This window comes from Citreicoccus inhibens (genome assembly GCF_019039035.1).
GTDB lineage: Bacteria > Myxococcota > Myxococcia > Myxococcales > Myxococcaceae > Citreicoccus > Citreicoccus inhibens.
This window is the reverse complement of record NZ_JAHNZT010000001.1, coordinates 395,893-452,794: the sequence shown is the minus strand read 5'-3', so window position 1 is coordinate 452,794 and position 56,902 is coordinate 395,893. Positions and strand designations below refer to the sequence as shown.

46 protein-coding genes and 1 tRNA gene (2 of these 47 running past the window's edge) are annotated in these 56,902 nt (G+C 69.1%); 19 read left to right on the top strand and 28 right to left on the bottom strand.

All coding sequences use genetic code 11. The annotated features are described in order from the left end of the window. A protein-coding gene (locus KRR26_RS01770) for a serine/threonine-protein kinase (RefSeq protein ID WP_217078969.1) crosses the window boundary here: on the top strand, positions 1–2,116 show its 3' portion. The gene continues 47 nt to the left of window position 1, outside the view; only the last 2,116 of its 2,163 coding nucleotides appear in the window; its start codon lies off the left edge, out of view; the stop codon is at positions 2,114–2,116. Positions 2,117–2,129: 13 nt separating this feature from the next. Here KRR26_RS01770 and KRR26_RS01765 read toward each other — a convergent pair whose 3' ends face one another. Continuing rightward, on the bottom strand, positions 2,130–2,489 hold the full coding sequence (locus tag KRR26_RS01765) for a hypothetical protein (RefSeq protein ID WP_120205028.1): 360 nt from the start codon (positions 2,487–2,489) through the stop codon (positions 2,130–2,132). A 263-nt stretch (positions 2,490–2,752) separates the two neighbouring features. On the opposite strand from KRR26_RS01765, the gene rplU reads away from it, so the two are divergent. The 6 genes from rplU (at position 2,753) to KRR26_RS01735 (ending at position 7,966) form a co-directional block, all read left to right on the top strand. After that, on the top strand, positions 2,753–3,061 hold the full coding sequence (gene rplU, locus KRR26_RS01760) for a 50S ribosomal protein L21 (RefSeq protein WP_120205030.1): 309 nt from the start codon (positions 2,753–2,755) through the stop codon (positions 3,059–3,061). A 42-nt stretch (positions 3,062–3,103) separates the two neighbouring features. Further along, positions 3,104–3,373, top strand: a complete 270-nt coding sequence (gene rpmA, locus KRR26_RS01755) for a 50S ribosomal protein L27 (RefSeq protein ID WP_120205032.1) — start codon at positions 3,104–3,106, stop codon at positions 3,371–3,373. A gap of 132 nt (positions 3,374–3,505) precedes the next feature. Beyond that, a complete protein-coding gene (gene obgE / locus KRR26_RS01750; protein ID WP_217078968.1) occupies positions 3,506–4,984 on the top strand; it encodes a GTPase ObgE in 1,479 nt (492 codons plus the stop codon). A 4-nt stretch (positions 4,985–4,988) separates the two neighbouring features. Next, complete coding sequence (locus KRR26_RS01745) at positions 4,989–5,669, top strand: TrmH family RNA methyltransferase (protein WP_120205035.1); 681 nt, start codon at positions 4,989–4,991, stop codon at positions 5,667–5,669. An 84-nt stretch (positions 5,670–5,753) separates the two neighbouring features. Continuing rightward, entirely contained in the window at positions 5,754–6,530 is a 777-nt protein-coding gene (locus KRR26_RS01740) for a LolA family protein (protein ID WP_120205037.1), read from the top strand. Positions 6,531–6,550: 20 nt separating this feature from the next. Then, positions 6,551–7,966: a hypothetical protein gene (locus tag KRR26_RS01735; RefSeq protein ID WP_120205038.1), complete on the top strand. Its 1,416-nt coding sequence runs from the start codon at positions 6,551–6,553 to the stop codon at positions 7,964–7,966. Positions 7,967–7,975: 9 nt separating this feature from the next. Here KRR26_RS01735 and rimO read toward each other — a convergent pair whose 3' ends face one another. Genes rimO through KRR26_RS01715 form a run of 4 tightly spaced genes read right to left on the bottom strand, consistent with a single transcriptional unit; the run spans position 7,976 to position 12,690 of the window. Continuing rightward, positions 7,976–9,376, bottom strand: coding sequence for a 30S ribosomal protein S12 methylthiotransferase RimO (gene rimO, locus KRR26_RS01730; RefSeq protein WP_236068223.1), 1,401 nt, complete (start codon positions 9,374–9,376; stop codon positions 7,976–7,978). Positions 9,377–9,409: 33 nt separating this feature from the next. Beyond that, positions 9,410–10,513 (bottom strand): DOMON domain-containing protein, encoded by a 1,104-nt coding sequence (locus KRR26_RS01725; RefSeq protein WP_120205042.1) that lies wholly within the window; start codon positions 10,511–10,513, stop codon positions 9,410–9,412. 11 nt (positions 10,514–10,524) lie between these two features. Beyond that, positions 10,525–11,022 carry a YajQ family cyclic di-GMP-binding protein gene (locus KRR26_RS01720; protein WP_120205044.1) on the bottom strand — a complete coding sequence of 166 codons (498 nt, stop codon included), beginning with the start codon at positions 11,020–11,022 and terminating at the stop codon, positions 10,525–10,527. Between the two features lie 27 nt (positions 11,023–11,049). Then, complete coding sequence (locus tag KRR26_RS01715; RefSeq protein WP_217078967.1) at positions 11,050–12,690, bottom strand: ribonuclease J; 1,641 nt, start codon at positions 12,688–12,690, stop codon at positions 11,050–11,052. Positions 12,691–12,938: 248 nt separating this feature from the next. Between KRR26_RS01715 and KRR26_RS01710 the strand changes: the two genes are divergently transcribed. From KRR26_RS01710 to KRR26_RS01700, 3 genes are all read left to right on the top strand, one after another. Continuing rightward, positions 12,939–13,337, top strand: coding sequence for a BlaI/MecI/CopY family transcriptional regulator (locus KRR26_RS01710; RefSeq protein ID WP_199723740.1), 399 nt, complete (start codon positions 12,939–12,941; stop codon positions 13,335–13,337). Beyond that, positions 13,334–14,935, top strand: a complete 1,602-nt coding sequence (locus KRR26_RS01705) for a M56 and MltD domain-containing protein (protein ID WP_217078966.1) — start codon at positions 13,334–13,336, stop codon at positions 14,933–14,935. Before KRR26_RS01710 ends, KRR26_RS01705 begins: the two co-directional genes overlap by 4 nt. A 76-nt stretch (positions 14,936–15,011) precedes the next feature. Then, positions 15,012–15,815 carry a hypothetical protein gene (locus KRR26_RS01700; protein ID WP_217078965.1) on the top strand — a complete coding sequence of 268 codons (804 nt, stop codon included), beginning with the start codon at positions 15,012–15,014 and terminating at the stop codon, positions 15,813–15,815. A 16-nt stretch (positions 15,816–15,831) separates the two neighbouring features. Here KRR26_RS01700 and KRR26_RS01695 read toward each other — a convergent pair whose 3' ends face one another. The 6 genes from KRR26_RS01695 to KRR26_RS01670 all read right to left on the bottom strand — a co-directional run bounded on the left by KRR26_RS01695 (position 15,832) and on the right by KRR26_RS01670 (position 23,335). After that, positions 15,832–18,654 (bottom strand): AAA family ATPase, encoded by a 2,823-nt coding sequence (locus KRR26_RS01695; protein WP_120205050.1) that lies wholly within the window; start codon positions 18,652–18,654, stop codon positions 15,832–15,834. Between the two features lie 113 nt (positions 18,655–18,767). After that, a complete protein-coding gene (locus tag KRR26_RS01690) occupies positions 18,768–19,367 on the bottom strand; it encodes a cytochrome C (RefSeq protein WP_217078964.1) in 600 nt (199 codons plus the stop codon). Between the two features lie 135 nt (positions 19,368–19,502). Then, complete coding sequence (locus KRR26_RS01685) at positions 19,503–20,048, bottom strand: HNH endonuclease (protein ID WP_217078963.1); 546 nt, start codon at positions 20,046–20,048, stop codon at positions 19,503–19,505. A gap of 46 nt (positions 20,049–20,094) precedes the next feature. Further along, positions 20,095–20,169, bottom strand: a tRNA-Pro gene (locus KRR26_RS01680). A gap of 374 nt (positions 20,170–20,543) precedes the next feature. Further along, a complete protein-coding gene (locus KRR26_RS01675; RefSeq protein ID WP_217078962.1) occupies positions 20,544–22,397 on the bottom strand; it encodes an Ig-like domain repeat protein in 1,854 nt (617 codons plus the stop codon). An 8-nt stretch (positions 22,398–22,405) separates the two neighbouring features. Further along, a complete protein-coding gene (locus KRR26_RS01670; RefSeq protein ID WP_120205056.1) occupies positions 22,406–23,335 on the bottom strand; it encodes a right-handed parallel beta-helix repeat-containing protein in 930 nt (309 codons plus the stop codon). A 311-nt stretch (positions 23,336–23,646) separates the two neighbouring features. On the opposite strand from KRR26_RS01670, the gene KRR26_RS01665 reads away from it, so the two are divergent. Beyond that, positions 23,647–24,534 carry an RNA polymerase factor sigma-32 gene (locus tag KRR26_RS01665; protein ID WP_120205058.1) on the top strand — a complete coding sequence of 296 codons (888 nt, stop codon included), beginning with the start codon at positions 23,647–23,649 and terminating at the stop codon, positions 24,532–24,534. Here KRR26_RS01665 and KRR26_RS01660 read toward each other — a convergent pair. The 4 genes from KRR26_RS01660 to KRR26_RS01645 form a co-directional block, all read right to left on the bottom strand. After that, the gene (locus tag KRR26_RS01660; RefSeq protein ID WP_120205059.1) at positions 24,513–25,106 is read right to left on the bottom strand and encodes a ThiF family adenylyltransferase; all 594 of its coding nucleotides are present in this window, start codon (positions 25,104–25,106) and stop codon (positions 24,513–24,515) included. The two genes, KRR26_RS01665 and KRR26_RS01660, sit on opposite strands and share 22 nt — an antisense overlap. Before the next feature lie 8 nt (positions 25,107–25,114). Beyond that, positions 25,115–25,363, bottom strand: coding sequence for a hypothetical protein (locus KRR26_RS01655; RefSeq protein WP_120205062.1), 249 nt, complete (start codon positions 25,361–25,363; stop codon positions 25,115–25,117). A 128-nt stretch (positions 25,364–25,491) separates the two neighbouring features. Beyond that, complete coding sequence (locus KRR26_RS01650) at positions 25,492–26,850, bottom strand: alanine and proline-rich secreted protein Apa (RefSeq protein WP_233576812.1); 1,359 nt, start codon at positions 26,848–26,850, stop codon at positions 25,492–25,494. A 24-nt stretch (positions 26,851–26,874) separates the two neighbouring features. Beyond that, on the bottom strand, positions 26,875–27,903 hold the full coding sequence (locus KRR26_RS01645; protein WP_120205063.1) for a hypothetical protein: 1,029 nt from the start codon (positions 27,901–27,903) through the stop codon (positions 26,875–26,877). Between the two features lie 283 nt (positions 27,904–28,186). On the opposite strand from KRR26_RS01645, the gene nfi reads away from it, so the two are divergent. Next, a complete protein-coding gene (nfi, locus tag KRR26_RS01640; RefSeq protein WP_120205065.1) occupies positions 28,187–28,960 on the top strand; it encodes a deoxyribonuclease V in 774 nt (257 codons plus the stop codon). Here nfi and KRR26_RS01635 read toward each other — a convergent pair. Next, positions 28,923–29,114, bottom strand: a complete 192-nt coding sequence (locus KRR26_RS01635) for a DUF2905 domain-containing protein (RefSeq protein ID WP_328707040.1) — start codon at positions 29,112–29,114, stop codon at positions 28,923–28,925. The two genes, nfi and KRR26_RS01635, sit on opposite strands and share 38 nt — an antisense overlap. Positions 29,115–29,272: 158 nt before the next feature. Here KRR26_RS01635 and KRR26_RS01630 point away from each other — a divergent pair, with 158 nt between their 5' ends. From KRR26_RS01630 to KRR26_RS01620, 3 genes are all read left to right on the top strand, one after another. Then, positions 29,273–30,601: an FAD-binding oxidoreductase gene (locus KRR26_RS01630; protein ID WP_217078961.1), complete on the top strand. Its 1,329-nt coding sequence runs from the start codon at positions 29,273–29,275 to the stop codon at positions 30,599–30,601. Positions 30,602–30,619: 18 nt separating this feature from the next. Further along, the gene (locus tag KRR26_RS01625; RefSeq protein ID WP_217078960.1) at positions 30,620–32,965 is read left to right on the top strand and encodes a GMC family oxidoreductase N-terminal domain-containing protein; all 2,346 of its coding nucleotides are present in this window, start codon (positions 30,620–30,622) and stop codon (positions 32,963–32,965) included. A 105-nt stretch (positions 32,966–33,070) separates the two neighbouring features. Continuing rightward, the gene (locus KRR26_RS01620; protein ID WP_120205072.1) at positions 33,071–33,583 is read left to right on the top strand and encodes a DUF2267 domain-containing protein; all 513 of its coding nucleotides are present in this window, start codon (positions 33,071–33,073) and stop codon (positions 33,581–33,583) included. 9 nt (positions 33,584–33,592) lie between these two features. Here KRR26_RS01620 and KRR26_RS01615 read toward each other — a convergent pair whose 3' ends face one another. The 4 genes from KRR26_RS01615 to KRR26_RS01600 all read right to left on the bottom strand — a co-directional run bounded on the left by KRR26_RS01615 (position 33,593) and on the right by KRR26_RS01600 (position 46,065). Further along, entirely contained in the window at positions 33,593–34,981 is a 1,389-nt protein-coding gene (locus KRR26_RS01615) for an MFS transporter (protein WP_217078959.1), read from the bottom strand. After that, positions 34,978–42,315, bottom strand: a complete 7,338-nt coding sequence (locus KRR26_RS01610; protein ID WP_217078958.1) for a non-ribosomal peptide synthetase — start codon at positions 42,313–42,315, stop codon at positions 34,978–34,980. The genes KRR26_RS01615 and KRR26_RS01610 overlap by 4 nt, the downstream gene beginning before the upstream one ends. 72 nt (positions 42,316–42,387) lie before the next feature. Next, the gene (locus KRR26_RS01605) at positions 42,388–44,211 is read right to left on the bottom strand and encodes a DHHA1 domain-containing protein (protein ID WP_217078957.1); all 1,824 of its coding nucleotides are present in this window, start codon (positions 44,209–44,211) and stop codon (positions 42,388–42,390) included. A gap of 33 nt (positions 44,212–44,244) precedes the next feature. Continuing rightward, positions 44,245–46,065, bottom strand: a complete 1,821-nt coding sequence (locus KRR26_RS01600) for a DHHA1 domain-containing protein (RefSeq protein WP_217078956.1) — start codon at positions 46,063–46,065, stop codon at positions 44,245–44,247. Between the two features lie 245 nt (positions 46,066–46,310). On the opposite strand from KRR26_RS01600, the gene KRR26_RS01595 reads away from it, so the two are divergent. Continuing rightward, the gene (locus tag KRR26_RS01595; RefSeq protein WP_217078955.1) at positions 46,311–46,568 is read left to right on the top strand and encodes an acyl-CoA-binding protein; all 258 of its coding nucleotides are present in this window, start codon (positions 46,311–46,313) and stop codon (positions 46,566–46,568) included. A gap of 13 nt (positions 46,569–46,581) precedes the next feature. Here the strand turns inward: KRR26_RS01595 and KRR26_RS01590 are convergent, their stop codons facing one another. The 4 genes from KRR26_RS01590 to KRR26_RS01575 all read right to left on the bottom strand — a co-directional run bounded on the left by KRR26_RS01590 (position 46,582) and on the right by KRR26_RS01575 (position 50,661). After that, positions 46,582–46,950, bottom strand: a complete 369-nt coding sequence (locus KRR26_RS01590) for a Mov34/MPN/PAD-1 family protein (RefSeq protein WP_217078954.1) — start codon at positions 46,948–46,950, stop codon at positions 46,582–46,584. Positions 46,951–46,969: 19 nt separating this feature from the next. Further along, positions 46,970–47,956 carry a hypothetical protein gene (locus tag KRR26_RS01585; protein WP_217078953.1) on the bottom strand — a complete coding sequence of 329 codons (987 nt, stop codon included), beginning with the start codon at positions 47,954–47,956 and terminating at the stop codon, positions 46,970–46,972. 28 nt (positions 47,957–47,984) lie between these two features. Beyond that, on the bottom strand, positions 47,985–49,748 hold the full coding sequence (locus KRR26_RS01580) for a vWA domain-containing protein (protein WP_120205084.1): 1,764 nt from the start codon (positions 49,746–49,748) through the stop codon (positions 47,985–47,987). A 205-nt stretch (positions 49,749–49,953) separates the two neighbouring features. Beyond that, entirely contained in the window at positions 49,954–50,661 is a 708-nt protein-coding gene (locus KRR26_RS01575; protein WP_120205086.1) for a metallophosphoesterase, read from the bottom strand. A gap of 428 nt (positions 50,662–51,089) precedes the next feature. Here KRR26_RS01575 and KRR26_RS01570 point away from each other — a divergent pair, with 428 nt between their 5' ends. Both KRR26_RS01570 and KRR26_RS01565 read left to right on the top strand, forming a co-directional pair. Next, on the top strand, positions 51,090–51,761 hold the full coding sequence (locus tag KRR26_RS01570) for an RNA polymerase sigma factor (RefSeq protein WP_120205088.1): 672 nt from the start codon (positions 51,090–51,092) through the stop codon (positions 51,759–51,761). A 43-nt stretch (positions 51,762–51,804) separates the two neighbouring features. Then, on the top strand, positions 51,805–52,995 hold the full coding sequence (locus KRR26_RS01565) for a zf-HC2 domain-containing protein (protein ID WP_120205090.1): 1,191 nt from the start codon (positions 51,805–51,807) through the stop codon (positions 52,993–52,995). Between the two features lie 34 nt (positions 52,996–53,029). On the opposite strand, the gene KRR26_RS01560 is transcribed toward KRR26_RS01565, so the two are convergent. The 4 genes from KRR26_RS01560 to KRR26_RS01545 form a co-directional block, all read right to left on the bottom strand. Then, positions 53,030–54,220 (bottom strand): AraC family transcriptional regulator, encoded by a 1,191-nt coding sequence (locus KRR26_RS01560; RefSeq protein ID WP_120205091.1) that lies wholly within the window; start codon positions 54,218–54,220, stop codon positions 53,030–53,032. Positions 54,221–54,231: 11 nt separating this feature from the next. Next, positions 54,232–54,786, bottom strand: coding sequence for a zf-HC2 domain-containing protein (locus KRR26_RS01555; protein ID WP_217078952.1), 555 nt, complete (start codon positions 54,784–54,786; stop codon positions 54,232–54,234). Further along, positions 54,779–55,420 carry an RNA polymerase sigma factor gene (locus KRR26_RS01550; protein WP_233576814.1) on the bottom strand — a complete coding sequence of 214 codons (642 nt, stop codon included), beginning with the start codon at positions 55,418–55,420 and terminating at the stop codon, positions 54,779–54,781. Before KRR26_RS01550 ends, KRR26_RS01555 begins: the two co-directional genes overlap by 8 nt. Positions 55,421–55,543: 123 nt before the next feature. Then, positions 55,544–56,014: a PaaI family thioesterase gene (locus tag KRR26_RS01545; protein ID WP_217078951.1), complete on the bottom strand. Its 471-nt coding sequence runs from the start codon at positions 56,012–56,014 to the stop codon at positions 55,544–55,546. Positions 56,015–56,136: 122 nt separating this feature from the next. Here KRR26_RS01545 and KRR26_RS01540 point away from each other — a divergent pair, with 122 nt between their 5' ends. Further along, positions 56,137–56,902, top strand: the 5' end (the start) of a protein-coding gene (locus KRR26_RS01540) for an ATP-dependent helicase (protein ID WP_120205588.1). It continues 1,556 nt past the right edge of the window; the window shows 766 of its 2,322 coding nt (coding positions 1–766); its start codon is at positions 56,137–56,139; its stop codon lies beyond the right edge, outside the window.

Here is a 56,902-nt window from a genome sequence, read left to right as displayed (position 1 = left end):
CTGGCAACACGGGTTGGACACGTCATGTGACACCCTGGTGCGGCCAGAGGGCGAGCGAGGCGCAGGGACGCCCCGGGAGCCCGTGCTCCCCGAGGCGGATCCGTTGTTGGGCACCCAGCTTGGGAGCTTCCGGCTGACACGTCGCGTTGGACGCGGCGGGATGGGGTCCGTGTACCTGGGGGAGCACGTCTCCATTGGTAGCCGGGTGGCGGTGAAGGTGCTGCACGAGCACCTGGCCCGTTACCCGGAGCTGGTGTCGCGCTTCCACGCGGAGGCGCGGGCCGTGAATCTGATTGGCCATGAGAACATCGTCAGCATCTTCGACCTGAACGCGCAGCCACCGCGCCCGTACCTCATCATGGAGTACCTGGAGGGGGCGCCCCTGTCCGCGTGGGTGGGCACGCCCTTGCCCTGCGCGGCCGTGGTGCCGGTGCTGGCGCAGGTCTGTGATGCGCTGAACGCGGCCCACGCGCGGGGAATCGTCCACCGCGACCTCAAGCCGGACAACGTCTTCATGGCCCGGCGCGGGCGGGGGACGCCGTTCGTGAAGGTGCTGGACTTCGGCATCGCCAAGCTGGCGGACGCGGGCGGTCCGGAGACGCACGCGGGCATCATCGTGGGCACTCCGGAGTACATGGCGCCAGAGCAGGCCTCCAGCCGGCGGTTGGATGGGCGCGCGGACCTGTATTCGCTGGGGGTCATCGCGTACCAGCTCGTCACGGGGCAGTTGCCCTTTCCGGACGAGGGCCTCGCCGCCCAGCTGGTGGCGCATCAGGTGCGGTCTCCTCCGTCTCCGCGCGAGCTGTGTCCGAGCGTCCCTGTCGCGCTGGAGCGGGTCATCCTGCGCACGCTGGCCAAGGCCCCCGAGGATCGCTATCCCACGGCCTCGGCCTTGCGCGCGGCCTTGCAACAGGCGCTCTCCGACGCGGGGCCGCCCGCCGCGAGGCCGTCTCAGCCGGCTCCATCCGCGCCGCCCCGTTCCGCGGGAGCCAATGCCTCCGGAGCGTCCTCCGATGGCCCTGCGCGAGCGCGCCCGCCGTTGCCCGTGTTGCGCGGCGTGTCCGGCCCGGCGTCGCCGCTGGCGGGCTTGATGGCGGCGCGAGATGCCTCCCTGGTGCCTTGGAACAAGCCGGAGGACACCCAGGCACTGGCCTCCACGCCCGCGCGGGCCCGGGCGACGGAGATGTCGCTGCGGGTGCTGCTGCGGCCCGGGGAGACGCCCGTGGTGCTGACGGGCTCGGACCTGTCGCGGGGGGGGCTCTTCCTCCACACGGGTGGAGCGCTGCCGCCGATGTTCTCACGGGTGGAGGTGCTGCTTCCGTTGGGGGGCGAGCCGGTGCCCGTGCTGTGCGAGGTGGTGCGCCACGTGTCCTCGGAGCAGGCGCGAGCGTGGAGCATGCCGCCGGGGTTCGGGGTCCAGTTCACCGCGCCCTCACCGGGGCTCCGCGCTGGGGTGGAGCGGCTCCTGAAGGGAGACGAGGCCTGGCCCGCGCCCGCGCTCCAGATGCCTGGGGATGACGGCGACGCGGACCGGGTGCTGGCGATCCACGAGCGGCGGCTGTCGGGCGACCACTACACCGTGCTGGGGCTCGCGCCGGATGCGGACATGGACGCCACGCGGGCCCGGGCGCGAGGGGCCTGGGCTTCCCTGGAGGCCCTGCGCCACCGGCCGTTGTCCCGCACGCAGCTCACCCGGTTGGTGGCCATCCAGACGCGGGTCCGAGAGGCTGGGGAGACGCTGGGGCTGCCCGTGCGTCGGGCGCTGTACGACGCGCGGCTGGGGAACCCTCGGGGCGTGGCGCGCTGCCTGGAGGCGGGCCTGACCGCCACGCAGCTGGAGGCCCTGCGGCGCGAGCATCTGGCTCAGTATCCCCACGCGGCGGGGGCGGCCCGGGTCCACTTCCTGATCGGGAGCGCGCTGGAGCGCGACGGGCAGCTGGCTCGGGCGCAGGAGGCCTACGAGCGGGGGCTGGCGCGTGATCCGCTCGAGCTGGAGCTGCACCAGCGCTATCGCGTCGTCCGCCGGGCCCTGGCCGCGAAGAAGGACGCGCAGGCCGAAAAAGAAGAAGCCCGACCCCCTGGACCGGGAGCCGGGCTTCGCAAGCCCACTGGGTGAGCTTGAGGCGAAACTAGCTGCCGCTGTCGACGATGCCCTGGCAGGCGGCGCTCAGGTCCTTGACCTTGGTCAGGCAGGCCACCAGCTTCAGGGTGTAGGCGTCCTGCTCGGAGGCCTTGCACACGCCCAGGTCGCTGGTGCAGTCGATGAAGGCCTGGAGCTTGTCCTTGTCGGAGTCCGAGCACTTATCGAGGTTCGTCTTGCAGGTGTCCTTCTCCGCCTGGGTGGGCTCCTTGTAGTCGGAGTGGAGCATGCTGCACTCCTTGGTGTTGTCGGAGAAGTCCTTGCTCGCGTCCTCGGACTTGTCGCAGAGGTTTCCGCCACAGCCCACGAGCATCGCCGCCGCAGCCAGACCCATCAGGATGTTCTTCATGATGTAATGTTCCCCCTCGTTTCGAGGTGCAGGTGTTAAACGGGGGAACATCCTACTGATCGGGCGGACGGTTTCCAGCTTCCTTTCCTTTCCAGGATCACGGAATGCGGGTGTCGGGGCGGGATGATCCGCCATCTGTCTTGACTCCCCACCTTGTTTCTCGTAAGTCCCGCCGTCCTTTAGCGCGCCGGGCGGTCCGCCGTCCGAAATGCGCGTTGGAATCCACGGGTTGAGGCAAACCCGAAGCTGACAGGGGTTCGACGATGTACGCAGTCATTCGCACGGGCGGAAAGCAGTACCGCGTCGCCGAGGGCGATGTGCTCCGGATCGAGAAGATCGCGGGCGACATCGGCGCCGAGGTCACCTTCAACGAGATCCTCATGCTGGGCGGCTCCGAGTCCCCCAAGGTGGGGAAGCCGACGGTGTCGGGCGCCAAGGTCGTGGGCAAGGTCCTTGCCCAGGACAAGCACCGCCGCGTCCTCCACTTCCGCAAGGAGAAGGAGGGCTGGACGCGCCGCCGCGGCCACCGTCAGCCGTACACCGAGGTGAAGGTCACCTCCATCTCCGGCTAGTCCGGTCCACTTTCGCTGTAAGCATTTTCAGGAGCAGGTGTCATGGCCCATAAAAAGGGACAGGGTTCTTCGCGCAACGGGCGTGATTCCAACCCGCAGTACCGTGGCGTGAAGGTGTATGGCGGCGAGGCTGTTTCCGCCGGCAGCATCCTGGTTCGCCAGGTCGGCACGGTCATCCACGCTGGCACGAACGTGAAGCTCGGTCGCGACTTCACGCTCTACTCGGTGGTGGACGGCGTCGTGAAGTACGAGCGCCTCGGCCGCGACAAGAAGAAGGTCTCGGTCTACCCGGCCGAGCAGCCGAGCGCCTAGGTGGTTGCTCCGGGGCCTCGGCTCCGGACTCACCAGACCGTCATGAGCGGGTCGCTCCCAGTCCAACCGTCCTGAATGGCGGTTGGATTCGAGGGCGGCCCGCTTTGCGTTTCTCAGGAGGATTCTCCCGCCATGAAGTTCGTCGATGAGGTTCGCATCTTTGTGAAGGCGGGGGACGGCGGCAATGGCTCCGTCTCCTTCCGGCGGGAGAAGTACATCGAGCGCGGAGGGCCCAATGGGGGCGACGGCGGCAATGGTGGCTCCGTCATCTTCGTGGGGGATCCACAGCTCACCACGCTGCTCGACTACCGGTACCAGCAGCACCACCGGGCGAAGAACGGCGAGCACGGGATGGGCAACGACTGCAACGGCCGGGCCTCCGAGGACATGATCCTCAAGGTCCCCGTGGGCACGCTGATCCGCGACGAGCACACCGGGGAGTTGCTCAAGGACCTGAGCGAGCCCGGTGAGCGGTTCATCGCGGCGCAGGGCGGTCGAGGTGGCTTGGGCAACATGAACTTCGCCACCTCCACCCGGCAGACGCCGCGCTTCGCCCAGGAAGGCACGAAGGGCGAGGAGCACACCCTGCGGCTGGAGCTGAAGCTGCTGGCGGACGTGGGACTCCTGGGGTTCCCCAACGCGGGCAAGAGCACGTTCATCTCGCGTGTGAGCCGCGCTCGGCCGAAGATCGCGGACTATCCCTTCACCACGCTCGTGCCGAACCTGGGCATGGTCCAGTACAAGGATCACCTGTCCTTCGTGATGGCGGACATCCCCGGAATCATCGAGGGCGCCAGCGAGGGCGTGGGCCTGGGGCACCAGTTCCTGCGACACGTGGAGCGATGCAAGGTGCTGGTGCACCTCATCGACATGGGCGCGGAGGGTGAGGGCCGCGAGCCGCTGCACGACTTCGAGATCCTCAACGCGGAGCTGGCGAAGTACAGCTCGGAACTGGCCTCGAAGCCGCAGGTCGTGGCCGCCAACAAGTTGGATCTCCCGGACGCGCAAGCGCGACTGGCAGGCTTCACCGAGGCCCTCCGCGAGCGCGGCATCCGCGTGTATCCCGTGTCGTGCGCCACCGGTGAGGGGATGCAAGCCCTGATGGACTCGGTGGCCGAGGTGCTCTTCACGGGACGGACGGACAAGCTCCACGTCGAGCCGCCGCCTCAGGCCAAGTCCGCGCGCAAGCCCGGCTCGAGCGCGAAGCCCGCGGCGAAGAAGGCGGGCGACGTGTCCGAGGCGAAGAAGGCTGCCTCGAAGGCCCCTGCCGCGAAGAAGTCTGCCGCGAAGCAGGCGCCGGTGAAGAAGCCCGCGGCGAAGAAGTCCGTGAGCAAGGCTCCGGCGAAGAAGACCCCTGCAAAGAAGACCTCGGCCAAGGCTCCGGTGAAGAAGTCCGCGGTGAAGAAGTCACCCGCGAAGAAGCCCGCCGCGAAGAAGGCCGTGCGCAAGGCGCCGGTGAAGAGGGCCGTGGCGAAGAAGTCGCCCGCGAAGAAGGCCGCCGCGAAGAAGGCCGCCGCGAAGAAGGCCGCCGCGAAGAAGGCCGCCGCGAAGAAGTCTCCTGTGAAGAAGGCCGCCGCGAAGAAGCCCGCTCGGTCTGGCGGGAGGCGCTGAGACGATGTCGGGTGGTGGTTCTCGATACGAGCGCTTCGAGCGTGAGCCCCTCGCCGCCGAGCAGTTCTTGCTCGACGTGCGCAAGGAGAAGATCGATCGCGTGGTCAGTCAGCGCACGCGCAACTTCACCGTGGTGCTCGACCGGCTCGAGGACAGCTTCAACATGGCCGCGGTGCTCCGCACCTGCGAGTCCATGGGCGTCCAAGAGGTCCACGTCGTCATCAACCCCGAAGCGCCGTTCCTGCCCAACTCGCGCGTGGCCCAGGGCTGCGACAAGTGGCTGGACGTGCACCAATACAGGTCCTTCGGGGAGTGCCGCGAGCACCTCAAGTCGCGCGGCTTCAGCATCTACGCCTCGGCTCTTCGCGAGGGCGCGACCAGCCTCTACAGCCTGCGCTTCGACACGAAGTTCGCCATGGTGTTCGGCAACGAGCGCCAGGGCGTGAGCGATGATGTGCTCGCCGCCGTGGACGGGACGTTCTGGGTGCCCATGCGCGGGTTCAGCCAGAGCCTCAACATCTCCGCTGCGGCCTCGGCATGCGTCAGCCGGGCGATCGCCTGGCGGGACGAGCACCTGGGGGCTTCGGGAGACCTTCCCGCCGAGGACGCAGCCGCGCTGAGAGATCGCTTCTACCAACTGGCCATCAAGCAGCGGAAGCGGCTGTTCAAGGCCACGCAACGGTGAATGCCGCAGCCCCGACCCTCGTCGGGATGCGCTAGATGGTCGCTGGCGGGGACAGCTGCCCCCGCCTCTCGGAGGCCGCACGCCATGCTGCTGGAAGCCCTGCTCGTTTCGCTCCTCGCCGCGCCCCCGACGGCTGCTGCGACTCCTCCGGCGCCGCAGTCCCCTGCCGCCGTCGCTGACGCGAAGCCCGGTGCGGCGGTCACCCCTGCGGCGGATGCAGGCACGCCGAGTGCTCCCGCGGCTCGCCCCGCCCCGAAGATGACCCCCGAGGTGAAGTCGCTCGTGGACCGCATGCAGGCGTTCTACGAGAAGACGGGCGACTTCAAGGCGAACTTCAAGCAGGACTACAAGTACAAGGCCTTCCGCCGCACCCAGACCTCTACGGGCACGGTGGTCTACAAGAAGCCGGGCCTGATGCGCTGGGAGTACCTGGCGCCCTCGGAGCGCACGTTCGTGCTCGCGGGCAACAAGATCTACTCATACGAGCCGGCGGCGCAGACGCTCACCGTGGCTGCGGTGGACACCAGCCAGCTTTCCGCGTCGGTGACGTTCCTCTTCGGGCAGGGCAAGCTGGCCGACGAGTTCGCCATCTCCAAGGGCGAGTGCAAGGACTGCAAGGGCACGCTGCTCGTGTTGGAGCCGCTCAAGGTCGAGCCGCGCTTCCGGCAGGTCCGCTTGGAGGTCGATCCGGCTTCGGCGCAGGTGCTCAAGAGCACCGTGGTGGATCCGGATGGCAGCGAGAACACCATCGCGTTCCTGGACCTGAAGACGAACGTGGGCGTGTCCGCGGACAGCTTCAAGCTGAACCCGCCCGAGGGCACGCGCGTGGACGACTTCACCAAGGCCGCGAAGAAGCCGTAGGGAGGGTGTAGGTTCGGAGAATGCGACGTTCGCTGTTCGCGATGCTCCTGCTGAGCGGCGCGGCGTGCCAGCACGCTCCCGCCGCGCCCCCGCGTCCCACCAGCCTGTCCGGTCAGACGCTGCCGCTGCTCTCCTCACCCGCGCTGCGTCTCACCGTGGCGGGGCGATTGAGCGGACGCTCTGTGCCCGTGGTGCTGGATGTGTCTCGGCCCCTCTCAATGGTGTCGGCGGGGTGCTTCGACGGTGGCTTGCCCGAGGCTCGGGGCACGGCGCGCGTGCCTGAGCCCTCGGGAGGCTTTCGTGCGTGGCCGGAGATTCCCGCGCCTCCGCTCACCGTGGGCACCGTCTCTCCGCCGCTGCGCACCGTGACGCTGTCCGGCGAGAAGGCGTGCGCGGTGACGCTGGGGCAGGACGCGCTGGCGTCGTACGCCCTCACGGTGGATCCGCTGCGCCGCGAAGTGACCTTCTCCGCGACGCGTCCCCTGGCGACCCATGAAGCGGAGCTGGCCGGGGGCAGCACCGCGCAAGAGGTTCGCGTGCTGGAGCTCAGCCGCGAGCCCGTGGGCGACTGGCCCCTGCTCGCGGCGCGGGTGACGCAGGGCGAGGCGAGCCTCACCGGGCCCTTCGTGCTGGGGACTCGCGAGCCCTTCTCGCGCCTCGCGGTGGAGCCCGCGATGGGCGTGGGTCTCCAGCCCCTGGAGACCGCGGCGGGACTGCCGCCGAGGACCTTCGCGGTGGATGCGATGGAGGTGGCGGAGGGGATGGGCGCGCGCCCCCTGGTGCTGGAGGCCGCGGGGCGCTGGTCTTCACAGAGCAGCCTGGGACGGTTGGGCCCGGACGTGTGGGGCCGCTTCTCCACGACGGTGGACGCTCAGGGCGGGGCGCTGGTGCTGCGCCGCCCGCGCGTGCGCGTGCCCGAGGGAGGTGGACGACAGCAGTGCGCGGACGCGAGCGGTGCGTTCAGCGAGGAGGCCTGCTACGGCTTCTTCGTGCGGCGCGAGCCTGACCAGGGCGTGGCCATCTCAGGCGCGGTGTACCGCGACGTGCCCGAGGGCGCGCGCCTGTACGCGGAGCCGCTGGGCGAGGACGGCAAGCGCCTGGAGACGGGCTGCCAGGTGGGCCTGAGCTTCCCCACCACGAGCCGCGGCGCGAACACGCAGCACCGCCTGCCGTGGCCCTCGCTGGCGCAGACCCTGCCCGCGTGCCATGCGGCGCTGGGCGCGGCGCGAGGGTATGCGCTGTCGCTGGTGGAAGAGGGCCGTCAGTCCGAGTGCCCCACCACCTGCGCCTTCGTCACCGAGACGGCCTCCCGCCGTACGGTGTGCGAGTGCCAGCCCACGCCGCTGGGCGAGGGCGTGGCGGCGCCCACAAAAGGCTCGGGCCCGCAGCCGCCTCCCGTCGAGGAGCGCGAGCTGGAGCCCGAGGATCCACACTAGACGCCGCGACTACTCCGGCCGCGGCTCCGGGGGACGAACCATCGCCTTCGCCGGCACGGGCGCGGGGTGCGCCTCACGGGCGATGTGCTCCCGCTGCTTGGGGTCCGGGCGCTCCACCACGCGCGCCACCAGGTCGTAGTCGTGCGCCTCCGTCACCTCCACGGTGACGAACTCGCCCGGGTACGCCAGGCCGTCGTTGATGTAGACCTGCCCGTCGATTTCGGGGGCCTGTCCCTCGTGGCGGCCCACCAGCAGGTGCTCGGACTCCGCGCTGGGGCCCTCGACGAGCACCGTCAGCCGCTGCCCGATGAGCTGCTTGTTCTGCTCGCGGTTGATGCGCTTCTGGATGGCCATCACCTCGCGCCAGCGGCGCTCGATGGTCTTCTGCGGCACCTTGTTCGGCAGGTCGTACGCGGCCGTGTTCTCCTCGTCCGAGTACTGGAAGACGCCGAGCCGCTGGAAGCGCTGCTCCTTCACGAACTCCTTCAAGAGCTCGAAGTCCTCTTCCGTCTCGCCCGGCAGGCCCACGATGAGCGAGGTGCGCATCACCAGGCCCGGCACGCGCGCGCGCAGCTTCGTCAGCAGCTCCTTGAGGAACTGCGAGTTGCGCCCGCGCTTCATGGACAAGAGCAGCTTGTCGCTCGCGTGCTGCACCGGCATGTCCAGGTACTTGGCGATGCGCGGCTCGGAGGCGATGACGTCGATGAGCTCGTCGGGGAACACGCGCGGGTAGGCGTAGTGGAGGCGGATCCACTTCACGTCCACCTTCACCAGCTCCTTGAGCAGCTCGTGCAGCTTGGGCTTCCCCGGCAGGTCATGGCCGTAGGCCGTGAGGTCCTGCGCGACGAGGTTCAGCTCCTGCACGCCGCTGTCGGCGAGCTGGCGCGCCTCGGCGATGATGTCCGCCACCGGCCGCGAGCGCTGACCGCCGCGCAGCGTGGGGATGATGCAGAAGGCGCAGGCGTTGTCGCAGCCCTCGGAAATCTTGAGGTACGCCGTGTACTTCGGCATCGAGTTGATGCGCGGCGTGTTCGCGTCGTGGATGTAGTCCGGATCCGGAATCACCTGCCGGGGCGAGGCCTCGGCGGCGAGCAGGTCGCCAATCTGGGCGTACGCGCTGGTGCCCAGGAAGTGGTCCACCTCGGGCATCTCCTTGGACAGCTCCGCGCCATAGCGCTGGGACAGGCAGCCCGTCACGACGAGCGTCTGGCACGCCCCGGACTTCTTCAGCTCGGCCATCTCCAGGATGGAGTCCACGGACTCCTGCTTGGCGGGACCGATGAACGCGCACGTGTTGACGACGATGACCTGGGCCGCGGCCGGGTCCTGCACCAGCGAGTAGCCCCGGTTCTTCAGCGTGCCCAGCATCACCTCGGAGTCAACCCGGTTCTTCGGGCAGCCGAGGGTCATCATGTAGAGGCTCTTGGTGTCTTCCACTGCGTCCTACCGCTTTCCGAGTTCGGTCCGCTCGAAGTGGTCTCCACTCCAGGCGAAGTTCATGGTGGCGCCGTTCGAGTAACCGATGGTCAGCGCGCCTTCATCTTCGAGAACCACCGAGCTGGCGCGTCCCAGGGCGCAGGTGGCGACCGGCCACTCGAGCGCCCGCAGCGCCGTCTTCCCCGTCACGACATACAGCGCGACCCGCAGCTCGTCGTCCGAGTCGCATTGACCGGCGACGGCATACGGATTCTTCCCGGACACCACGAGGATGATGGGGCGCCCGTCCGGAAGGCTGAGCGTCTCGGGCACATTCAGGTCCGCCTTGGCGGGGTCCACCGCGCCCGGGGCGACCAGGGGCTTCAGCGTGCTGGGTGTGAGCGGCTCATCCGCCTGCACCCAGGCCGGGTAGCTGAGCAGGTCCCATCCCAGCCAGCCGCCCGCGGCGGACTCCAGCGCGGTGACGGCCTCGGGGGGCTTGAGCTTCAGGTTCTTGCGCAGCTCGTCCGGCAGGCGGAGCGCGTCCCCCACCATGGTCGTGCCGCCCTTGCAGTTGGACACCGGCACGGCCTTGCTGCCCACCTGGTCCTGGTCCTCGAAGGTGAGGCACAGCTCCATCACCAGCGGGTCGCGCGCGGGGAAGCGCGGCAGGGCGCGCACGGGGATGGCCGCCATGACCATCAGCGTGTCGCCGCGGCGCTGCACGCCCGCGTTCACCAGGTCCTGCGCGAAGCGCGGCGTCCCGCTGTCCGAGCCCGAGGCGCGCTTGCCATCAAAGGCGAAGCGGTAGGTGTAGCCGGTGGCCGTGGTGCCCGCGCCGGGGAAGAAGAGGGTGAGGTTGAGGACGTCGCCCGCGAGGAGCTGATCATCCGTGGCCTCCACGCCCACGAAGAGCATGTCCTTGCGCCAGCCCACCTTGGCAGTGAAGTTCGCCGAGGCGCCCGGGGCAGGCTCGGGCTTGATGACGAGCGGGGGGACGAAGTCCTTGAGGCCGGCCTCCAGGCGAGGCGCCTTCTTCAGCGTGGGGACGGGGCGGCTGGTCCGGTCATCCTGCGCCGAGGCGGGCAGGGCGAGCAGCAGCAGGCACAAGGGCAGCAGGACGGTGCGCATGTTCGAAGGTGTCAGTCCCGGAAGTTGGTGAACTGCATGTCCAGCTTCAGGCGGTCCTGCTCGCGGCGGAACAGGGCGATGACCTCCTGGAGGTCATCCCGGTTCTTGCCGGTGACGCGGAGCTGATCCGACTGGATGGAGGCCTGCACCTTCAGCTTCGAGTCCTTGAGCAGTTTGATCAGCTCCTTGGACTTCTCCACCGGGATGCCCTGCTGCAGCTTGATGGGCTGCTTCACGTTGTGCAGGCCGGTCTTCTCCACCGTGCCGTACTCCAGCGCGTGCAGGCTGATGCCGCGCTTGGCCAGCCGGGCGAGCAGGACTTCCTTGGCGGCCTGGACGCGGTCCTCGCTGTTGGCCTTCACGGTGAGGGAGGTCTGGTCCGGAGCCAGGACGATGTCCGCCTGGGCACCCTGGAAGTCGTAGCGGGTGCTGAGCTCCTTCTTGGCCTGGTTGACCGCGTTATCGAGCTCGGCGAGGTCGATTTTCGAGACGACGTCGAAGGATGGCATGGGGGGCTTCGCGCGCCCTTACCACACCTACACCCGGACGACCATGGGCAGCACGAGGGGGCGGCGGGCGGTGTACGGTTTGAAGGCGCGCCGCACCGCCCGTGTCAGTTCCTCGCGCACCAGCGCATCGTCGCCCCGGAGCTGGGGGGACAGCTCGGAGAAGAAGGCGCGGGCCTCCTCGGCCACGCGGGGCAGGGCGCCCTGTTCCTCGGCGGACAGTCCCTGGCCGGACAGCTGCGGCCCCCCGGCAATCTTGAGCGTGTCGCGCTGGATGACGATGACCGCCACCACCAGGCCCGTCTCGGCCAGGCGCGTGCGCTCCACCAGGGTGTCCGGCGTCACCATGCCCCCGCCGAAGCGGTCCCGGAGGATGCGGCCCGACGGCACGCTGCCCGTGAAGCGGCCGTGGCCGTCCTCGAAGCCCACCACGTCGCCGTCGTGGGCGAGCAAGAGCCGCCCAGGCTCGAGCCCCGCCTCGCGCGCCGTGGCCAGGTGCCGGTGGAGCATGCGCACCTCGCCGTGCACCGGGATGAAGTGGCGCGGACGCACGATGTCCAGCACGCGCTTCTGCTGCGGCCGGCTGGCGTGCCCCGAGACGTGGACCCCGGGCTCCACCTGCGCGTAGACGACGCGCGCCCCGCGCCAGTGGAGCTGGTCGATGAGCGCGCCCACCGAGCGCTCGTTGCCGGGGATGGGGCGCGAGCTGAGGATGACCAGATCGCCGGACTCCAGGCGCAGGGCACCGTCGTTGCTGGCGAGTTGCGAGAGGCCCGCGCGAGGCTCGCCCTGCGCGCCCGTGGTGAGCACCAGCACGCGGTTGGCGGGCAGCTGCGCCACCGAGTCGAGGTGGATGAAGAGCGTGTCCGGGAAGTCCAGGTAGCCCAGCTCGCGGCCCAGCTCCACGTTGCGAATCATGCTGCGGCCCATGAGCGCGACCTTGCGTCCCTGCTTCTCGCAGAGGGTCAGCGCGTGCCGCACGCGGTGGATGTTGGAGGAGAACATCGCCACGACGATGCGGCCGGTGGCCTCGCGGAACAGGCGCTCGAAGGTCTGCTCCACCACGCGCTCGCTGCCCGTCTCCTCCATCACCTCGGAGTTGGTGGAGTCCGACAGCAGGCACAGCACGCCCTCGTCGCCGGCCTCACCCCAGCGCTCCAGGTCGGTGCGCAGTCCGTCGATGGGGTCGGGATCCAACTTGAAGTCCCCCGTGTGGATGACGGTGCCCTCGGGCGTGCGCACGATGTAGCCCACCGCGTCCGGCACGGTGTGCGTCACGCGGCTGGCCTCCACGGTGAACTGGGTGCCCACGGGGAAGGGCGTGCGCGGGTCGATCTCCCGCAGGTCCGCGGCGATGCCCAGCTCGTTGAGTCGCTGGCGCGCCATGGCCAGGGTGAAGCGCGTGCCGTAGACGGGCACGGGCACCTCTCCCAAGAGGAAGGGGAGCGCGCCGATGTGGTCCTCGTGGCCGTGCGTGAGCAGGATGCCCTTGAGCTGCGAGGCGTTCTGTTTCAGGTGGGTGAAGTCCGGAATGATGATGTCGACGCCCGGCATCCCCTCGGAGGGGAACATCAATCCGGCGTCGATGAGCAGCATCTCCCCGCGACAGGCGAGCACCATGGCGTTGAGGCCAATCTCGCCGAGGCCACCCAGGGGTATGACGTGGAGCATGTGGGGGCAGTCTAAGGACTCGGCCCGTGGGGTGCGTGGGAAAGTTCACCCCCTGGCACGTCCACCGAGCGGCCCTCCACCCCCACGCCCATCTGCCTGAGGTGGGTGCGGCGAAGGCCTACAGCCCCTCCCGGGCCGTGACGCGCGCGCTGGGCCTGGCGCGAGTGGGCGACTTGACGTGGTTCAACTAAGGGTTTAGTTGTTTCGAAACTAAGCCCTTAGTTGTTCGCGGTCAGGAGGCGTCACCCGTGTCCAAGTCATTGCCCGCCGAGGAGTCGCGGCAGCTCACGCCCGTGGAGCTGGAGCTGATGCACATCGTCTGGAGGTTGGGCGAGGTGAGCGTCGCGGACGTCCTGGCGGCGCTGCCTCCAGAGCGCAAGCTGGCGTACACGTCGGTCTCCACGGTCCTGCGCATCCTGGAGCAGAAGGAGGTGGTGCGCAGCCGCAAGGAGGGGCGTGGCCACCTGTACTCGGCGCGGCTGCCTCGGGAGGCCTACGAGGCGCACAGCGTGCGCCACCTGGTGGACACGCTGTTTGACGGCACGGCCTCCGCGCTCGTGGCGCGGTTGGTGGAAGCCCTGCCGATGTCCGCCGAGGAGGTGGAGCAACTGCGCAAGCTGCTCGGGCGCAAGGGGACGAAGTCGTGAGCGCGCTGCTCCAGGAGCTGTTCGCGACCTACGTCATCGTGGCGCTGCTCGTCACGTTGGGGCTGGGGCTGCTGCGCGCGGGACTGTGGTGGAGCGAGCGGGGCCGGTTGCCGCTCTCCTCGCGGCAGGCGTTGCGCGCGGGGCGGCTGACCTTGGCGGTGGCCGTGGGGTTGCCGCTGGCGTGTCTGGCCTTGCGCGGGTTTGTGCCCGTGGGGCCGTTGTTCTCCTTCGAGCGGTCCGTGGTGCGGCACACCGGCAGGTTGCCGGAGCCCTCGCGCGAGGCCGTGGGAGGAAGCCGCACGACTCACGCGCGAGGCTCCGCGCCGGTGCTCCCCTGGGGCGTGGTGGCGGGGCTCGCGGTAGGGATTGGCGCGGTGGGGTGTCTGGTCTGGCGCCTCGGGCAGCAGCGGCGGCTGTTGCGGCGATTGGAGGCCCTGCCGCTCGCGCGCAAGGTGGGCCGCGTGGCCATCGCGGTGGACGACGCGGATGGCTCCGCCTACTCCGTCTGGTTTCCCTTTCGCGGGGCCTGGGTGGTGGTGCCCGGGGGCCTGCTGGCCGAGCCGGAGTCTCTCCGGATGACGGTGCTGCACGAGCTGCAACACCATCGGCAGCGCGACACGGTGTTTGCCTATGCCCGCGTCGTGCTCGACAGCGTCTTCTTTTGGAACCCCGCGATGGCCGCCGCGAGTCGTTGGTTGGCCTCGCTACAGGAAATGGCCTGTGACGAGGCGCTCGTGGCGACAGGCAAGGCGCAACCCGGCCCCTATGCCGAGTGCCTGTTGCAGGCCTCGCTTCGCATCCCTCACGGGCGCCCGCTCGCCGCGGGTGTCACCGGAATGTCTCACCCCACCGTCAGGAGGATTCACATGTTGTTCCAGTCGCGTCCCGTTCGTCCCTTCCGCGCCACCGCGCTCGTCGCGAGCGTGGCCCTGGTGCTCACGCCGCTGGCGCTGTGGGCGCAGAGTGCCTCGCGTGGCCGAGCCCTGAACCTGGAAGAGGCCCGCGCGCTCGCGAAGTCCTCGGCGCGAGAGGGAGACCTGCCGGTGGTGGTGGATGAGCAGGTCCTCGAGAAGCTCAATGCCTTCGTGACGGTGCCCAAGGGCCGCGACTTCATGCGCAAGGCGCTGACCAACCTGGGCCCGCGCCGCGAGACGCTCACCCGCACGCTGCGCCAGCACTCGCTGCCCGAGGGGCTCGTGGCGGTGGCGATGGTCGAGTCCGCGGTGAGCAATCTGCCCGAGACGTCGCGTGAGCCGTCCATGGCCCGCGGACCGCGCGGGGCGGGAGTGTGGATGTTCATCGCCGAGACCGCGCGCCACTACGGCCTCACGGTGGACGCGACGAAGGACGAGCGGCTGGACGTGGAGCGCGAGACGGAGGCCGCGGCGGCCCTCTTCTCCAGCCTGCATGCGCGGTATGGCGACTGGCGGCTGGCCCTGGCGGCCTACAACCAGGGCGAGGCGCTGGTGGATGGCGTGCTGGCTTCGTCCGGGACGCGTGACGCGAGCGAGTTGGCGCGCACCGGGCAGCTCAACGACTACGTGAGCACCGTGCAGGCGGGGCTGCTCATCCTGCGCAATCCCCACCTGTTGGATTGAGCCGGAGCGGGGCTCGCGCGAGCGCCCGTGTTTTCAGCGAGAATGCGGGCGCTGTCGCACGAAGGGGTGGGATGCCATGAAGATTGTCGCGCTCGTCCGTCCCGTGAGTGATGTCTCTTCCGCCGAGGCACTGCTCGCCTCCTCTGCGGGGATGGCGCCGGCCGAAGCCCGGATGCGACTGGCTCCCGAGCCGCCCGCCCTGCTGGCCCGTCTCGCCCCCGACGTCGCGGATGCGCTGGTGGCGAAGCTGCGCGGGGCGGGGCTCGCGGCCCTGGCTGTTGACGAGCACACGGTCGAGGAGGGGCGCACGCTGGTGCGCACCGTGACCTTCGCGGACACCTCGGTGACGTTCTCGCCTCGGTCGGGGCCTCCGCTGGAGATGGCGTGGGAGGACGTGGTCGCCATCTTCCGGGGGCTCAGCCTGGTGCGGACGCAGAGCGAGCACACGGAGAAGTCGCGGCGGCTCGCGCTTGGCACGGCGCTCGTCACGGGTGGCTTGAAGATGACGCGGACCGCGCAGACGCAGGTCCGCTCGACGGGGGAGGACACATCGCAGGTCATCTTCGTCTTCTCTCGGGATGGCCAGGGCGCGGTGTTGCGTGAGCACGCCCTGGACTTCTCGTGCCTGGGCCCCGCGCTCCAGCCGGTGCGCACCGCGAACATGGTGATGCTCGCGCGGCTGTTGCGAGAGCGCGCGCCGCGGGCGTTCCACGACGAGCGCCTCATGCGGCTGGGCAAGCGCCCCGTGCCGTTCGTGATGGGCGGCTCGGTGCAGGTGATGAGCGGCGGTACCTCGCACGCTCGCGTCAACACGGCGCAGGGCCTGGACTTGCTGGCGGAGGTGATGCGGCTGGGGCTCGCCCAGGGGCTGCTGCCCTGAGCGCGCGCTGTGGCCGTCAGCTCCCGGTGGCGGGCGGCTCGGCGGGAGGGCGGGAGATCCATGCCGCGATGAACACATCCAGCTCACCGCGCAGGACATCCTTCACCCGCGGCGTGCCGGCGCCCGTGCGCGGGTCCTCCACCCTCGCCCCTCGGCCCAGGTAGTAGCGCCGCGCTTCTTCGGTGCTGCCTCCCTGTCCCGAGACGACGCGGGCCGCGATGCCCTTCAGCTCGTCCAACTCGCTGGAGCCCGCCAGCGTGATGACCCGGCCGGTGGACTCGTCGCGGGCGGTCACTTCGGTGCGCACGCGCTGGAGATAGGCCCCTTCGTGGCTCTTGATGGGGCGCCCTCCCAAGTCCAGCAGCTCCTCTTCCTCCTCCTCCAACGGGCCGCCCCGGTGCACGCGGACATAGGCGCGCTGCCGCTTCTCCTCCTCGATGCGCCGGTGCATGCCGGCCTCGCCGGACAGGAACCCGAACGCTCCTGGGCCGGCGATGCGCACCACCACGCGCGCGGGGGCTTCGGCCTCGGCCACCGCCATGGCCTCGTAGCCGCGGCGCTGGGCCCAGCCCAGGTACATGCTGGCCAGCTCCTGCACCCACAGCTCTTGGGCCTCCGCCGAGTCGCTGGCGCAGATGTCCACCAGGGCCTCGTTGTCGCGCGCGGTGGCGCCGGAGGCGTGCATGGCCTCGGCCATCTGGACCTCGCGCGCCACGTCCTCCACCTGCTTCGCGGCCGAGGCGAGCTGCACCTCGTTCTTCGCCTCGCGCACCAGCCGCCGCGCGAAGAGGCACGCGGCCTCCAGGCGCTCCAACTCGTTGATCTGCGCCTCCACCGCGCGGAACGCTCGGATGACCTCGGCCGCGTGCGTGGGGTCGTCCCAGAGGTCCGGGGCCTGCGTCTCCGCGAGGAGCGCCGTGCGACGAACCTCCAGCTCCGGTCGCCCCGAGGACGTCGCCAGCTCGCGTGCTCGGCCCACCATCCGGTCCATCTCGCTGAGCACGGACTTGCGGTCCAGCCGGCGCTTGACCGCCGCGGCCTTGGCGGTGGGCAGCAGCAACTGTGCCGTCACCTCGCGGGGCGCGGGGATGGGCTCCGCCACCGCGACCACCTTGCCCTGGACCCGCGCCTCCACGCGCACGGGGGTCCCGGGCGGCAGGGGCCGACGGGCGATTTCCACCGCGAGCGCGGCGGTGAGCGTCTTCTCAATCTCGCGCTGCAGGTAGCGAGCGCCGAACTGCGGCGAGTAGCCGCGCTCCACCAGCAAGTCGACGACCTCGGGTGTCACCTCGACGTCCAAGGCCCGGGCGCGGATGCCCTCGCGCTCCAGCACGCGCCCCACCTCGCGCTGGGCAATCTTCCGGATGTCCACCTTGGAGAGCGGCCGGAAGTGGCAGAGGGCGTCGAAGCGGTTGAGGAACTCGGGACGGAACGCCTCGGCGATGCGCCGGTCCACCTCGTGGACCTGCTCCTCGGCGCGCTTGGGGCTGGAGAACCCGAGGCCGGGCTCTCGGTAGACCTCCGCGCCCACGTTGGACGTGGCCACGATGAGCGTGTTGTTGCATGACACCGTCTCGCCCGCGCCGTTGACGAAGGTGCCCTCGTCGAAGAGCTGGAGGAAGCGGTCGTGCACGCTGCGCGCGGCCTTCTCGAACTCATCGAGCAGCAGCACGGAGAACACCTTGCCGTCGAGCAGCGCGGAGAGCTCTCCGCGCCGCGTCTCCAGCGCGGGGGCCCACGCCGCGCCGAAGGGAACGCTCTCGTCGCCGTCGTTGGGGTAGTCCGCCATGTTGAGCCGCACGAGGCGGTCCGCCGAGCCGAAGAGGTACTCGGCGAGCAGCTTGGCCAACTGCGTCTTCCCCACGCCCGTGGGGCCCGCGAACAGGAACACGCCCAGTGGGCGGCGCGGGTCGTTGAGTCCCGCCTTGAGCAACGCCACCGAGCGCAGCACCGCGCCCACCGCGTCGGTCTGGCCGAGCAGCCGCTCCCCGAAGAAGCGCTCGGTCTCCTCCAGGTCCAGCGGCAGGGCGTCATCCACCACGAAGCGAGGCAGGCGCGTGGCGGCGCAGAACCGCGTGAGCACGTCCTCGGGCCCGACGTGATCGCGCGCGGCGCCGGCTGCCTCCGCGGCGGTCTCCTTGAGCAGCTCGATGGCCTTGCGCGGCATGCGCTGGGCCAGCAGGAACTTGGCGGACAGCCGCAGCGCCATGTCACACGCGGCGGGGTCGATGGGCAGCCGCAGCTCTTTCTCCAGCTCCTCCGCCACGCGCCCCACCACCCACCGCGCCTTCTCGAGCGGCGGCTCGTGCATGGGCAACAGGTGGAGGCGCTCGGCCAGGGCCTCGTCGGCGCGCAGCAGCTCCTGGACGCGCTTGGGCTCGGTCTCGAAGATGAAGCGCAGCCCGCCGGTGCGCAGGGCGCGGACCGCGACGGGGGCCAGGGGGCCCCCCAAGGCGGCGGGCAGGTCGCGGATGTAGACGATGGGGCAGGGGTGCCGGCCCAGGTGCGACAGCAGCTCCTCGAAGCTCTCGGCCGCCTGGCGCTGGGTGCTCCGCGCCAGGATGTTGGCGACGGAGACCTCCACCAGCCGCGCCTGGGTCAGCTCGGCGTCCACGCGGCCCTCGGCGATGCGCCGGGCGACCTCCTGCACGAGCGCGCTCTTGCCGACCCCTGCCTCTCCCGCGAGCAGGGGATGCTTGCCGCCCCGGGTGAGCAGGGCGAGCACTTCCGTCACGGCCGCATCCACGCCGTGCGCGGCCGGCAGCTTGCCGTCGCGCGCCTGCGCGGTGAGGTCGCGGTCGATGAGTCTCTCCTGGTCCTCGCTCTTCCTCGTCGCCATGTCGGTCAGGGCGCCCCCAAGCGCCGCGATACTCTACCCCCACTGAACCGTGGCGGTGAGCTGGCAATCCCGAGAACAGCGTTGCCAGGACCGGTCGACGAGGCGGGTGCGCGTCAGGGCATGGTGCTGGAGCCCGGCTCGGCGTGAGGAATGGAGCGCAGGTACTCGTAGATGGCGCGCATGTCCCGCTCGCTCATGTTGGAGTAGATGGGCCAGGGCATCACTTGCAGCAGGTTGCCGTCTGCCTTGCCGGTGCGCAGGACGCCCAGGAACTCATCGACGGTGAGCCCCGCCGGCATCCCCATGGTGTCCGGCGTGATGTTGGTGGACGTGACGCCCCCCGGGAAGACCATGCCGCCCGCGAGGTAGCTCGCGGTGTTGATTTGCGTGGGCTGTCCTTTGAAGGGATCGCCGCCGGTCGTGTAGGGCGGATTGGTATGGCAGTCATTGCAGCCCCCCTGGGCGTTGACGATGTAGCTGCCCAGGCCCACCAGGTCGCGGTCCAGACCGGTCAGATTGATGGCGACCGGCGCCACGGTGAGGCCCTTCTCGATGCGCTCTCGCTCCGCGTCGGTCGGAAGGGGGACGTCTTGAGGATGCGTGGCCGGGTCGGAGCCGGAGTCCGACGAGCCACACCCCACGCCCAGCGGGACGAGGGTGGCGAGGAAGAGGAAGCCCGCGAGGGCGCGAGGACGGGTGCGGAACAGCGGCATGCTTGAGGCCTTTCTCTGCGCCGAACCCCGCGGGGCCCGGCTCGCCAGACGCTAAGGACTCCCTGCACGCGAACCATTCCGCTTCGAGGGATGGGGCAGACGTCGCGTGGAACACCTTGCGTGTCCCGCGCGACGTCAGTCCGCCAGCAGCTCGACGTGCCAGTACTCGATGTCCCGGAGGAACTTGCGCCACGAGACGGGCACGCCCTTCTCATAGAGGAATGTCAGGTGCACCGAGTCCGGCAGCTTGCGCGGCTTGCCGGGCACCGTCCGCAGCGCCATGGCCGCCTGCGTGGGCGTCCGGTTCCCCTTGCGTTGGTTGCAACGCACACACGCGATGACGATGTTCTCCCAATTCGTGCGCCCGCCCTGGGCTCGAGGGACCACATGGTCATACGTGGCCTCGGCGCGGGAGACATGCCGGCCGCAGTACTGGCACTTGCAGCCATCGCGCATGTAGACGTTCTCGCGGCTGAACTTGATGCCTCGGGGGCCTCGACGCAGGCCGCGCACGAAGCGGATGACGGACGGCATCCGGATGGCCACGGTCACCGAGCGGACGACGCGGTCCTCGTACTCCTCGACCACTTCGACCTTCCCCTGGAAGAGGAGCATCACCGCGCGTTGCCAGGGGACTCGGGCAACCGGCTCGTAGGATGAACTGAGGACCAAGGTCTCCATGGCACGACGTCCTTGGCGCAAGGGATTGCGTCCGCATGCGCCGGAGTCTGGGTGGCAGGAATCGAACCTGCGCCCTCACGGATCCGAACCGTGCGCTCTAGCCAAGCTGAGCTACACCCAGGTGGAAAACTGCTCGGAGGAGGTGGGAGACCCTGGAACGAGAGAGGCCGGGTCTCCGCGGGGGAGCCCGGCCTCTGGCGAAGCACGCCCGTCACTCGACGGGGCGTGAGGCGTCAGGAACCGGGCGGAAGGTTGGGCGGGAGGACGGAATCCCAGCCACGACCATGGGGAGCGACGAACTGCCGCGAGCGCCGCAGTCGCTGCGCGCCAATGCCACTGTCAGCGTTCGGTGGATAGATGGGGTTCATCGGGCTTTGCACTGTCGAGGACTTCATGGCCGCCGCTCCTTTCGCGCGAGAGCGACGAAGCTGGAATTTCCGCCCTGACACGCGGAGGTGCGGATTGCAGCACCTCCGCGTGAAATGGCCGCCCGGCTCAGGCGGCGCGGCGACGCCTGCCGAGGAGGACGCCAAGCAGCAACAGCGCGACGCCTCCCGACGCACCGGACTCATTGCAGCCACAGCCCTTGTCCTGCGTCGTACTCGGGGCATCCGGTGTCGCGGGGGCCTTCTTGAGGACCTCCAACTCCACGGTGGGGCTCACGCTCCCGCCGAAGCGCGTGTCGCCACTGTAGATGCTGGTGAACGTGTAGTGCCCGGGCTGGAGACCCGTGACGGTGTGGCGCCCCTGGCGTCCCTGGAGCGCGACCGTGGAGAGCACCTGGGTGCCCATGAGCAGGGTCGTGGTGCCGGTGGGCTCACCGGTGCCACCCTGGACCTGGACGGTCAAGGTCAGCGACTCGTCCTCATGAACAGGGTTGGCGGAGGCCGTGAGCTGCGCCTGGGTCTCCTGGAAGTCGGCCGACCGGATGACCTTCAGCGTATAGGCGTGGCTCGCCGAGCAGCGGCCCTCATCCGTCGCGCTCACCGTGAGCGGATACTCTCCGAACTGCGTGGGCATGCCCGTGAGCGCGCCATTCTTGAACTCCAGGCCGATGGGGAGCTTCCCCTCGAGGCTGAAGGTGCTGGTGCCCACGCCGCCGGAGTGCGTGAGCGCGGCGGCTGGGTAGGGCTGTCCTGTCGTGGCGTCGGGCAGCGTGTCCGGAGTGAGGGCCATGGGCGGGCAGGTGACCGTGAGGGTGCTGTTGCGGGACACGGTGCAGCCGTTGCCGTCGGTGGCGCTGAGGGTCAGGGGGAAGTCACCGCCCTCCTCGGGTGTTCCGAAGAGCACGCCTCCCGTGAGCGTGAGGCCTCGCGGGAGCGCCCCCGTGACGGCGACGCGCGCGATGCCCAGGGCGCCGAGCGTCGCGAACTCCACGGGCGCGAAGGGGCTGCCTCGCAGGGTGGTCGTCAGGGCGGAGGGCTCCAGGGACAAGGTGCCCGCCGCGCAGGCCGTGGTGGAGGTGGCCTCCATCCGATTGTTGCCGAACGAGAGGATGGCCCCCGTGCCCAGCAGGCGCGTGCTGGCCTGTGCGTTGGACTGCACCACGGCCTTCGACAATCGGACGAGGGCGCGGCTGTCCGCGCCGAGCGAGGCCGCGTGGATTCCCACCCCGTTGCCCGTCAAGCGAAGGCTCTCCACGTTGAGCTCCGCGGCGGTGCCCGCCTCCGTGCGAACCCAGAGCCCCGCCTCCGTGTTTCCGGAGACCGTGTCGTCATAGAGGGTGGCGAACGCGCCCCCGCTCAGCGCGAGGCCGCGCTGGTTCCGCGACAGGTCGCTGCGGGAGAGCACGGCGACGGCGCTCGACCCCGTCGAGCCCAGGGTCAATCCCGCGCCGCCGTTGGCGAAGACCGAGGACTGGTCGAGGTAGAGCTGGCCTCCGTCCACGGGCGCGAAGCGGATGCCGTCCTGGGCGAAGCCGTGGATGCGAGAGCGCTCCACGTAGAGCGCGCGGCCACTGTTGAATTGAATGCCCGTGGTTCCGCCGGAGCCCGTGCCTCCGCCGCTGAGGTTCAGCCGGCGGAGAATCACCACGTCCGTCGGGCCGGCATTCACGATGATGCCAGGGACGTTCGTGGCGAGCACTCCGCCCGCATGCAGGCCACCATCAAGCGTGATGGCGTGGGTGATGGTGAGCGGGCCAAAGCCCCCCGGGTCGAGCGCGTCGATTTCTCCACCCGGGGCGGTCTTGACGTACGCGCCCGCGAACGTCTTGCAGGGCGCGGTGCGGCTGCAGGGGTTCGCGTCGTCGCCCACGCCTGAGACCCAGGTGCGACTCGCCTGGGCGAGCGCGGGAGCGGAGGCGAACAGGAAGGCGGAGAGGAAGAGTCGGTGCAAGGCAGCGGACATCGCTCGCCTCAGTTCTGCGGCAGAGTGGAGGAGGGCGCGCCATCTGTTCCGTTCCCGGCGGCGACGCGGTTGTTTCCGTAGGACGCCACGTTGCCATCCAGGCCCTTGCCCGGGTTGTGTCCCACCATCACATCCGAGATGCGCACGAGGGCGGGAGCGTCTGCCTTGATGCCCGTGCCGTTCTGCGCGACCACGCCGCGCTCCAGGGTGACCTTCGCGCTGCCCACCGCGTGAACGCCCTCGCCCGTGTTGCCCGCAAGCGTCAGGTCATGCGCGGTGACCTGCGCGGTGCCCAGCACTCCCAGGCCGGTGATGGCCGAGACGACCTGCGCATGGTCGATGATCGCCGAGCCACTCTCGACATGGATTCCCGCTGTCATGTCCGTGGGCGCGGCGGGTGGCTTGGAGGACGCGCCGTTGATGGAGGTGTTCCGCACGAAGAGCTGCACGGCCCCCGCATCCGTGAGCACATGAATGCCCGAGCCCGTGAAGCCCATGAGCGAGCAGCCCTCCACGTACACCTGACTCGCGGCGAGGATGCGGATGCCATCGAGCCCCGTGCCCGCGCCCTGAATGACCAGGTTGCGCAGGATGACGACCGCGCCGGGGGCGTTCACGATGATTCCGTGCGTCCCCGTGTTCAGGATGCCACCCGCGTTGGGGCCGCCATCCATGGTGATGGACTTGTTGATGGTCAACGTGCCGAAGCCTCCCGGATCGAGCGCGTCCAACTCTCCGCCCGGGGCTGTCTTGGCGAAGGCCCCCGCGAAGGTCTTGCAGGGCGCGGTGCGGCTGCACGGGTTGACGTCATCGCCAACGCCGGAGACCCACGTGCGCGAGGCCTGGCCCCACGCGGCGGAACTCGCGAGCAAGCACAGCAGCGCGGGGAGGAGGGAGCGGTTGAGGCGGTGACAGGGGGAGCGTCTTGCTGTGGACATGGGCTGGCACACTAGGTGTCCGCTCCGTGGGAGACCAGTTGCCCCACGTTCGCGAGGTCTCTTACCCGTGCACACCCTGTGTCTGGACGTGCGCTTGCGTTGAACTCACTGCAAGCGAGGAAGCATCGGAAGAGTCTTCGAAAACGTGTCTGTAAAAATGACCGACTTTCTCCCTTAGGCATGAGTGGGGTTCGGCGCAAGCCGCTGGAGTCACTCGGGAATGCCGGTCCTCGGGGTTGGCGTGCGGGTTGCTAATGGTCCCAGGCATACCGCCTCCGTGGTCCCAGCGTCCTCTTCCCCCGAGAACCACCATGCCGGCTTCCTCTTCGTTCTCTTCCGCGGATTCCCTCTCCACCTACCTGTCGGAGATCAACCAGCACCCCCTGCTGACGCAGCAGGAGGAGCAATCCCTCTCACGGCTCTATCGACAGGGCGACCTCGCGGCGGGGCACCAACTGGTGACGTGCAACCTGCGCTTCGTGGTGAAGGTGGCGTACGAGTACCGCTCCTACGGGCTCAAGATGTCCGACCTCATCCAGGAGGCGAACATCGGGTTGATGAAGGCGGTGCAGAAGTTCGATCCGGACAAGGGCATCCGCCTCATCTCGTACGCGGTCTGGTGGATCCGCGCGTACATCCAGAACTACATCCTGCGCAGCTGGAGCCTCGTGAAGCTCGGCACGACGCAGGCCCAGCGCCGGTTGTTCTTCAGTCTGTCGCGCACGCGGCGCGAGCTGGAGAAGCTGGGCGCGGGGGACGCGAGCCTCGTCAACGCGGAGGAGATTGCCCGCAAGCTCAACGTGAAGGCGTCCGAGGTGCGGGAGATGGAGCAGCGCATGGGCGGCCGGGACCTGTCCCTGGACGCGCCCATGGGCGAGGACGGTGACGCCACCCACCTGGACTTCGTGGAGTCTCAGGCGGCGTCTCAGGCGGATGAGGTCGCTGACCGTCAGCAGGCGGACCTCACCCGGGCGCTCGTGCAGCAGGCGCTGATGCGGTTGGACCCACGCGAGCGCTTCATCATCGAGCAGCGCGTGATGAGCGACTCGGAGATGACCCTCAGTGAGTTGGGGGACCACTTCGGGTTCTCGCGGGAGCGCGCCCGCCAGCTGGAGATTCGCGCCAAGGACAAGCTCAAGGCCGAGTTGGCCGCGCTCATGTCCGAGGCGGGCTTGGATCAAGTCGAGCTGGCGGCGTAGGGCGTCGGTGTCACCGCGCCCAACGTGACGAAGGAGTCTCGCTTCACGCCATGCTTCAGGAAGTCTTGAATGGCGCGGGCGAGCGTGGCGGAGAGCAGGCCGAGCAGCGGCAGGTGCGCGCCCCCTTCGCAGGTGGGCTGCCCGGGATTGTCCTCCGCGTCCGGGACGAAGTGCTCGTCCCAGCGCACCAATCCGAAGGTCCCATCCGCGGCCACGGCGCCATGGATGAGCGGCGTGGTCGTCTGGCGCGCGAAGTCGCTCAGCAACCGGCGGCCGTCCTGGTTGTCGAACGCGTCGACCAGCAGGTCCGCGCCTCCGCAGAGCGTGGCCACGTTGTCGCGCGTGAGCCGCACGCCGAAGGCCTCGGTCTTCACGCCATGGAGATTGAGGAACTGGAGCTTCAGCGCCTCGGCCTTGTTCTTTCCCACCGAGGGCTTCACGTAGGCCTGCGCCAGCAGGTTCTTGGACTCGACGCGGTCGAAGTCCACGAACACGAGCGAGCCCTCGAGGTTGCGGCACAGCACGGCGGTCGCGGAGCCGATGGCGCCCACACCACAGAAGACGATTCGCATGGGAGACCTCAGCGCGCGCCGAAGGGAACCTTCGGGCGGAGATAGATGCGCTCCTCGCCACGGGGACCGCGGAAGCGGTCGACCACGTAGTGCTGGAAGGCGTCCGGGCGCATCTGGGTGAGCTGCATTCCCGGGACCTCGCCAGAGCGGATCAGCTCCACCGCGATGCGCCGCAGGTCGCCGTCGGACACCGGTCGGTCCAGCTCCAGCGACACGTCCGCGGACATGCCGTCATAGGTGATGTTGAGGTTGGCCATGGTGCGCGTCTCCTGGTGGGATTCCCACCGTCCGCCGCAAAGGCATGGCGGTGGGGCCCGGGGCGGGACGCGAGCCCCGACTTCATCCTGACCGACGGTGGAGTTCCCCAGCTGGGGCCGTCAGCGCTTCACCTGTGGAGGTCCGCGAAGCGACCCTCGCGCTCCAGACGCCAGAGGTCCTCGTCGGTGACGAACTCCTGATGGAGCAGCTCCCGCGCTCGCTTGACCTTCGCCAGCAACAGCGGATCCGTGACGGGCGTGCTGTTGTCTTTCGTGGGGCGCGGTGGCGGACGCATCACGGAGAAGGTTCCGCGGGCCGGATGCCCATCCGCGCTCGTGCCTTCCAGCACATACGTGACGGACACCCCTTGCGGGTCCGCCTTCGTGTCGAGCTTCACGGGGACCTCGACTCCGCGCCCCTCGGGAATGGCGCTGACGCCCAGCGAGACTTCCTCCGACTGCTCTGGAAGTGGAGGCGCATCTCCGGGGGCGGCGAGGGCGCGCAGCGCGGTGACCTTGTCCACCCGCACCGAGCCCTTCCATCGGTGAAACAGACGAAAGGTCTGCCGCACCACGCCGTCATCACCCTGCACGGGGAAGCGAGGCGTCCCGGTGGCGAACACCGTGACGATGCCCTTCTTGTCAAAGTTCTCGAAGGCGGGGTTGAGCAATTGGAGGGACGAACGCCCCGTCAGCTTGCGCCCCGCTCCATCCGAGACCTCCACGCGCACCAGGTGCTGTTCATACATGGCCCAGGGGCGCCCCGACTTGGACGTGAGCGAATGGGACACCACTGGTACGGTCGTCGTCACCGTCTCCGCGTCATCGAAGGTCCACACAAACCGAGCCGGGACAAAGGGCTTGCGTGTGCCCTGGGGCTCACGTCCGGGGAGCTCGATGAGCCTCGCGAGGAATTCGTAATCCTCCTCGCTGTTGGGGAGCTGGCGCGAGAACACCTCCACGATGCGCTCGGGCTGGCAGTCCTTCACTGTGTAGCGTGGCACGTCCACCGAGGTGGCGACGTTGTTCTTGCCAAACACTGTCACGTGTTGGGGCTCGAAACTGCCGTCGGGATTGAGCCACACGCGCAATGGCACGCGGGCGCCCGAACCGTTGCCGATGGTGCTGTGCAGATAGGCGTCATTTCCATCTGGAGAGTGGGCCTTCACGCTGATGAGGTTGTCCTCGCCGGAGCAAACCTCGGACTTCTCCACGCTCACCGAGTCGATGACGGGCGGTGGAACCTCCGCCTCGGGTGATGACCGAGGCGACGCCGACGCGCCCGGAGGCCGCGCGGCTTGCGCGCCCGGAGGTGCCTCGTCGCTTCGCGCGGGCTCCCGCGTGGGTGCCGCGGGAGGTAGCGCCGCCACGTGGGGTGGCTCCGCGCTGGAGGCATAGAGCCAGCCCAGCCCCAGAACCACCGCGAGGAATCCCACCACGAGGCCGCCGAGGCGGGCCCGGCGCCGGGTTCGGTCCATCTCGGACATGTGTGCCCTTCCCTGGAGGTGGACCTACTGCCAGCAGCCGTACACGTTGCCGCCGGAGTTCCACTGGACCTGGTGCGAATAGTCCGTGGCCCAGAGCGTGGTGTTGACGGGGTGCACGCCCCAGCCGCCAATCCGGTCCGGGCTGATGGACGTGGCGGTGGCATTGCCGTCGTTCTTCGTCGCGCGCCAGATGACGCTGGTGCTGGTGTCGCAGCGATTGCTCGTCATGCAGTTGGCCACCTGGTTGCCAGCGTTACCGCAGACGTTCCAGAAGACCGGGCAGATGACCGTCAGCGCCGCGTTCTGGAACCAGCCGAGCGACTCCTTACAGTGATTGTAGATGCCTGTGTAGAGCGAGTCCGCAGCGGAGGCGATGCGGTCGTGGGGATAGGTGTACGCGCTCACGAAGCCGCGCCCCGCGTAGTTGTGGGCATAGGCGAGGAACGTCGAGCACACCATGCCATTGTTCACCGAGTTTCCCGGCAGGGACGCGACCGACTCCAGGTCTCGGTATTGATAGAGCGAATAGCTGACGCGATCGCCATTGCGGAGCGGCCGGTCGATGACCTGACTGGAGTCCACCAGCGAGGCATCGGTCGTATAGGGGTGGTTGAACCACATCGTGTCCGCCACGGTGGCGGCGCCGGTGGCGTCCCCCAATTGCCAGGCGATGAACTCGGGGCCTGAGCCGTCCGGGTCATAGAGATAATGATAGATGCCGCCCTGGTTGATCTGCTCCAGGCCCGGATAGCCATACTGGAGTTGTGTGGCATTGAGCGGCGTTGCACAGACCGAGGGCCACCCGTTCTGCGCGGGGTCCTTCATCGTCGCGTGCGTCACGCCGCCGTTGGCGCCATGCGAGAGCATGGAGTGCGTGCGGTACTCGCCGACGGCGTTGAGCACGTCCTTGATGGGCCCGTCGCTCCGCGAGAGCACGACGGCGCCGTTGGGTGCGTTCCAACCCGCGCTGGTGGAGCCGCACTCGGACGCGGCGGCGGGCGCCGCGAACCCCAGCGCGGATACCGCGAGACAGCCTGCAAGGACACGACGCATCACGACCTCCCCCCAACGGGCACCGCTCGGGTCCCGGCCCCTTCCGCGATGACTCCCAGGCGCGGCCATGGTGGCGCGGGCTCCAGCGTGAATCGACACTGCTGCCTGGGACGCAAGACTCTACTCCCGGCCTTGCGAGAATTCAGGTCGGGGCGCGGCATCGTCCTACCCGGAGCGTCGTGTGCCCGACGGAGGCTTGTCGCGCATGCGACGCGCGAGGTCCCAGTCTCGCACCCGGTGCACACTTGTTTCCGCGCCGCGGCGCCGCGCCACGAGGATTGGGATGGCTCCCTCCCCACACGACTTGTCCCACTGGGATGTGACCCCCACCGAAGCGGTGGAGCTTCAGCGGCAGCTCCGCGAGCGGTTGGTCCTGCACCCACCTCCAGGGCTGCGCGTCCAGCGCGTGGGGGGCGCGGACATCTCCACGGAGAAGGGGAACGACACGGGCTACGGCGGAGTCGTGGTGTTGGAGGTGCCATCCCTGGCGCCGGTGACCCAGTCGTGTGTCGCGGTCCCATTGCGCTTCCCGTATGTGCCGGGGCTGTTGTCCTTTCGTGAGCTGCCCATCGTGGCGGGAGCTTGGGCACGGCTCGACCCGAAGCCCGACCTGCTCGTGTTCGATGGACACGGGACAGCGCATCCGCGCCGCGTGGGCCTGGCTTGTCATGGCGGACTGCTGTTCGACATCCCGTCCATTGGCTGCGCCAAGTCCTTGCTGGTGGGCAGCTTCGGGAAGTTGAAGGCGTCTCGGGGCGCAACCGCTCCCATCACCCACAAGGGCGAGGTCGTGGGCATGGCCGTGCGCACCCGCGCGTCCGTGCAGCCGGTCTATGTCTCCCCGGGTCACTTGATGGACCTGGAGACGGCGGTGGAGTGGGTGTTGAAGCTGAGCCCCCGCTATCGCGAGCCCGAGACGACGCGCCACGCACATCGCTTGGTGAATGCGTTCCGCCGCGCGCGCGGCGAAGCAGCCGAAGCAGGGCTGCCCCGGTCGAAGTCGAGCGCTCCGAAGCTCCCTAGAGCATCCGACGCACCACGTAGGCGACGAGGCTGAATACCAAGGAGAGCAACAGCATGGATGTAAGCGGGATGTATACCCGCGTATGCTCGGTCTCGAAGCGCAGGTCGCCCGGCAGTCGCCCGAACCACGACAGCGCCCCCGTGCCTACCAGCAGGCCGATGAGCATCAGCGCCGCGCCCGCGACCACGAGCAGTCCTCCCGTGGATCTCACGTGTCCTCCGTTCGGGCGGATCTAGCCTCGGTCCTCGGGGTGTGCGGGCCCGCCCCGGGGTCGGACTCAAGGATTCGGAATCCGGACGTTCTGCCTGGGCGATGGAGAGCCCGCCCTCGCGGGACCTGGTTGAGATGACGTCCTTCTACTCTCGCTCTCGTGGGGCTGCCCACGCCGCGGCTGCCCCGGGCAAGGTCTACCGGCCGCGCACCCCCGATGAGGTGGTGGCGGCGGTGCGTGAGGCCCATTCCCTGGCGCAGCCACTGGTCCTCCGGGGTGGGGCGTCCACGGGCCAGACGCCTGTTCCTCCAGGTGGGGCCGTGCTGTCCCTGGCGAGCTTGGAGCGCATCGCGGCACTCGATGAAGGGGCGCGCACCGTGACGGTGGAGGCCGGCGCGCGGCTCGAAAGCGTGGATGCCTATCTGCTGGCGCGTGGCTTCGGGCTGCCCATCGGAAGTGGAGACGCGCGGACCACCGCGGGCGGCTGGGCGTCGATGGGGGGCGCGGGCCCGGCCTCGCTGCGCCATGGACTGTTCATCGACAATGTGCGGGAGCTCGAGTACGTGACGTGGGAGGGCGTCCTGCGTCGCTGTGGCCGCGCACACGAGCCCCGGGTGTTCCAGCGGCTCCTGGGGGGAGCGGGGCGCTACGGCGTGCTCGTCCGACTGATGCTCGACATCCTGCCTGGGGACAAGCGGGAGCCTCGGCTGCTTCGGACGTCCGTGAGCGCGCGGGGGTTGGAGGACTTCGTGCGCGGAACGCTCGCACGAGTCCAAGAGCCGGACGATGCGCGCATGGCCTTGGGCGTATACGCCGAAGGAGGAACCGCGACGCGTCGCTGGGGTTGGGGTCGTTTTTCGACGTACCGAGACGTGCCGCTGCGCTCCCTGGGCTTGCTGACGCGGGCCTGGACGCAGGGCACTTGGACGGGAGCCCGTCGCATCGCGGGCTGGGGCTCGCGCGGGGTGGGGCGGGTTCGCGCGGGCCTGTGGCTTGTGGGTGGGTTGCTCCATCCCCGTCTGGCATCCATTCATGACGTGGAGCAGTTGCCCGTGGGGGCGTGTGATGGCGTGGGGCTCCTCGTGCCCGCGGAGCATTATGGCGAGCTGTTGTTGGCGGTCTTTCCGCTGCTGCGGAGGGCCTGCGCGGACCAGGGGGATGCGGTCCTGCGTGTGACAGTGCTGCCCGTTCGCTCGGGCATGTTGGGGCAAGGCGACTCCTCGCGGCGCTACTGCGAACTGGTGTTCCAGTCCGGCGCGGGGCTGGCATCCCAGGTGGCGGAGCGCACGGCGGGCGTGGGTGCCGAGCTGGACGTGGCATGCGCTCGGTACGAGGCGCGGCGCTTCCCGGAGCCGACGGCGCCTCGGGAGCCTTCGCCGCTCCATGAAGTGGATCTCCTCTCGCGGGACGCGCAGCATCCTCCCGCGCCAGCGGCGCCACGCGGCCTGCGGCTGGTGGACTAGAAACAGGAGTCACGCGCGATGCAGAAGGTGTCTTCACCGTGGAACGAACTGGAACCGCACTACCCCGTGGTGGTGGTGGGGTCTGGTTATGGCGGCGCCATCACGGCCAGTCGCCTGTCGCGCGCCGGTCAACAGGTCTGCGTGCTGGAGCGAGGCAAGGAGCTTCGCCCAGGGGACTATCCGACGACCGCCTCGCAGGCGCTGAGCGAGTTCCAGCTCCACCTGCCGCCCGGTTCGGGTGACATGGACGTGGGATCGCCCACCGGCATGTTCGAGCTGCACCGCAACGGCGATCTGTCTGTCATCACGGGCTGCGGTCTGGGCGGAACGTCTCTCATCAACGCGAACGTGGTGCTGCGGCCGGATCCGCGCGTCTTCGAGGACGTGAAGTGGCCCACCGCGGTGCGCGCGGATGTGTCGGGGTTGCTGGAGGATGGCTTCCACCACGCCGAGCAGATGCTCCGGCCCACGCCGTATCCGCACGACGCGCCCGCGCTGCCCAAGCTGCGGACGTTGGCTCGCTCGGCGGAGCATCTGGGCGGGCGGCTCGTGCGTCCTCCGCTGGCCGTGACCTTCGAAGAGGGAGTGAATCCCGCGGGCGTGCGGCAGTCCGCGTGCAACCTGTGCGGGGATTGCTCGACGGGCTGCAACACCGGCGCGAAGAACACGGTGTTGATGAACTACCTGCCGGACGCGCAGCGCCACGGGGCTCGCATCTTCACCGAGGTGGCGGTCCGCTACATCGCGCGCGAGGGTGAACGCTGGCGCATCTACTATCGCCCGTTGAACGCGGGGCGAGAGAAGTTCGGCGCGCCGGACCTGTCGCTCACCGCGGACCGGGTGGTCCTCTCGGCGGGGACCATGGGCACGGCGGAGATCCTCCTGCGCTCCCATGCCCTGGGCCTGAGCATGTCCAAGCGCCTGGGCCAGCACTTCAGCGCCAACGGCGACGTGATGGGGTTTGGCTACAACCTGGACGAGCGCGTGCACGCGGTGGGGCATGGCGCGCGCGACCCCGCGACGCGCGAGCCCGTGGGGCCCTGCATCGCGGGCATCATCGATCAGCGGGACACGGTGCGGCAGGAGGATGGAATGGTCATCGAGGATGGCGTCATCCCCGGTGCGTTCGCGTCGCTCATGCCCGGGCTGCTCGCGGGAGTCGCCGCGCTGGTGGGCGAGGACACCGACAGCGGCATGGTGGACTGGGTGAAGGAGCGGCTGCGTCAGGTGGACAGCCTGGTGCGCGGCGCGGACCACGGCGCGGTGGAGAACACGCAGACGCTGTTGGTCATGTCTCACGATGACGGCTCGGGTGAGCTGCGCTTGGAGGGAGACAAGGTCCGCGTGCACTGGCCGCGCTTGGGTGAGCAGCCTGTCTTCACTCGGGTGGATGAACGATTGCGGCGCGCCACGGAGGCGCTCGGCGGGACGTTCGTGCGCTATCCGCTCTGGTCCAAGCTGACGGGCAACGAGCTGCTGTGCACCCATCCGCTGGGCGGCTGCGTGATGGCCGACCGCGCGGAGGAGGGCGTGGTGGACCATGAGGGGCGCCTGTTCTCCGGCGACTCCGGCGTCGGGGTCCACGAGGGGCTCTACGTGTGCGACGGCTCGGTGATTCCGCGGGCGCTGGGCACGAACCCGCTGCTCACCATCTCCGCGGTCGCCGAGCGCGCGTGCGCGCTGATGGCGCGGCGCAATGGCTGGCACATCGACTACACGCCGCTGGCCGAGGCCCCTGCACCCGCGAAGGACGTGCCCGTGGGCGTGCAGTTCACGGAGACCATGCACGGCTACGTGTCCTCGGCCATCACCGCGGACTACCGCGAGGCGGGGGACCCTCAGCGCGCGGATGCGGCACCGTTCCGGTTCATCCTCACGGTGCGCACCGACGACCTGGACGCCACGCTGCGTGAGCCGCGCCACGCACTGCGACTCGCGGGCACTGTGAGCGCTCCGGGGCTGGATTCGCGTCCGCTCATGGTGACGGGCGGTGAGCTGCAATTGATGACGCGCGAGGATGCGCGGCCCGGCGGCCGGCGCATGGTGTACCTGCTGCATCTGCAGTCCGAGGCAGGCGCGCGCTATTACCTCCAGGGCTTCAAGGACGTGCATGACGACCCGGGCCTGGACCTGTGGTCCGACACCACCACGTTGTTCGTCTCGCTCCATCGGGGTGAGGGGCCCTCGGCGCCGTGCATCGGTCGGGGTTACCTGCGGCTCACGGCGGAGGAGTTCGCGCGTCAGCTCACCACCCTGCGGGTGACGAACGCGCGGGACACCTCGCAGCGGTTGGCGGCGGTGGCTCGGTTCGGGAGCTTCTTCTTCGGCGCGCTCTACGAGACGTACGTGCGCGTGGCCGCGTAGCAGGAGGGACTCCGAGGGCTTGTCGGGCGGCTCGGTCCGACGTGCCCTCGGGGGAGGCCATGGGCAACCTGATGCCCACAGAGGGCAAACACAGGAGCGGATTCCATGGCCGACCATCGCGAGGATTCACGTCCGGACACCGAGTCGGGCGAGGAGCGCACGGAGACGCGGCGCGAGCTGACTCTGGAGGAGCGCCGAGCGCGCCGCAGTCAGATGCGGTCGAGCCAGACATACGCTGCCTTCCTCAAGCGCTTGTGCGAGCGCGGCGGCATGTCTCCCAGCGTGGCTCAGCAGGCGGCGGTGTCTGTGTTGTGCGCGCTCGAGCAGCGCATCTACAGCGAAGAGGCGAGCGACCTGGAGGCGCAGCTCCCGCGCCGCCTGACGGAGTTGCTCCATCGCTGTGAGCGTCACGAAGGCGAGGCGCGTCCGGCGAAGTTCGGCCGTGAAGAGATGCTCCGCTGGGTGGGAGAGGATCTCGCCTTGAATCCTGATGCCGTGGAGCCCGTGGTCCGTGCCGTGCTGGATTCACTGCGGCATCAGATCAGCGAAGGCGAAGCCGAGGACGTGATGGCTCAGCTCCCGGAGGACTTGCGCCACCTGTGGCAGCGCGAAATCTGAGTCACGCCGTCAGGTCGCGGGAGTGACTTGAGCGGGCGTCGCCTCCGCCACGGTCTCAGGCAGCGCGTCGGGGAGTTCGTCCTCGATGTTGCGGATGTGCGGTGACAGGTACGACAGCACGCTCTGCACCATCATCCCCAGACTCATCAACAGGAAGAGCAAGGCGATGCCTCGGCCGGGGCCGGTGCCAATGAACTGGCCCACGCTGTTCGCCAGCAGGCCCGTGGGCGCGAGCCAAGGCTCGAACAGCTTGTCCGCGATGGGGCCTCCCAGCAGCGCGGCGAGGGGCGGCGCGCTCAGGCTGATCATCCGCCGAACGGAGAACACGCGCCCCTGAAGCGCGGGCGGGACCTTGCTTTGCCAGAGCGAGGACAAGCACCCCACGATGATGGGCGAGCACGACAGGTAGAAGAACGCCGCGGTCGCGATGACGACGGCCGTGGGCGGCATGGCCGCGGCGAGCAGCACGAACGAGGACAGCAGGTAGAAGCCCAGGATGCCGTGGATGCGGCGCTTGGGGCCCCCCCACACGCTCATGGCGATTCCGCCCGCGACCATTCCCAGGCCGGAGAACGACATGACGCGACCCAAGGTCGAGACGTCCGAGAAGGCCAGCACGAGCGGCGTGATGAGCGAGGCGACCATCCCCACGTTGAGATTGAGGAAGAGGACGAACACCACGAGTTGGAGCAGGCCCCGCCGCTGTCGGATGAAGTGCCAGCCCTCGGTGACGTCGCGTCGGAGGCTGGGGGTGCCGACCTGATCCGAGGCGAGCGGGGGAGGCCGAGGCAGGCGGACGATGAGCAGGGTGGAGATGGAGAACACGAAGGACATCACGTCCATGAACACGATGCCCTTCAACCCGACGCGCCCCACCAACGCCCCCGCGACGATGGGCGAGAGGATCTGCCCAGCGCCGAACGCCAGCTCGATGAGGCCGTTCGCACGGCCGAGCTGGTGCTTCGGAACGAGCAGCGACGTGGTCGCGTAATACGCCGGTCCATGCAGGGCGACGAACGCCGAACTCAGCGCGATGAGGACGTAGAAGTGCCAGGTCTCCAGCTTCCAGCGCCCCGCGTCGCTGGCCACGAGCATCACCCAGATGAGCGCGGAGGAGAGCCCGGCGCCCACGTCGCTCAACAGGATGGCGCTGCGCCGGTCCCACCGGTCAACCAGCGCTCCGGCGATGGGGGACACGAGTGCCAGGGGCACGAAATAGAAGAAGCTGAAGAGGGAGTACTCGGTGATGGAGCCCGTGCGATGGTAGACGACGGTGCCAATGGCGAAGCTCATCAGCCCCGAGCCAAACCAGGACACGGCGAGCCCCGCCCAGGTGATGAAGAAGACGCTCGAAGGGTGGGTGATGGCCCGCGTGCTGGAGGGGGATGCCGTCGTCACGTGAGTCCACCTGCCCGCGAGCGGGACGCGAGGGCGCTCGCCACGGCCTCTACGTGAGGGGACCGCAGGATGCTGAAATGATCTCCGGGCACGTCCACCACCTCGACTTGGGAGGCGAGCACGCTCCACCCCCGGGTTCGGTCTGCTCCCTCGTCCACGGCTGCTTCGGTGCCGCGAAGCAGGGTGATGGGGAGGTTCAGCGGACGAAGGGTGTGCTGATAGAGCGCGGTTGCGCAAGCCGTGAAGACGCGCTGGAGCGTCCGCAGGTGGTCGAGCCCCTCGTCGGGACCGAAGACACCCATGCGGCGGCCTTCTTCCAGCAAGTGCCCAAGCAGCGCGTGGGAGTCATCGGGCGAGACGTGGGCGGGAAGCTCCAACGAGAGTCCGGTCGTCTGCGCGAGGTTCGCCGCGAAGAGGCTGCCCAGCGTCGCCGCGTCCACGATGCGAGTGCCTTGTGCGTAGGCGCTGGGGCTCGGCTCGATGAAGAGAACTGGCTCCACGCGCTCACCCCGGGCCTGGAGCAACCGCGCCATCTCGAACGCGACGATGGCGCCCATGGACCAGCCTCCCAGGTGGTACGGCCCGACGGGCTGCACGGTCTGGAGGGCCTGCACATAGTGCGCTGCCATGGCCTCGACCGTGTCGAGCGGAGGATGTCCTCCTTCGAGCCCGCGGGCTTGCAGCGCGTAGAAGGGCCGGTCGGGCTCGAGCTGACGCGCCAGCTCCGCGTAGCCCAGCACGGTGCCGCCGATGGCATGGACGAAGAAGCGTGGCGGCTTCGTGCCTTGGGGGCGAAGGGGGACAAGTACCTCGGAGTGCGCCGCGTCCAGATGGAACGTGGAGAGCGGCTGCTCGGGATTCGCCACGCCCCAGGCGAGCAGCGCGCGCAGTTGTTCCGCCATGCGCGACGCCGAGGACGGTGCGAAGAGGTCGCTGTTGTATTCGAGCACGCCGGAGAGGCCGCTGGGCTCGTCCCACAGCGCGAGCGTCAGGTCGAACTTCGCCGAATGGCGCTCCACGTCCACGAAGTCGAGTGAGAGCCCCGGGCCCATGGGCTGCGATACCGGGGCATTCTCCAGGACGAAGAGCACCTGGAAGAGGGGCGCACGGCTCGCGTCGCGCACGGGCAGCACGGCCTCCACGACGCGCTCGAAGGGGACATCTTGGTGGGCGTAGGCGCCCAGCGTGACGTCGCGCACCCGCTTCAGCAGCGCGCGGAAGTCGAGCGTGCGGTCCATCTGGGCGCGCAGGGCGAGCGTGTTCACGAAGCAGCCAATCAAGCCCTCCAGCTCCGCGTCTCCGCGTCCCGCGATGGGAGAACCGACCACCACGTCGAGCTGTCCCGAGAGGAGGGAGAGCAAGGCCTGGAGCCCCGTCAGCAACAGCATGAATGGCGTGACGCCCTCGCGCGCGCACAGCGCCGAGATGGCTCGCGTGAGCTCTACGCCCAACTTCACGGGCACGCGCCCGCCTCGGAAGGTCTGCACGGCGGGCCGGGGCTTGTCGGTGGGGAGGGGCAGGGCCGTGGGCACTCCCGCGAGCTGGCGGCGCCAGTAGTCCAGCTGGGAGTCCAGCACGTCGCCGCGCAACCACTGTCGCTGCCACAGCGCGTAGTCCACGTACTGCGATGACAGCGCGGGCAGCCGTGTGTCCTGGCCTGCCGCGAACGCCGCGTACAGCGAGGACAGTTCGCGGATGAGGATGGCGGACGACCAGCCGTCGGAGATGATGTGGTGCATCGTCACGACGAGGAGGTGATGTTGCTCGGTGCGGCGGATGAGCAGCCCTCGCACGAGCGGGCCGCGCGTGAGGTCGAAGGGCCGCTCCGCCTCGTCGCTGGCCAGCGCGAGTGATTCGCGCTCCTGCTCCGATTCGGGCAGGTCTTGCAGGTCGATGAGCCGCATGTCGGGAGCGGCGTCCTCGTGAATGTGCTGATGCGGTCCTTCCTCGTCCGCGAGGAAGCGGGTGCGCAGGCTCTCATGGCGCTGGAGGAGGGCTTGGAAGGCGCGCACGAGCGCACGGGGATTGAGCGGTCCCCTCAGGCGCAGCGCCGCGAGGATGGTGTAGGCGGTGCTGCCAGGTTCGAGTTGGTCGAGCAGCCACAGCCGCTGCTGCGCGAAGGACAGCGGCAGCCTGGCGCCACGAGGCACGGGGAGCAGAGGCGGAATGATGGGGCGCGCGTCGCCCTGCTCCCGAGCCGCCTCCACTCGCTGCGCGAGGGCCCCGAGCGTGGGGGCTTCAAAGAAGGCACTCAAGGGTAACTCGACGCGCAGCGACGCGCGCAGCCGAGCGGCCACCTGAGTGGCCATCAAGGAGTGACCGCCCAGTTCGAAGAAGTGGTCCTGAAGTCCCGCGCGCTCCAATCCCAGCACCTGTCGCCAGAGGCCTGAGAGCAACGCCTCGGTGGGGGTGCTCGGGGCCTCATAGGGGCGCGTGCTCGCGCGCTCGGCGACGGGGGCGGGCAGGGCCCTGCGATCGACTTTTCCATTGGGGTTCAGCGGGAGCGTGTCCAACACGACGAACGCCGAGGGGACCATGAACTCCGGGAGGCGCTGGCGCAGGCTCTGCCGCAGCGTCGGCACGTCCAGTGTCTGTCCTTCGTGCGCGACCACATAGGCCACGAGTCGCTTGTCGCCAGCGTGGTCCTCGCGCGCCATGACCACGGCCTCGCGCACCACCGGCTGCGCCTGGACCGCGGTCTCCACCTCGCCCAGTTCGATGCGGAAGCCGCGAATCTTCACCTGGAAGTCATTGCGGCCCAGGTACTCCAGCGCACCGTCCTCGCGATACCGCACGCGGTCGCCGGTCTTGTACATGCGCGAGCCCGCGGACTCGAAGGGCGCGGGGATGAAGCGCTCCGCGGTGAGGTCGGGGCGGTGAAGGTAGCCGCGCGCGAGGCCGTCTCCCGCGAGGTACAGCTCCCCCGTGGCGCCGACGGGCACGGGCTGGAGCCGCGCGTCCAATACGTAGGCGCGCGTGTTGGTGATGGTCCGGCCGATGTTGGGCACCTCGCCGCGCTGCACGTGGGCATAGGTGGAGTACGTGGTGTCCTCCGAGGGGCCGTAGAGGTTGTACAGGTGCTCGACGGTGGGGACCTCGAAGACCTGTCGGGCCAGGGGCGCGGGCAGCGCCTCGCCCGCGAGGTTGACGGTGCGGACCGAGGGCGGCAGCGCCCCGAGCCGCAGGAGCTGGGCCATGGCGGAGGGCACCGTGTTGAGCAGGGTGACCTCGGCGGCCTCGGGCAGCTCGGCCAGATGCAAGGCATTGCACGCGACGATGACAGTGCCGCCTCGACTCAGCGGCGCGAAGACCTCGAACACGGAGAGGTCGAAGTTGACGGACGTGCAGGCCAGGACACCGCGCAGCTCCTCGGCGGAGTAGATGGCATGGGCCCACGCGAGGAAGGCCACCGCGCTGTGATGCGTGATGGCGACACCCTTGGGGCGCCCCGTGCTGCCCGACGTGTAGATGAGATAGGCGAGGTTCTGCGACGTCGCGGCGGGTTCGAGCGCATCGGTGGATTCGCGCGCCAGCGCTTCCTGCTCCGTGTCCAGACAGACCACCCGCGCGTCGTACGGAGGCAGCGACGGGAGCAGATGGGAGTGCGCGACGAGCGCCGGGCCTCGCGCATCCTCCAGGAGATACGCCAGCCGCTCGCGAGGATACGTGGGGTCGAGCGGGACATAGGCTGCTCCGGCCTTGAGGATGCCCAGCATGCCCACGACCATGTCGGCCCCACGTTCGACGCACAGTCCGACGCGGACCTCGGGGCCCACGCCCAGCGAGCGCAGATGTCGCGCGAGCTGGTTGGCGCGAGCGTTGAGCTGTCGGTAGGTGAGCCGGGCCCCGCCCGCGACCACCGCCACGGCATTGGGGGTCCGCTGGGCCTGCGCCTCGACGAGCTGGTGCATGCAAACACCGCGAGGGAAGTCCGCGGCCGTGTTGTTCCACTCCACCAGGACACGATGCCGTTCCTCGGGGGAGATCTCCGTGGCGCGGCCCTCCTCGTGCGCCGTCATGGAGCTGGGCGCGGGCCCCTCGGGTGCGTCATCGACATGCAAGGGTATGGCGGGGCGCCGCTCGCGCTGGCCTGTCGCGGCGGTGGGCGTCGCGTGCTCGGTGCCCAGCGCGCGGGTGTCATCCACCAGCTTCGCGAGCTGCTGGACAGTCGAGTGCTGGAAGAGAACGCGGAGCGGCAGCTCGACGCCGAAGCGGGCGCGCAGTCGCGCGAGGACGCGGGTCGCGAGCAGCGAGTTACCCCCCAGTCGGAACAGGTCGTCCTTCGCGCCGACGTCCCGCACGCTGAGCAGCTCCTCGAACAGCGCGGCGACCTCGCGCTCGGTGGGCGTGCTCGGCGCCACGCGGGCTTCCTCGGTGCGCTCGACTGTGGGGGCGGGGAGCGCCTTGCGCTCGACCTTTCCGTTCGGGTTGAGCGGCAGTGACTCCAACACGACGAACGCGGAGGGCACCATGTACTCCGGCAGCCGTGCCGTGAGGGCGGTGCGCAGGGCCTCGCCATCCACCACGCTTGGTCCGCCTCGGCCGGCGACATAGGCCACGAGCCGCTTGTCTCCGGGGACGTCCTCGCGCGCGAGCACCACGGCCTGCTGCACACCGGGCTGTTGCTCCAGCGCGGCTTCAATCTCACCCAGCTCGATGCGCAGGCCGCGCACCTTCACCTGGAAGTCGGCGCGGCCCAGGTACTCGATGTTCCCGTCGGGCAGCCAGCGCGCCACGTCCCCCGTGCGATACAGGCGCGCGCCCGGCGTATCGCTGAACGGGTCGGGGATGAATCGCTCGGCGGTGAGGTCCGGACGCGATTGATAGCCACGCCCCACCTGGACGCCCCCGATGAACAGCTCGCCCGCGACGCCCACGGGCACGGGGCTCATGCGCGAATCGAGCAGCCGGATGGAGGTGTTCGCCACCGGCCGACCAATGGGCACCGAGCGTCGTCCATCGGCGGGCTTGCAGGCGAAGGCGGTGACGTCCACGGCGGCCTCGGTGGGCCCGTAGAGGTTGTGCAGCTCCGCATGCGGGAGTCGTTGGAGACAGCGCTCCTTCAGCTCCAAGGGCAGCGCCTCGCCACTGCACACCAGGCGCTTCACCGAACGACAGCGCGCCTCGCCGGACTCCTCGAGGAACACCTGGAGCATGGATGGGACGAAGTGCAGCGTGGTGACTCGCTCGGCCTCGATGGTCCGCGCGAGATAGGCGGGCTCTTGATGTCCTCCCGGGCGCGCCACCACCAGCCGCGCGCCGACCATGAGGGGCCAGAAGAACTCCCATACGGACACGTCGAAGCTGAACGGTGTCTTCTGAAGGACCACGTCCTCGGCGCCCAGGCGATATTCGCCCTGCATCCACTGGAGCCGATTCACGACAGGGCGATGCGCATTCATCGCGCCCTTGGGCCGGCCAGTGCTGCCCGAGGTGAAGATGATGTACGCGAGGTTCTCGGCCGTGGCCCAGGGCTCGGGAGCATGGGACGGGTGGCGCGCGATGTCCTCCGCCTCGGTGTCCACGCACACCACGCGGGCGTCGTGCGGAGGCAGCACGGACAACAGCGGGTGCTGCGCCACCAGGACGGTGGGCCGGGCATCCTCGAGCATCCAGGTCAGGCGCTGCGCCGGATAGCCGGGATCCATCGGGACATAGGCGCCGCCCGCCTTGAGTGTGGCGAGCAGGGAGATGACCAGCTCCAGCGACCGTTCAAGGCATATGCCCACACGCGACTCGGGGCCCACGCCTTGCGCGCGCAGGTGGTGCGCCAGTTGATTGGCACGTTGGTCAACCTGTTGGTACGTGAGGGATTGGCCCTCGAAGGTGAGCGCCACGGCGTGTGGGGTGCGCTGGGCTTGGGCCTCGATGAGCGTGTGGATGCACGCCTGCTGTGGGAACGCGTCACGCGCGCCATGCCACTCCACGAGGACTTGATGCCGCTCCGCCTCTGACAACAAGGGTAGGTCCGCGATGCGTGCGTCCGGATTCGCGAGCGCGCCTTCGAGGAGCAGGCGCAGGTGTCCAAGCAGGCGCACCATCGTCGGTGCTTCGAAGAGGTCGGTGTTGTACTCGGCGCTGAGCTGAAGGGTGTCGGGCAGCTCCATCGCGTAGAGCGTCAGGTCGTGCTTGGTCGTCTCGGTGGTGACGGGAAGCGGCTCCATCCGGAGCCCCTGGGCCTGGAGTGGCGACGCGGGCGCGTTCTGGTGAATCAGCATCACCTGGACGATGGGCAGGTGACTGGAGCTGCGCTCGGGTTTGAGGGCCTCGACCAGTTTCTCGAAGGGCACGTCCTGGTGGTCGTAGGCCTTGAGCGTCGTGTCCTGCACCCGCTCCAGCAGCTCGCGGAACGTCAGGCTTCCGGACAGGGCCGTGCGCAGTGGGAGGGCGTTGATGAACAGGCCGATGAGGCCCTCCACCTCGGCCCGGCCGCGACCGGAGACGAGCGTCCCGACCGTCAGGTCCGTCTGCCCGGTGTAGCGATGGAGCAGGACGTCGAAGGCGGCGAGGAGGATGACGAACAGTGTCTTGCCTTCGTGCTGACTGAAGTCCCGCAGGCTCTGCGTGAGCGAGGGCGAGAGCAGCGACACCTGTCGAGTCCCCCGGTTCCCGAGCGTCGCGGGCCTTGGCTTGTCAGCCGGAAGCTCGATGCGGGAGTGCGGATCCAGCCGCGCGCGCCAGAAGGCGAGCTGTGCCTCCAGCACGCCCCCGAGCAACCACTGTCGTTGCCAGACGGCGAAGTCCGCGTACTGGAGCGGCAGCGCTGACAAGGTCGCGGGGCGCTCTTCCAGGAAGGCGACGTAGAAGGCCGCCAACTCCCGGACGAGCACGCCCATGGACCAACCGTCCGCGATGATGTGATGCAGGTTGAGCAGGAGCAGGTGCTCATCCGCGCGCACCGGATACAACGTGGCGCGCATGAGCGGGCCCTGCGCCAGCACGAAGGGGCGCCGCGCCTCGTTGGCGATGTGCTCCCAGGCTCGGGTCTCTCGCTCGGTGGACGGATGCTCCGGAAGCGCCACCACGGTGAGCGAGAGGGGCTGTGTGGGCGTGATGACCTGGATCGGCTGGCCGTCCTGCTCGGGGAGCACCGTGCGCAGCGGTTCGTGGCGATCCACCAACTGCTGGAGACTGGCTTTGAGCGCGTCCAGGTGGAGCGTGCCCGTGAGGCGCACCACCGCGGGCATGTTGAACAGCGCGCTACCGGGACTCCACTGGTCCAGGAACCACATGCGCTCCTGGGAGAACGAGGGCGGCGCGTGTCGATGAGGTTGTGTCTTCTCGCGCAGGAGCCTCGCCAGCCGCGCCCGCTTGTCTTCTTGCGTCGGAGCCATCGTGGAGCACACCTCTCTGCAGAGCCGGCGCAGCCAGCGGCTCTGTCGCGGTTGAATGACGGGATGGTGCTGTCAGGCCGGAGGGTTCAGCCGTGCCTGGAGGAAGGCCTGGGTGGCGTCCAGCGCCGCCGCGATGCCCTCCGGTCGAGGCCCCTCGGCCCAGGCAAGCTCGGGGCTGCCCTCGCCCGTGCCGCCCACCGAGGGTGCGGCCTGTGCGAGCAGGATGCCTGCATTCACACCGCGCTCGATGAGGTCGGCGGTCGCCGCGGTGACGAGCCCGACGGTGGAGCCTTGGGTCGCCGCGAGGACGACGGCGGCGTTCGGAGCCGACTTGCGCAGCAGCTCCGCCAACGTGCGCAGGTGATGCAGCGGCGCTTCGCCCAGGTGCTTCGCGACGAGCGTGGTGTCGCCCAACTTCGAGGCTTGCTCCAGGAGTTGACGCGCCTGCTCCGCGCGTTGCGCTCGCCCCGAGGCCTTGCGCGCGCGCTTGTCTTTCTGCATCGCCGACGCGAGCGACTCGCAGCGCTCGCGAAGCGCCGCGACCCGGTCACGGGGGAGCTGCTCATCCTCCAGGCGCTTGGACAATTCCGAGAGCCGGTGGACGCGCTCCAGGCCCTCCAGTGTGGCGGCCTCGTCGAGGGCCTTCTCCAGCGCGTCCAGCTCCTGTCGCAGCAAGAGGACGGACTCCCGCGGACTCAGGAACGGGGGCGCGAAGGTCTCGGGGATGCGGTCGAAGCCGGCGACGTTCTCGTCTCCGTCCACCTGTTTGAGCCGGGCGCGGCTCACGTTCAGGAGGGACTCATTGGCCAGTCGCTGCACCAGCTTCCAGCCACCCCTGCGGCGGGCGGAGAGGTGCTTCAGGTACACCGCGTTGTAGCGGGGCAGGGGCCGGTCGCCTCGCAGTGTCTTGAATTGATCCGCGCCGCCTCCGGTCTCGATGGCGAGCCCACGGTCGAGGGCCTCCATCATCAGGAGGTTGTTGAGCATGCGGTACAGCCCGAGCTCTTGCGGCAGCGTGATGTCGTAACCGGAGAGCGCGCAGTTGACGACGTCGTCCTTGATGGTGATGCCGTAGAACATGTCGACGCGTCCGTCCTTCACGAGCAGGCGGATGCGGTACTTCTCCGAGCGCAGCGCCGCTTCGAAGAACGCGGTCGTGATGGGTGGGTTGGTCGTGTACTTCTCCCGGTTCAGCATCCGGTACAGCTCGGCGAGCCGTGGCGCGCAATCCGGCACGTCCTTCCCCTCGACGAGCTTGTAGTCGGTGGTCTCCACGATGCGGCCGTCGCGGCGGCGGTTCTCCCGTGCCCGTCGGCTCAGCTCCAACCCGAAGGGCAGCAGCATTCGCGTGTGCGTCATGTACGCGAACTCGTAGCCGTGGCCCTTCAAGTGATTGAGCAGCGGGGAGTGGGTGGCGGGATTCAGCGCGGGAAAGACAATCGCGTGATGCGGATAGCGCGACACGAGGAACTCGGTGAGGCGCTTCACCTGGTCCGCGTTCAGGGCCGCTCCCATGTTTCGCATGGTGGGCCAGTTGTCGACCTGCACGCACTTGTCGAGCTGCGCGGCCTTGAGCAGCGACCCCACGCTCCACAGCGCGCTGCTGGCGACGAAGCCGGCGACCGGACTCCAATTGCCCGTCTTGATGGCGGCGCGCTGACTGGTGATGTAGCGCGCGAACATGGAGAAGAAATACGAGTTGTCGTGTGGGGATTCGGTGACGGACAGCGGGATGAGCAGGTCATCCATGGCCAGCAATCGCATGCTGGCTTTGTCTTCGAAGAAGGCTTGTGGGCCCTGTTGGAACAGCGGGACGAGGAAGGTTCTCGCCTGTCGGCCTTCCTCGGTGTCTGGCCAAGGGGCCGCCTCGATCTGGGTCTCGTCGTAGAGGTGCATGGGTCGGGTGAGTCCGGTGACGCGACACGGAATTCAATGACTGCCAAGACTCGCCTGGAGGTAATCGCGCGCGGCGCTGAGCGCAGCGTCAATGCCATCCGGGCGTGAGCCTCCACCCCAGGCGACGTCGGGTGAACCTCCTCCCTTTCCCCCCACGGAGGGCGCGACCTGAGCCATCAGTTGGCTGGCATCCACGCCCCGCGCGAGCAGCGATTGCGTGGCGGCGGTGACGAGCACCACCTTCTCGCCTCGGCACGCGGTGAGCACCACCGCGGTGGGACCCGGGGCCTGTCGCAGACACTCCACGACCGCGCGCAAGTGCTGCGCGGAGGCGTCGCCCAGGTGCCGCGCCACGAGCGCCGTCTCTCCCATTCGCATGGCGGCGTCGAGGAGTTGCTGCGCTTGCTCGGACGCCGCGGGCTGTTCGGCCTTCGGGCGCGCGGAGTCCTTGCGCCGGGCCTCCTGCTCGCGCTTGGCCAGCTTCTCGCGCAGCTCGAGGACACGCAGCGTGGGCTGAGGCCAGTTGTGGAGCTTGTCCGCGAGCGGCGTCAGGCTTCGCGCCAAGGCCTCGCCTTCAAGTCCGGTCGTCTCGTCGAGTCCTCGCTCCAGCAGGTCCAGTTCCTGGCGGAGCGCCGCCGCCGCCTCGCGCGGGCCCATGGTCATGGGAGGCGAGAACGTGTCGGGCATGGCGTCAAAGCCCACGGGCGGCTCGCCTTCGATTCCGCCGAGGTATCCCTTGGAGGCGGGCAGCAGGCCGCCGTTGGCGAAGCGCTGGAGCAGTCTCCAGCCCGCCTTGCGCCACTCTGGGAGGTGACGCAGGGACACCGCGCTGTAGCGGGGCACACCCTTGTCGCCGCGCAGGCTCTTGAATTGATCCGCGCCCGCGCCCAGCTCGATGGTCAGCCCGCGATCCACCGCCTCTTGCATCAGGTGATACACGAGGCCGCGGTACAGCCCGAGGTCCTGCGGAAGACTCAGGTCATACCCAAAGCCCGGCGAGGAGACGACGTCGTGGCTGACCATGAAGCTGTAGAAGCCGTCGATGCGATCGTCCTTCACCGCGAGCCGGTACTCGAGGACGCCCCCGCGCAGCGTGGTGTCGAAGAACTCGGTCGAGAACTGCAAGTTCGTCGAGTACTTCTCGCCGTTCAGCGCGCGGTACAGCTCCACGAGCCTCGGCGCGCAGTCCGGCATCGTCCGCCCATCCACGAGCTGATAGCCCGCGGCTTCGAGCAAGCGCGCGTCGCGGCGGCGGTTCTCGCGCACCTGCCGGCTGACCTCGGCCTTGTAGGGCACGAGCATGCGCGTGTGGGCCGCGTAGACGAACTCGTAGCCCTGGTCCTTCAAGGTGTTCAGCAGCGGCGCGTGGGTGGCCGGATTCACGGCCTGGAAGACGATGGCGTGCTGGGGATAGCGCGACGCCAGGAAATCCGTGAGACGCCGCACCTGCTCGGCGGACAGCATCACGCCGAGATTGCGCAACATCAGCCAGTGGTCCACGTAGACGCACCGGTCGATCTTCGCGGCCTTGAGCAAGAGCCCCAGCGTCTTCATCACGCCGCGGACCAGCCACGCGCGGAAAGGTCCCCACGCCTCGGCGGTGACCGCGGACAACTGCAACGTGATGTATCGAGAGAAGGTCGAGAAGAGGGCCGAGTTGTCGTACTCGGAGTCGTTGATGGCCAGCGGGAGGACGCAGCCATCCATCTGCACCAGGCGCAAGGTGGTGCGGTCCGAGACGTAGGCCGAGGTGCCTTGGCGCAGCAGCGGGGTGAGGAAGTCGCGCGCGAATCGCCCCTCGGGGGTGTCGGGCCAGGAGAGCTGGGAGAGGTTGCTCTCGTCGTAGAGAATCATGGAATTCTCACAATCTCGTGAGTCGCGAGACAAAGCAATCTGCTCGGATATTCCAAGAAAATCCATGTCCTGGAAGGTTGCGCCATGACATGAAACTCCCCGAGAAGCCGATACGGATTGTGTGGGTCGCGCGTTGGGCTGCGCGCAGGTTTGTCCGTATCTGGGATGGGACGTGGAGCGGTGGGTGGGCGCGCCACCCGCGTCGTGCGCGCGCGTTGCTATGGTCGCGCGAACCAGGAGACGCCATGGCCCTCGATGATGATTTCCGCTCCGCGCAGGAGCGCGTGAGGACGCTCCCCAGCCGGCCTTCCAACGAGCAGTTGCTGGACCTGTACTCCCTCTTCAAACAGGCCACCGAGGGCGACGTGCAGGGCAAGCGTCCCGGGATGCTCGATATCAAGGGGCGCGCGAAGTACGACGCGTGGGCCCAGCGCAAGAGCCTGCCGCGTGAGACCGCGAAGAAGGACTACGTCGCGCTCGTGAACCGGCTGCTCGGCGGCTGAAGCCGTACGCGGGTTACGGCGCTTCGCGCATGCCCGAGGCGCGGCGCAGCCACGCCGCCCACTCGGGCTCCAGAGCGAGGTGGACGTCCTCGCCCCCGATGCGCGCCACCATGCCGTCGGGGGCCACCACCGAGAATCGCACGGCGCGCCCCAGCGCCTCGGTGAGCGCGCGCATCGTCGTTTCATCCTCGTGGGAGAACCCCCGAGGCCCCACGGGATGGCTGTGGGCGATCTCCACCAGCTCGGCGCGCAGCCGCCAGATGGCCTCCCAGCGGGTGCGCGAGTCCGGCAGCAGGACGGGGTTGTTGGACGCATCGCTCCAGAGCACGACGCCACCACGCCCGATGAGGGCACAGACTTCTCGCAAGGAGGCGTGGGGCATGACGTGACTCCTGCCAGTGTCAGGCGTGTCGGGTGATGACCAGCACGTCAGACTCAATGGCCTCGCGAATGACCGAGGGCAGGCTCTCCAGTGTCACCCGTTCGTCGGCGCCCGCGAGGCAGACCCCGGCGTCTCGGACCTGGAGCGTCTGCGCGTCCACCACGGAGATGAAGCGCTCGTCCATGAAGCCAAACGTCACTTCGAGCAGTCCATTGCTCAGCCGGCGCTGGGCATGGAGCCGCGCGCCCGCGCTCTCCAGCGCGCGCTCCACGCGCTCGGACGGGGGGGCTCCCGGCTCGATGTGCGAGCTTCGGCCGTCAGGGCGCACGATGGGTCGTGCAGGCGCCGGCCGGGGCTGGGCTCGTGCGGCTTGCTCCCGCGCGGCCTCTCGTCGAGCCAGGGCGCGTTGATGGAGTGCGCGTTCCGTGAGCAGTCGCGCGAGACACGCCTCGGCCTCGGTGCGCCCCCCTGCCGCGATGGCGAGGACCTTGCCGCGGACCTCCGCCGGCGCGAAGTGGATGCCCTGGGTCCGCGCCGCCGCGTCCACGACGGCATAGCCAAAGGCCGCGCGCAGCGACGCGCTGACGCCCTTGGCTCCCGCCAGCGTTCGTCCTTCCTCGAGGGCCCGCCGCGCGACGTCTTCTGCTTCACTCTCGAACTCCAGGCTCTCGAAGAGGAGCGTGCCGTCATGCCAGCGACGGGCGACGACCCACGACAAGCGGGGCGGCTCCTCCTCCGGCATCAGCTCCAGTCGCTCCGCGACCGCGCCGTCGCGCACGAGCCGAGTTCCCCAGAGGTGTCCGCGGACGCGCGGACAGGTGTCCAAGCCCTCCGGCTCGGCCACCTCTCGCGCGGTCGCATGACGCCCCTGCACTTCGAAGCGCCACCAGCCCGGATGCACCGGGGCGGTGACGCGGAGGCGGCGTGAAGGCGCATCGACGGTCCCGCCGCCGCAATACGGCAGCACCATCGACTGCGCCTTTCCGAGAAACTTCCGGTAGTCCACGTCCGCCTCCGAGTGAGGCCGCCAGGCCTCAAGCCACCTTCAACAACGGTGTCCGCATGACCCGCTCGACCCAGCCAGACTGGCTGACTCCCGTGGCCGCGGGTGCGTCCAGCAACGCCTTGAGCACCCGCGGAACCTGGTACGGGTCCGCGAACTGCTCCACCTGCACCTCACTGAACGGCACGCGGAGCTGTGCGGCGCACGTGCGCACCGTGTTGCCTCGCGCGCCCACCACACTCACCATCAGCGCCAGGGCGGACACGGTGTAGCCACAATCCCGGAACGCCCGAGCGAACTGATCGCCCGCCTCTCCCGCCTCGTCTCCCACCACGATGACCACGAGCCGCGCGTCAGTGGGCACCCGTACGCCGTCGCGGTGCAGTGCATGCACCGCAGCGCCGTGCACCGTGCCCCCGGACGCCTTCACGCCGCCCAGCATGTGCTGGACCGCCGCGCGGTTGGACGCCTTGGGCTTGAGCAACGTGCCCATGGTGTCGAACGCCGCCACGTGCAGCTTGTCCAAGGGGAAGCCCGCGAGGATTCGCGCGAGCGCCTCCTTCGACTGCTCGATGGCGCCTTCCATCGACCCCGACTTGTCGACGAGGAACATGACTCGCACGTCCGTCTCCGCCGTCGCCTCGGCCACGGCCTGCCGCGCGGCGTTGTCGCTTGCCTCCTCCAGCTTCTGGCGCAGGGCTTGGCCGCGCACGTTCTTCGCGATGTTGAGCGCGCGCTGATCCGTCGCGCTGGCCACGGCCTTCTCCCAGCGCGCCTTCACGGCGGAGTCCTCCAACAGCCCCAGCTCCTCCAGCGTGGGCGTCAGCATGCGCAGGTCGCGATCCGAGAGGGACGGGAGCACCGCCGCCAGGATGGCCGGCGTGAGTCCCACGTCCTTCGGCAAGCGCCCCACGACGTCCTTGTAGGAGAGTCGCTCCAGGCTGATCCACTCGCAGATTTCCGCCTCGCTGAGGCCATCGAAGCGCTCACGCTTCACCAGTCGCAGCCCTTCGAGGCCCACCGCGCGGTGCCCCCCGGCAGACTGCTTCTGCTTCCACCCGAGCACCTCGAAGAAGGTCGGCGAGGACGGCTTGTAGCCCGCCTTGCGCGCCAGCTTCTTCAGCGTCTCCTTGTAGCCGGCCTTCACCAGCCCTTGGAGCATCGGCAGGTTCGACTCGCGCGCCGCGAGCCACCGGGTGGCCACGCGCTTCCATCGACCCAGCGGCGCCTTGCGGGACGCGGGATCACCAAAGCCCGCGGCTCGGTTGAGCTGGGCGATCTCCGGGTGCTCGAGCAGCTCGGCCACGCGCAGCACCGACTTGGGCGTCAGCATGCGGAGGGACTTGCGCTCGTAGTGCAGCACCATGGCCTCGCCGATGGCGCGCCAATCGTCGTCGTGGAAGGCGATCTCCCCCTGGTCCCCGCGCACGGGCTGGCCGGCGTGCTCCTGCACGAGCATGAGCGCGCACGTGGCGACCTTGAGGTCGCGCCAGTCGGTCTGCGTCAACGCATAGGACGCGAAGTGGGCCATCAGCTCGGCGTTGAGTCGGTAGATGTCGAGGAGCTGTCGGTAGAGGTTCACCGCCGCGGGCGCGAACAAGCCCGGCGCCACGGGACGACCGCGGGCGCGCTGCTGCGGAGTGGCGTGGGCCGCCGCGTACCAGGTGCCGGACACGTTGAGGCCAGGACGGTTGTGCCACAGGTGCGCCGAGCCGCCGAGGACCAGCTCGAGCAGTCGCTCGGCGGGACCATGATGCGCCTCCGGCAGAGACGTCGGGTTCTGGGTCGTGGTCATGGAAGTCCCCCTCCGGGGAAAAGTGCGCCCGAGTGCTGAAGCCGTGTTTCTGCCAGTGCTCTACCAACCTGAGCTACGAGGCCACGAAAGTGGCCACGGCGGGATTCGAACCCGCGACATCTGGATGAGCGAGGGCTTGTGGGGCCTCAGCGGCCGGACGCGAAGTCGAAGAAACCGAAGACGAGAAGAGAAGACGTCGAAGGGCCTACGAGAAGGCGCACACGTCGCCGTGCACGGGGATTCTCGCGACGGTCTTGCCACCCCGGTACGTGCTCCGGGCAGGCACCGAGACGAACTCCCAGGACGGCAGCACCACCGCGGTCAGCGAACGTCCGTAGACGCAGCCTGTGTCGATTCCCACCGCGTGCTCGGTGACGAGCGGCCGGTCGAACACCGTGTGGCCGAAGATGATTCGCTCGGGTCCACGCCAGTGGTGCGTCCAGAAGGTCGCGCTCTGGGGGGCCTTGGAAGGCCAGTAGCTCTTCTTGGTGGGGGGCTGGATGCACTGCGCATGCAGCAGGTGATACGGATCCTGCGACTCGACGGGGATGCCGGGCATCAGGCCCGCGTGAACCACCACGGCGTTGTGCTCGGGCAGCCGCAGGTAGTGCGGCAGTCGCCCCATCCAATCGAAGTGGTGGGGCTCCAGCGCGCGGCGCGTCTCCAGATGGTCGGGCAGCAGCTTCTCGTCGGCGCGGTGGCGCTGCTGGAGGTGCTTCTCTTCGTGGTTGCCGAGGACGGCCTCGTGCTGCATGGCCAGCTCCACGCACTCGCGCTGCTGAGGCCCGCGGTCCACGAGGTCGCCGGCGAAGATGACGCGGTCGCTCCGCGTCGCGCCGACCTTGGCGAGCAGCTCCAAGGCCTCGTGGTAGCAGCCATGGAGGTCGCCAATGACGATGGTGCGCGCGGACATGACAGGGGACTCCGAAAGGAAGGTGAGCGCCCGAGTGAGCAGGCCGTGGGTCTGAATCCAAAATTCAGTGCCGGACCGCCGGCGGACACGTGCCAGAGGCACATGCGTGGAGTTGAACCACGGCTTGTGGGGCCTGCTCGGCCGGGCGCTCGAAAGCGTTGCGGCGAGGGACGGCGAGCGGTGGATTGCCTGACAGGAGGGATTTTTCCCTCCGGGGGCCTCGCCGGGGGGCGTATGACTGTCAGGAACCCATCGTCCTTGCGTCGGGCCCCTTCACGGTGCCCCGATTGTCCGGTCGTCCGGGTCGCGGGTGCCCTCGCTTCATCGGAGGCTGCCAGAGGATGCCAACGTGGTACGTTGCCGCGCCACATCCCCGTAATCCAACCCCCTGGGAGCAAGGCTCCTGGGGCAGCTCCCAGGTCCTTCCGGTGTACGAGCAGCTCTCGGATGAGGAATTGTTCGCGGAGGTGACCCGCCGCCGCAACTCGGGTGAGCCGTTCAGTGGCCCGCTCGGAGCGCTGTGCGCGCGGTGGGCCCGGCCTTCGCGGTACGTCGTCAGCAAGATTCAGGCGAGTTATGGCCGGGGCTCACCCGCGGATGCGGATGAGCTCTTCCAAGACGCGGTGGGGAAGTTCATCGCCCGCGGACTGGATCAATTCCGTGGCGTGTCTGAGCAGATGCCCGGCAAGAGCGCGTCGCCGAAGACGTTCTTCCTGCGCATCGTCAAGCACGTGGCCATCGACTTCTACCGGCGGAACCGGGAGGACCTCGCATACGCGCCCGTCAATCCAGACGACGCGATGGAGGAGTCCCCCGCGGAGATCGCCCGCGCGGTGGAGGGCTCGAAGCGTCGGGACGAGCGCGCCGAAGCGCAGGAGCTTTACTGGGCCGCGTATGCGCGGCTCCAGCAGGAACACCCCAAGGAGGCTGGAGCATGGGAGCTTTATCACCACGAGGACGTGGAGGATCACGAGGAATGCGCACGTCGCCTGAACATCACCGTGGTCAACTCCTACAAGCGCGTCAGTCGAGCGCAGGCCTATCTGCGGTTGTACTTGCTCGAGCTGCAGGGCGAAGCGAGCCCCGAGGAGGAAGCATGAGCACGCGTGAATCCAAGTCACGAGGCGCTGGAGGGCTGTCGTCATGAACGACGCGGCGCTCACTCGGTACCAGGTCAGGCGCGCGCGTCTGGCTTCGGGTTCTACCTCCGTGGGGGAGGTGCTCGAGGTGGCAGGAGAGGTTCTCCGGCGCTCGACGGTTCTCGGCACGGAGGGCGTGGATGCCGCCCTGAGGCGCCTGGGCCGCTCTCAAGTCGAGGCCTGGCTCCACGAGCAGAAACCGCAGGCGCTTCAGACCGCGCTGCTGCGGGCCGCCGAGGAGGCCATGGAAGTGGCGTTGGGGGATGGGGGAGACGAGGCGGAGCTGTGGCGCGCCTCGTCGCTGGAAGGTCTGGCGGCCCGGGACCGTGCGGCGTCCATGGCCCACGCGCTGGCCACCTGGGAGTCGCTCCACGGTGCCCTTCAAGGCGAGGGAGCCTTGTATCGCGAGCGGTTCCTGGCCGCGCTGGCGAATCTGGATTCCGCGCTGCATGCGCGAGCTCGTTGGTTCATCCCCCTCAATCCGCAGCGCCGGCAGGAGCGTGACCTCCTGGACTCCGCCGAGCGCGCCCGTGCGTGGTGGTACTCCGCGCGCGCCGAGTGCGATGACCTGGTGTCCCTGTGGGCGGGAAAGGCGCAGGACGCCTCGGCCCATGTGAGGGATTGCGCGCAGTGCCGCGCGGACATTGAAGACACCGCGCTGGTGGATGCGCCCCCGCGGTATCACCTGACTGAAGAAGAGCTCTGGCGCTTCGACCTGGGGATGATGAGCGCCGAGGAGCGCGCCCGGGTGGATGCGCACACGGCCCAGTGTGGCGAGTGTGCCCAGGCCGTGCTGGCGCTGGATGAAGGTGACGCGGCCATCGAGGAGGCCCTGTCCCTGGAGGAGGAAGGTCTCCCCGCCATGCCGGGGGCGCGCACGTCGCGGACCCCGGCCACGCCTCGTCCCATGGCCGCGCGTCATCCCGAGCACCGCGAGGTGTTGGATGAGCGGCGTGACTTCCGCGTGGTGCTGGTGCGGGAGCGTCAGCGGGTTCGGCTCCTCGTGCAGCCTCTGGGCTCGCGCGCGGTGACGGCCGCGGTGTTCCTGTCCCCAGGCCGCCCCTCGCTCAAGCCCGTGCAGGGACCCGAGGGCATGTCCTTCGACCTGACGACGGCCTCCGCCACCGGTGCCCACTCCGCTCACCTCACGGTGCAGGCGGGGGGCGAGACGCTGGAGCGGGACTTCGCTTTCTAGCTCCCGGGCCCGGGATGAAGGTTCCGGGCCTTCGCTACTGCGCCATGCGCTGAAGGCCGGACCGCTCGGTTGACTGGACGTTGGTTCGCCGGTCAATGGGCGGCATGGGGACGGGCAGCGCGTTGAAGCGGGGAGTGGCGCGGAAGCCATTGCCCAGGAAGGCCGCCACCAACTGGGTCAGGGGTGGGCGTGTCCCCAGCGTCGCACCGCACAGCTCCAACTGGTCCGTCTCTCGTGGGCCTTCCACGATGTGGTAGCGATTGCACTGCGGGCTGGACGCATTCTCCAGGTCCCGGACCAACTCGCGCGTGTAGATGCCCCACTGCATGGTGAGCTTCTGCGCGCTGAACTCGATGAAGACGTCGTCCGGGCCCCAGGTCCCCTTGATGGTGGTGACGGGTCCCCCCGAGGTGACCTTCACCTTGACGTCGCGCTGCTCCAGCGTCCCGTTCACCTCGATGCCGTGCTCGAAGAGTTCTTCTCCCATGAGGCTCTGCCACGTCCCTGTCGCCTGGCGGATGAAGGTCGGGTGACCGTTGACGCGGCCATGGTTGAACCAGATGTCGCCCACTCGCCCCAGCGCGACCATGTCGTTCTTGGACACGACGGGCTCGGCCTCCAGCCCCTTGGGGGCCGGAGGGAGCACGGGCCGGGACGCGAGCAGATCCGTCACGGGCACCGAGGCGTCCACCGTGTCGAAGCGCACGCCGTCCAGCCACGCCTCGCCCGTGCCGCTCATGATGAGGCCCGCCATGATGGTGGTCGCGTCCTGCGGCACGTCCAGCACCACGTCGAAGCGCTTGCAGCGGGTGGTGCCCATCAACGCGCGTGACTGCATGTTGTCGAAGGCGAGCGGCAGCCGGGGATCCGCGCCCTCCACGCGCATCCACAGGCCCGCCCAGCCCTGCACGTCACTCACCCGCATGTTGGCGGAGAAGCGCAGGCGCTTGCCTCGGAAGTCCTGCGCGCCGAAGGCCTGCATGAACGTGCCGTAGCCGTTGGCGTTCTTCGTGCGTGAGTGGAGCACCGCGCTGCGCGAGCCTTCGCAGGGGCTGGAGGTCTCGACACTGGCCTCGTAGTGCTGCGGGGCGCTCTCCGTCACGTACCAGCCCACCGGGAGCTTGGACTTCTGAGGCGCGGGCGCGGGCGGCTCCGCGCTGGCCACGGTGGTGGCCGAGGCGAGCAATGCGAGCAGCAGCGGACGACAGCGCTTGAGCAAGGTCATCACGAGTGCGCTCACAGGGACGCGGGCCCCGAAGGGAGCGCGCCAGCGGGGAAGCCACTGTGGCCCTCGTAGCGAGGGACCTCGGCCACCCCTCCAGGGGACAGCACCAGCAGGCCTCGGGCGACGGCCGACTGGGTGCACTCGGCCTCCGTTGCCAGGTCGGGGCAGGCCACCATGACGACTTGCGGAACCTCGGCGCCTTCGTCGAACTCCACCACCGGGCCCGCGCTGGCGTGGGCGCTGGGCGGAAGGCTCGTGGGGGGGGGCGTGCCGCCCCGATGCACCACGAGCGCCAGGGACGCCGCCGCCGCCAGCAGCGCGCTCATCGCGCCGGCTGCCACGCGCCGCCCTCCCCATGCCGCGGGGCGGAGGACCCGGTGCTCACGCGGGGCGAACGTCGCGGCGACCTCATGGGCCTGCTCCTCCAGCAGGGCCTCCTCCTGGAGCAGGCGCGCGCACGGCTCGCACTCCACCGTGTGGGCCTCCAGCGCGGCGGCCTTCTCGGGGGCCAGCGCCCCGAGGATGTACTGCTCCGCGTCGTCGCGGGTGAGGTGGGCCTTAAGCATGGGTCTCCTCCTCGAGCGCGGCGCGCAACCGCTTGCGCACCTCGCACAGGATCTGCCGCACTCGCTGGGTCGACAACCCGACGCGCACCGCGACTTCGGCATGGGGTAGTTCCTGGCCATCACAGGCCAGGAGAAACACGTTCCGGGCGCTCGGGGACATCTGCGCGAGCGCCTCATGGGCCCGGGACAATTGCTCTTCGGACAGCAATCGCTTTTCGGCGGAGGCGGCGGGGTCCACGGGGTGCTGTCGCTCGGCCAGCTCCTCCACCGAGCCGCTGAGCGACTCGCGCCGCGTCCGGCGGGCGTCATCCGCGGCCAGGAAGGCGGCTTGGGTGAGCGCGAGGTTGGGCAGGCGGAGCTCCGTCAGCAGGCCACGCTGCTGTTGCTGGATGAGCCGCGCCCAGGTCTCCTGGACCAGCTCGCGCGCCCGGTCCGCCCGGACGCCCTTGGCCAGCAGCGATACCATGACCCGCCGGTCATGGCGCGCGATGAGCGCATCCCACGCCGCTCGCTCTCCCGCCAACGCACGCTTTGCCAGGAGTTCGTCTTCCCGACGCGGCGCTGCGGCGGACTCCTCGGTTTCCTCGCGCACACGAACCGCCGTCATCCGCAGGTCCTGCACGGCTGCACTCATGCCGTCTTCCCGTCGGTCAGATGGGTCTCCGGAGTCTGCCTGCGCTCCGGTGGCCTCTGAACGTGCGTCGTGGGGTGCCATATCGGCGGAGGCGTGCGAGATGTCGTCTGAAGTGGGTGGGTGTCAGTTGATGGCGGGGCTCTCGCCGGAGGCCCAGGGGGCGGAGGAGACCCGGACGATGCCCTGGCAGCGGGCGCACTCGCGGTCCTCGCCGTCGAGGACGCGGGCCGTGGCGAAGAGGGTGGAGAGGCTGCCGTGGTCGACAGTCGCCTCCACGCGGAGGGTGTCGCCGTGGACGGGGCGCTCGAAGCTGATGGAGAGCTGCAGGGTGGCGCAGCGCCGGGTGGGGTCTCTCAGGGCCGGGGTGCAGCCGATGGCGAGGTCGAAGAGGGCCGCGAGGATGCCGCCGTTGACGGCGTTGCCGCCCAGGCCGCCGCGGTGCTCGGGGCGGATGCGCGGGAGCGTGACCACGACCTTGGCGCCCTCGGGGAAGGCGAGGGTGGCGCCGAAGTGATTGAGGGTGGCGCTCTGGTTGAAGAACTCGGCGTAGCGGTCGAGCTGCGCCTGGGAGGGGCGGGGCGGGGCGTCGGACATGGGCCTGTTTCGTTATAGCCGTTCCAGGCACGTGCCGGCCCGGCAGGTGGGGGGCCGTGCTGGAAGGCCGCCCACCCGACGGGGAAAGACGTTAGAAGCAAGGGCTCCCCTTGGACGCACCCGTGAACCCCCACGAATCCGCCCTCCTCGAAGACCTGAACCCGCCCCAGAGCGAGGCCGTGCTGCATGGCGACGGCCCCCTGCTCGTGCTGTCCGGTGCCGGCAGCGGCAAGACGCGCGTCATCACCCGCCGGGTTGCGCACCTGGTGAAGGTCCGCCGCGTCTTCCCCTGGCGCATCCTGGCGGTGACCTTCACGAACAAGGCCGCCCGAGAGATGCGCGAGCGCTTGTCCCAGTTGCTGGGCCCTCAGGCGAACGAACTCGTGGTGAGCACGTTCCACTCGGCGGCCGCGATGATCCTGCGGCGCGAGGCGGAGTCAGTGGGGCTGACGCGCTCCTTCGTCATCTACGACGATGGGGACCAGCTCACGCTCGTGAAGCGCGCCATGCGCGAGTCGCGGGTGGATCCGGTGATGCAGCCGCGGGAAATCCTGCACCGCATCGACCAGGAGAAGAACGCGGCGCGCCTGCCCGAGGACATGCACGTCGATGCGGACGACGTGCGGGGCGTGGTGGTCAAGACGGTCTATGACTCCTACCAGCGTCTGCTCCGCGCCGCGAACGCGGTGGACTTCGGGGACCTGCTGCTGCTCCTGGTGAAGCTGTTCCAGACGCGGCCGGACGTGTTGGAGCGCTACCGCACGCGCTTCACGCATGTGCTGGTGGACGAGTTCCAGGACACCAACCCCGTGCAGTACGCGTTCCTCAAGTGGATGGCGCCCCCTCCGTCCGCGAACCTCGTGGTGGTGGGGGACGATGACCAGTCCA

Excerpts from the sequence above, each read along its gene's own strand:
- KRR26_RS01610 (WP_217078958.1), bottom strand. The coding sequence starts at position 42,315 with ATGGCTCCGACGCAAGAAGACAAGCGGGCGCGGCTGGCGAGGCTCCTG.
- KRR26_RS01545 (WP_217078951.1), bottom strand. The coding sequence starts at position 56,014 with ATGTCCGACGCCCCGCCCCGCCCCTCCCAGGCGCAGCTCGACCGCTAC.
- KRR26_RS01630 (WP_217078961.1), top strand. The coding sequence starts at position 29,273 with ATGACGTCCTTCTACTCTCGCTCTCGTGGGGCTGCCCACGCCGCGGCT.
- KRR26_RS01595 (WP_217078955.1), top strand. The coding sequence starts at position 46,311 with ATGGCCCTCGATGATGATTTCCGCTCCGCGCAGGAGCGCGTGAGGACG.
- KRR26_RS01625 (WP_217078960.1), top strand. The coding sequence starts at position 30,620 with ATGCAGAAGGTGTCTTCACCGTGGAACGAACTGGAACCGCACTACCCC.
- KRR26_RS01690 (WP_217078964.1), bottom strand. The coding sequence starts at position 19,367 with ATGCCGCTGTTCCGCACCCGTCCTCGCGCCCTCGCGGGCTTCCTCTTC.
- KRR26_RS01590 (WP_217078954.1), bottom strand. The coding sequence starts at position 46,950 with ATGCCCCACGCCTCCTTGCGAGAAGTCTGTGCCCTCATCGGGCGTGGT.
- KRR26_RS01600 (WP_217078956.1), bottom strand. The coding sequence starts at position 46,065 with ATGATTCTCTACGACGAGAGCAACCTCTCCCAGCTCTCCTGGCCCGAC.
- obgE (WP_217078968.1), top strand. The coding sequence starts at position 3,506 with ATGAAGTTCGTCGATGAGGTTCGCATCTTTGTGAAGGCGGGGGACGGC.
- KRR26_RS01650 (WP_233576812.1), bottom strand. The coding sequence starts at position 26,850 with ATGTCCGAGATGGACCGAACCCGGCGCCGGGCCCGCCTCGGCGGCCTC.
- KRR26_RS01555 (WP_217078952.1), bottom strand. The coding sequence starts at position 54,786 with ATGCTTAAGGCCCACCTCACCCGCGACGACGCGGAGCAGTACATCCTC.
- KRR26_RS01565 (WP_120205090.1), top strand. The coding sequence starts at position 51,805 with ATGAACGACGCGGCGCTCACTCGGTACCAGGTCAGGCGCGCGCGTCTG.
- KRR26_RS01725 (WP_120205042.1), bottom strand. The coding sequence starts at position 10,513 with ATGCGCACCGTCCTGCTGCCCTTGTGCCTGCTGCTGCTCGCCCTGCCC.
- KRR26_RS01575 (WP_120205086.1), bottom strand. The coding sequence starts at position 50,661 with ATGTCCGCGCGCACCATCGTCATTGGCGACCTCCATGGCTGCTACCAC.
- rimO (WP_236068223.1), bottom strand. The coding sequence starts at position 9,376 with ATGACCCTCGGCTGCCCGAAGAACCGGGTTGACTCCGAGGTGATGCTG.
- KRR26_RS01645 (WP_120205063.1), bottom strand. The coding sequence starts at position 27,903 with ATGCGTCGTGTCCTTGCAGGCTGTCTCGCGGTATCCGCGCTGGGGTTC.
- KRR26_RS01740 (WP_120205037.1), top strand. The coding sequence starts at position 5,754 with ATGCTGCTGGAAGCCCTGCTCGTTTCGCTCCTCGCCGCGCCCCCGACG.
- rpmA (WP_120205032.1), top strand. The coding sequence starts at position 3,104 with ATGGCCCATAAAAAGGGACAGGGTTCTTCGCGCAACGGGCGTGATTCC.
- KRR26_RS01720 (WP_120205044.1), bottom strand. The coding sequence starts at position 11,022 with ATGCCATCCTTCGACGTCGTCTCGAAAATCGACCTCGCCGAGCTCGAT.
- KRR26_RS01670 (WP_120205056.1), bottom strand. The coding sequence starts at position 23,335 with ATGTCCACAGCAAGACGCTCCCCCTGTCACCGCCTCAACCGCTCCCTC.
- KRR26_RS01685 (WP_217078963.1), bottom strand. The coding sequence starts at position 20,048 with ATGGAGACCTTGGTCCTCAGTTCATCCTACGAGCCGGTTGCCCGAGTC.
- rplU (WP_120205030.1), top strand. The coding sequence starts at position 2,753 with ATGTACGCAGTCATTCGCACGGGCGGAAAGCAGTACCGCGTCGCCGAG.
- KRR26_RS01665 (WP_120205058.1), top strand. The coding sequence starts at position 23,647 with ATGCCGGCTTCCTCTTCGTTCTCTTCCGCGGATTCCCTCTCCACCTAC.
- KRR26_RS01745 (WP_120205035.1), top strand. The coding sequence starts at position 4,989 with ATGTCGGGTGGTGGTTCTCGATACGAGCGCTTCGAGCGTGAGCCCCTC.
- KRR26_RS01550 (WP_233576814.1), bottom strand. The coding sequence starts at position 55,420 with ATGAGTGCAGCCGTGCAGGACCTGCGGATGACGGCGGTTCGTGTGCGC.
- KRR26_RS01715 (WP_217078967.1), bottom strand. The coding sequence starts at position 12,690 with ATGCTCCACGTCATACCCCTGGGTGGCCTCGGCGAGATTGGCCTCAAC.
- KRR26_RS01605 (WP_217078957.1), bottom strand. The coding sequence starts at position 44,211 with ATGCACCTCTACGACGAGACCCAGATCGAGGCGGCCCCTTGGCCAGAC.
- KRR26_RS01660 (WP_120205059.1), bottom strand. The coding sequence starts at position 25,106 with ATGCGAATCGTCTTCTGTGGTGTGGGCGCCATCGGCTCCGCGACCGCC.
- nfi (WP_120205065.1), top strand. The coding sequence starts at position 28,187 with ATGGCTCCCTCCCCACACGACTTGTCCCACTGGGATGTGACCCCCACC.
- KRR26_RS01765 (WP_120205028.1), bottom strand. The coding sequence starts at position 2,489 with ATGAAGAACATCCTGATGGGTCTGGCTGCGGCGGCGATGCTCGTGGGC.
- KRR26_RS01675 (WP_217078962.1), bottom strand. The coding sequence starts at position 22,397 with ATGTCCGCTGCCTTGCACCGACTCTTCCTCTCCGCCTTCCTGTTCGCC.
- KRR26_RS01700 (WP_217078965.1), top strand. The coding sequence starts at position 15,012 with ATGAAGATTGTCGCGCTCGTCCGTCCCGTGAGTGATGTCTCTTCCGCC.
- KRR26_RS01695 (WP_120205050.1), bottom strand. The coding sequence starts at position 18,654 with ATGGCGACGAGGAAGAGCGAGGACCAGGAGAGACTCATCGACCGCGAC.
- KRR26_RS01620 (WP_120205072.1), top strand. The coding sequence starts at position 33,071 with ATGGCCGACCATCGCGAGGATTCACGTCCGGACACCGAGTCGGGCGAG.
- KRR26_RS01560 (WP_120205091.1), bottom strand. The coding sequence starts at position 54,220 with ATGACCTTGCTCAAGCGCTGTCGTCCGCTGCTGCTCGCATTGCTCGCC.
- KRR26_RS01580 (WP_120205084.1), bottom strand. The coding sequence starts at position 49,748 with ATGACCACGACCCAGAACCCGACGTCTCTGCCGGAGGCGCATCATGGT.
- KRR26_RS01655 (WP_120205062.1), bottom strand. The coding sequence starts at position 25,363 with ATGGCCAACCTCAACATCACCTATGACGGCATGTCCGCGGACGTGTCG.
- KRR26_RS01735 (WP_120205038.1), top strand. The coding sequence starts at position 6,551 with ATGCGACGTTCGCTGTTCGCGATGCTCCTGCTGAGCGGCGCGGCGTGC.